General features: G+C 62.2%; 46 protein-coding genes (1 of these 46 cut by a window edge). 41 read left to right on the forward strand and 5 right to left on the reverse strand.

The genetic code is table 11. The features are described 5' to 3' along the window. Positions 1 to 2,284: FAD-binding and (Fe-S)-binding domain-containing protein (locus tag BraRD5C2_RS13715; protein WP_223969128.1), on the reverse strand; the 2,284-nt coding region annotated here is incomplete at its 3' end. Positions 2,285 to 2,379: 95 nt separating this feature from the next. Beyond that, positions 2,380 to 3,132, reverse strand: a complete 753-nt coding sequence (locus BraRD5C2_RS13720; RefSeq protein WP_223969130.1) for a GntR family transcriptional regulator — start codon at positions 3,130 to 3,132, stop codon at positions 2,380 to 2,382. Positions 3,133 to 3,264: 132 nt separating this feature from the next. On the opposite strand from BraRD5C2_RS13720, the gene BraRD5C2_RS13725 reads away from it, so the two are divergent. From BraRD5C2_RS13725 to BraRD5C2_RS13765, 9 genes are all read left to right on the forward strand, one after another. Next, positions 3,265 to 4,467: a pyridoxal-phosphate-dependent aminotransferase family protein gene (locus tag BraRD5C2_RS13725; protein ID WP_223969132.1), complete on the forward strand. Its 1,203-nt coding sequence runs from the start codon at positions 3,265 to 3,267 to the stop codon at positions 4,465 to 4,467. A gap of 44 nt (positions 4,468 to 4,511) precedes the next feature. After that, the gene (locus tag BraRD5C2_RS13730) at positions 4,512 to 5,795 is read left to right on the forward strand and encodes an MFS transporter (RefSeq protein ID WP_223969133.1); all 1,284 of its coding nucleotides are present in this window, start codon (positions 4,512 to 4,514) and stop codon (positions 5,793 to 5,795) included. A 129-nt stretch (positions 5,796 to 5,924) separates the two neighbouring features. Then, entirely contained in the window at positions 5,925 to 7,121 is a 1,197-nt protein-coding gene (locus BraRD5C2_RS13735) for a pyridoxal-phosphate-dependent aminotransferase family protein (RefSeq protein ID WP_223969135.1), read from the forward strand. A 46-nt stretch (positions 7,122 to 7,167) separates the two neighbouring features. Next, complete coding sequence (locus BraRD5C2_RS13740; protein WP_223969136.1) at positions 7,168 to 7,965, forward strand: enoyl-CoA hydratase/isomerase family protein; 798 nt, start codon at positions 7,168 to 7,170, stop codon at positions 7,963 to 7,965. Positions 7,966 to 8,315: 350 nt separating this feature from the next. Next, positions 8,316 to 9,293 carry a Bug family tripartite tricarboxylate transporter substrate binding protein gene (locus BraRD5C2_RS13745; protein ID WP_374707994.1) on the forward strand — a complete coding sequence of 326 codons (978 nt, stop codon included), beginning with the start codon at positions 8,316 to 8,318 and terminating at the stop codon, positions 9,291 to 9,293. Positions 9,294 to 9,443: 150 nt separating this feature from the next. Then, on the forward strand, positions 9,444 to 10,319 hold the full coding sequence (locus BraRD5C2_RS13750) for an S-methyl-5'-thioadenosine phosphorylase (RefSeq protein WP_223969139.1): 876 nt from the start codon (positions 9,444 to 9,446) through the stop codon (positions 10,317 to 10,319). Next, entirely contained in the window at positions 10,316 to 11,416 is a 1,101-nt protein-coding gene (gene mtnA / locus BraRD5C2_RS13755; RefSeq protein ID WP_223969141.1) for an S-methyl-5-thioribose-1-phosphate isomerase, read from the forward strand. The genes BraRD5C2_RS13750 and mtnA overlap by 4 nt, the downstream gene beginning before the upstream one ends. A gap of 76 nt (positions 11,417 to 11,492) precedes the next feature. Then, the gene (locus tag BraRD5C2_RS13760; protein ID WP_223969142.1) at positions 11,493 to 12,035 is read left to right on the forward strand and encodes a tripartite tricarboxylate transporter TctB family protein; all 543 of its coding nucleotides are present in this window, start codon (positions 11,493 to 11,495) and stop codon (positions 12,033 to 12,035) included. Between the two features lie 22 nt (positions 12,036 to 12,057). Continuing rightward, positions 12,058 to 13,569: a tripartite tricarboxylate transporter permease gene (locus BraRD5C2_RS13765; RefSeq protein ID WP_092115556.1), complete on the forward strand. Its 1,512-nt coding sequence runs from the start codon at positions 12,058 to 12,060 to the stop codon at positions 13,567 to 13,569. Positions 13,570 to 13,638: 69 nt separating this feature from the next. On the opposite strand, the gene BraRD5C2_RS13770 is transcribed toward BraRD5C2_RS13765, so the two are convergent. After that, positions 13,639 to 14,832: a CaiB/BaiF CoA transferase family protein gene (locus BraRD5C2_RS13770; protein WP_223969144.1), complete on the reverse strand. Its 1,194-nt coding sequence runs from the start codon at positions 14,830 to 14,832 to the stop codon at positions 13,639 to 13,641. A 306-nt stretch (positions 14,833 to 15,138) separates the two neighbouring features. Here BraRD5C2_RS13770 and BraRD5C2_RS13775 point away from each other — a divergent pair, with 306 nt between their 5' ends. From BraRD5C2_RS13775 to BraRD5C2_RS13815, 9 genes are all read left to right on the forward strand, one after another. Further along, on the forward strand, positions 15,139 to 16,692 hold the full coding sequence (locus BraRD5C2_RS13775; protein WP_223969145.1) for a lipopolysaccharide biosynthesis protein: 1,554 nt from the start codon (positions 15,139 to 15,141) through the stop codon (positions 16,690 to 16,692). Positions 16,693 to 16,694: 2 nt separating this feature from the next. Next, positions 16,695 to 18,533 carry an asparagine synthase (glutamine-hydrolyzing) gene (gene asnB, locus BraRD5C2_RS13780; RefSeq protein ID WP_223969147.1) on the forward strand — a complete coding sequence of 613 codons (1,839 nt, stop codon included), beginning with the start codon at positions 16,695 to 16,697 and terminating at the stop codon, positions 18,531 to 18,533. Positions 18,534 to 18,536: 3 nt separating this feature from the next. Then, a complete protein-coding gene (locus tag BraRD5C2_RS13785; protein WP_223969148.1) occupies positions 18,537 to 19,634 on the forward strand; it encodes a glycosyltransferase family protein in 1,098 nt (365 codons plus the stop codon). Positions 19,635 to 19,782: 148 nt separating this feature from the next. Further along, positions 19,783 to 20,622 carry a methyltransferase domain-containing protein gene (locus BraRD5C2_RS13790; protein WP_223969149.1) on the forward strand — a complete coding sequence of 280 codons (840 nt, stop codon included), beginning with the start codon at positions 19,783 to 19,785 and terminating at the stop codon, positions 20,620 to 20,622. Next, complete coding sequence (locus BraRD5C2_RS13795) at positions 20,601 to 21,188, forward strand: acyltransferase (RefSeq protein ID WP_223969150.1); 588 nt, start codon at positions 20,601 to 20,603, stop codon at positions 21,186 to 21,188. Before BraRD5C2_RS13790 ends, BraRD5C2_RS13795 begins: the two co-directional genes overlap by 22 nt. Beyond that, positions 21,178 to 22,029 carry a class I SAM-dependent methyltransferase gene (locus BraRD5C2_RS13800; RefSeq protein WP_223969151.1) on the forward strand — a complete coding sequence of 284 codons (852 nt, stop codon included), beginning with the start codon at positions 21,178 to 21,180 and terminating at the stop codon, positions 22,027 to 22,029. The genes BraRD5C2_RS13795 and BraRD5C2_RS13800 overlap by 11 nt, the downstream gene beginning before the upstream one ends. A 3-nt stretch (positions 22,030 to 22,032) precedes the next feature. Then, on the forward strand, positions 22,033 to 22,965 hold the full coding sequence (locus tag BraRD5C2_RS13805; RefSeq protein ID WP_223969152.1) for an NAD-dependent epimerase/dehydratase family protein: 933 nt from the start codon (positions 22,033 to 22,035) through the stop codon (positions 22,963 to 22,965). Beyond that, a complete protein-coding gene (locus BraRD5C2_RS13810; protein ID WP_223969153.1) occupies positions 22,962 to 24,128 on the forward strand; it encodes a glycosyltransferase family 4 protein in 1,167 nt (388 codons plus the stop codon). The genes BraRD5C2_RS13805 and BraRD5C2_RS13810 overlap by 4 nt, the downstream gene beginning before the upstream one ends. Positions 24,129 to 24,613: 485 nt before the next feature. Next, positions 24,614 to 26,197, forward strand: coding sequence for a hypothetical protein (locus BraRD5C2_RS13815; RefSeq protein ID WP_223969154.1), 1,584 nt, complete (start codon positions 24,614 to 24,616; stop codon positions 26,195 to 26,197). 57 nt (positions 26,198 to 26,254) lie between these two features. Here the strand turns inward: BraRD5C2_RS13815 and BraRD5C2_RS13820 are convergent, their stop codons facing one another. Together BraRD5C2_RS13820 and BraRD5C2_RS13825 are read right to left on the reverse strand one after the other, a co-directional pair. Next, the gene (locus BraRD5C2_RS13820; RefSeq protein WP_223969155.1) at positions 26,255 to 27,400 is read right to left on the reverse strand and encodes a glycosyltransferase; all 1,146 of its coding nucleotides are present in this window, start codon (positions 27,398 to 27,400) and stop codon (positions 26,255 to 26,257) included. A gap of 58 nt (positions 27,401 to 27,458) precedes the next feature. After that, a complete protein-coding gene (locus BraRD5C2_RS13825; RefSeq protein WP_223969156.1) occupies positions 27,459 to 28,748 on the reverse strand; it encodes a glycosyltransferase family protein in 1,290 nt (429 codons plus the stop codon). Positions 28,749 to 29,035: 287 nt separating this feature from the next. Here BraRD5C2_RS13825 and asnB (BraRD5C2_RS13830) point away from each other — a divergent pair, with 287 nt between their 5' ends. The 23 genes from asnB (BraRD5C2_RS13830) to asnB (BraRD5C2_RS13940) form a co-directional block, all read left to right on the forward strand. After that, positions 29,036 to 30,850, forward strand: coding sequence for an asparagine synthase (glutamine-hydrolyzing) (gene asnB / locus BraRD5C2_RS13830; protein ID WP_223969157.1), 1,815 nt, complete (start codon positions 29,036 to 29,038; stop codon positions 30,848 to 30,850). Positions 30,851 to 30,926: 76 nt separating this feature from the next. Next, positions 30,927 to 32,144, forward strand: coding sequence for a glycosyltransferase family 4 protein (locus BraRD5C2_RS13835; protein ID WP_223969158.1), 1,218 nt, complete (start codon positions 30,927 to 30,929; stop codon positions 32,142 to 32,144). A gap of 136 nt (positions 32,145 to 32,280) precedes the next feature. Next, entirely contained in the window at positions 32,281 to 32,919 is a 639-nt protein-coding gene (locus BraRD5C2_RS13840) for a winged helix-turn-helix transcriptional regulator (protein ID WP_223969159.1), read from the forward strand. Further along, complete coding sequence (nusG, locus tag BraRD5C2_RS13845) at positions 32,919 to 33,434, forward strand: transcription termination/antitermination protein NusG (RefSeq protein WP_223969160.1); 516 nt, start codon at positions 32,919 to 32,921, stop codon at positions 33,432 to 33,434. Before BraRD5C2_RS13840 ends, nusG begins: the two co-directional genes overlap by 1 nt. 116 nt (positions 33,435 to 33,550) lie before the next feature. Next, complete coding sequence (locus BraRD5C2_RS13850; RefSeq protein ID WP_223969161.1) at positions 33,551 to 34,489, forward strand: Gfo/Idh/MocA family oxidoreductase; 939 nt, start codon at positions 33,551 to 33,553, stop codon at positions 34,487 to 34,489. Next, a complete protein-coding gene (locus BraRD5C2_RS13855; protein ID WP_223969162.1) occupies positions 34,486 to 35,079 on the forward strand; it encodes an acyltransferase in 594 nt (197 codons plus the stop codon). The genes BraRD5C2_RS13850 and BraRD5C2_RS13855 overlap by 4 nt, the downstream gene beginning before the upstream one ends. 5 nt (positions 35,080 to 35,084) lie before the next feature. Continuing rightward, complete coding sequence (locus BraRD5C2_RS13860; protein WP_223969163.1) at positions 35,085 to 36,080, forward strand: NAD-dependent epimerase/dehydratase family protein; 996 nt, start codon at positions 35,085 to 35,087, stop codon at positions 36,078 to 36,080. 55 nt (positions 36,081 to 36,135) lie between these two features. Beyond that, entirely contained in the window at positions 36,136 to 38,007 is a 1,872-nt protein-coding gene (asnB, locus tag BraRD5C2_RS13865; protein ID WP_223969164.1) for an asparagine synthase (glutamine-hydrolyzing), read from the forward strand. A 27-nt stretch (positions 38,008 to 38,034) separates the two neighbouring features. Further along, positions 38,035 to 38,898 carry an ABC transporter permease gene (locus tag BraRD5C2_RS13870; RefSeq protein ID WP_223969165.1) on the forward strand — a complete coding sequence of 288 codons (864 nt, stop codon included), beginning with the start codon at positions 38,035 to 38,037 and terminating at the stop codon, positions 38,896 to 38,898. After that, positions 38,888 to 40,201, forward strand: coding sequence for an ABC transporter ATP-binding protein (locus BraRD5C2_RS13875; protein WP_223969166.1), 1,314 nt, complete (start codon positions 38,888 to 38,890; stop codon positions 40,199 to 40,201). Before BraRD5C2_RS13870 ends, BraRD5C2_RS13875 begins: the two co-directional genes overlap by 11 nt. Next, a complete protein-coding gene (locus BraRD5C2_RS13880; RefSeq protein ID WP_223969167.1) occupies positions 40,201 to 41,028 on the forward strand; it encodes a class I SAM-dependent methyltransferase in 828 nt (275 codons plus the stop codon). The genes BraRD5C2_RS13875 and BraRD5C2_RS13880 overlap by 1 nt, the downstream gene beginning before the upstream one ends. Beyond that, the gene (locus BraRD5C2_RS13885; protein WP_223969168.1) at positions 41,025 to 43,562 is read left to right on the forward strand and encodes a GNAT family N-acetyltransferase; all 2,538 of its coding nucleotides are present in this window, start codon (positions 41,025 to 41,027) and stop codon (positions 43,560 to 43,562) included. The genes BraRD5C2_RS13880 and BraRD5C2_RS13885 overlap by 4 nt, the downstream gene beginning before the upstream one ends. 2 nt (positions 43,563 to 43,564) lie before the next feature. Beyond that, positions 43,565 to 44,260, forward strand: a complete 696-nt coding sequence (locus BraRD5C2_RS13890) for a metallophosphoesterase family protein (RefSeq protein WP_223969169.1) — start codon at positions 43,565 to 43,567, stop codon at positions 44,258 to 44,260. Then, positions 44,257 to 45,312 carry an ATP-grasp domain-containing protein gene (locus tag BraRD5C2_RS13895; RefSeq protein WP_223969170.1) on the forward strand — a complete coding sequence of 352 codons (1,056 nt, stop codon included), beginning with the start codon at positions 44,257 to 44,259 and terminating at the stop codon, positions 45,310 to 45,312. The genes BraRD5C2_RS13890 and BraRD5C2_RS13895 overlap by 4 nt, the downstream gene beginning before the upstream one ends. A 51-nt stretch (positions 45,313 to 45,363) precedes the next feature. Beyond that, positions 45,364 to 46,518 carry a class I SAM-dependent methyltransferase gene (locus BraRD5C2_RS13900; protein WP_223969171.1) on the forward strand — a complete coding sequence of 385 codons (1,155 nt, stop codon included), beginning with the start codon at positions 45,364 to 45,366 and terminating at the stop codon, positions 46,516 to 46,518. Between the two features lie 64 nt (positions 46,519 to 46,582). Then, positions 46,583 to 47,716, forward strand: coding sequence for a DegT/DnrJ/EryC1/StrS family aminotransferase (locus BraRD5C2_RS13905; protein ID WP_223969172.1), 1,134 nt, complete (start codon positions 46,583 to 46,585; stop codon positions 47,714 to 47,716). A gap of 21 nt (positions 47,717 to 47,737) precedes the next feature. Continuing rightward, a complete protein-coding gene (locus BraRD5C2_RS13910; protein ID WP_223969173.1) occupies positions 47,738 to 49,198 on the forward strand; it encodes a glycosyltransferase in 1,461 nt (486 codons plus the stop codon). 78 nt (positions 49,199 to 49,276) lie between these two features. Beyond that, a complete protein-coding gene (locus BraRD5C2_RS13915; RefSeq protein WP_223969175.1) occupies positions 49,277 to 51,223 on the forward strand; it encodes a glycosyltransferase in 1,947 nt (648 codons plus the stop codon). A gap of 47 nt (positions 51,224 to 51,270) precedes the next feature. Continuing rightward, positions 51,271 to 52,689 carry a glycosyltransferase family 4 protein gene (locus BraRD5C2_RS13920; RefSeq protein ID WP_223969177.1) on the forward strand — a complete coding sequence of 473 codons (1,419 nt, stop codon included), beginning with the start codon at positions 51,271 to 51,273 and terminating at the stop codon, positions 52,687 to 52,689. Beyond that, on the forward strand, positions 52,686 to 54,143 hold the full coding sequence (locus BraRD5C2_RS13925) for a glycosyltransferase (RefSeq protein ID WP_223969179.1): 1,458 nt from the start codon (positions 52,686 to 52,688) through the stop codon (positions 54,141 to 54,143). Before BraRD5C2_RS13920 ends, BraRD5C2_RS13925 begins: the two co-directional genes overlap by 4 nt. 22 nt (positions 54,144 to 54,165) lie before the next feature. Continuing rightward, a complete protein-coding gene (locus BraRD5C2_RS13930; protein ID WP_223969180.1) occupies positions 54,166 to 55,713 on the forward strand; it encodes a glycosyltransferase family 4 protein in 1,548 nt (515 codons plus the stop codon). Positions 55,714 to 55,725: 12 nt separating this feature from the next. Further along, positions 55,726 to 56,904: a glycosyltransferase gene (locus BraRD5C2_RS13935; protein ID WP_223969182.1), complete on the forward strand. Its 1,179-nt coding sequence runs from the start codon at positions 55,726 to 55,728 to the stop codon at positions 56,902 to 56,904. A gap of 6 nt (positions 56,905 to 56,910) precedes the next feature. Next, positions 56,911 to 57,671, forward strand: partial view of an asparagine synthase (glutamine-hydrolyzing) gene (asnB, locus tag BraRD5C2_RS13940; RefSeq protein WP_223969184.1) — the 5' end (the start) only. It continues 1,102 nt past the right edge of the window; 761 of the gene's 1,863 nt are visible here — the first part of the coding sequence; the start codon lies at positions 56,911 to 56,913; its stop codon lies beyond the right edge, outside the window.

The raw sequence follows: 57,671 nt of genomic DNA on the forward strand, positions 1-57,671 counted from the left end.
GATAGCCGCCGGCGACCAGCACCTCGACCGCGGCGTCGAGATTCTCCCGCTCATAGCCGCGGTTGAACGTATCGGCGAACAGCACGACTTCGCGCCCCTCAGGCGGACCCAGCACCTCGGCGTCCGGCCGGAAGGTGTCGCGGCGAAATTCCGGCAGCGCGCGTTTCGCGCTGATGCCGGCGAGTGCCTCGAACAGCGCACGCAGCAGCGGGCTCTTGTTGCGCCAGTTCGCGAGCGGCGCAAAGCGCGAGGCGAGATCGACATAGCGCGGCAGATAGCCGACCAGCCGGTCGCGCAGCGACAGGCCGTGCGACGCGGCGCGGGCGGCCAGCACCTCGATCTTCATCTTGGCCATGTCGACGCCGGTCGGGCATTCATGGCGGCAGGCCTTGCAGGACACGCAGAGTTTCAGGGTGTCCATCATCTCGTCGGAGGCGAGCGCGTCCGCACCCAACTGGCCCGAGATCGCCAGCCGCAGCGTGTTGGCCCGACCGCGGGTGACGTCCTTCTCGTTGCGCGTCGCGCGATACGAGGGGCACATCACGCCGCCTTCGAGCTTGCGGCAGGTGCCGTTGTTGTTGCACATCTCGACCGCGCCCTGGAAGCCGCCGCCGGCGCCGGGATAGGCCGACCAGTCGAGCGCCGTCTTGAATTCGCCGACGCGATAATCCGGCGAAAAACGAAACAGCGAGCGGTCGTCCATTTTCGGTGGATCGACGATCTTGCCCGGGTTGAGCGTGTTGTCCGGATCGAAGCGCTGCTTGACCTCGCGGAAATCGGCGACGATGCGCGCGCCGAACATGGTCTCGTGGAATTCCGAGCGCACCAGGCCGTCGCCGTGCTCGCCGGAATGCGAGCCCTTGTATTCGCGCACCATCGCGAAGGCTTCCTCGGCAATGGCGCGCATTGCCTTGACGTCCTTATCGAGCTTGAGGTTGAGCACCGGGCGCACATGCAGGCAGCCTTCGGAGGCATGCGCATACATCGTGCCGCGGGTGCCGTGCTTGGCAAACACGGCATTGAGCCGTTCGGTATAGTCGGCGAGATGCGGCAGCGGCACCGCGCAATCCTCGACGAACGAGACCGGCTTGCCCTCCTGCTTCATCGACATCATGACGTTGAGCCCGGCCGCGCGGAAATCTGCGATGCCGGCCTGCAGCGCGGGCTCGACGATCTCGACCACGCCGCCCCATTTGCGCTGCGGTCTGTCCCAGCCGAAGCCGAGATCGCCCATCAGTTCGCCGAGCTGCTTCAGGCGGGCGAGGTTTTCGGCCTGATCCTCCTCGGCGAACTCGACCACCAGGATCGCGTCCGGATCGCCGCGCACGGCGGCGGAAATGATCGGCTGGAACATCGCGATCTCGCGGCCGAGCGCGATCATGGTGCGATCGACCAGCTCGACCGCGATCGGCCGCAGCTTGACCAGATGCTGGGCCGCATCCATCGCCTCGTAGAAGCTGCCGAAATGGCAGACGCCGAGCGCCTTGTTGCGGATCACAGGCCACAGCTTCAGCTCGACCTGCGTCGTGAAGGCGAGGGTGCCTTCCGAGCCGACCAGAAGATGCGCCATGTTGTTCGGCGCATTGCGCGGCACCAGCGCGTCGAGGTTATAGCCGCCGACGCGGCGCTGCACCTTGGGGAATTTGTCCGCGATCTCGGCCGCCTCGCGCTCGCCAAGATCGAGCATGTCGCGAAACAGCCTCTCACCGCTGTCGGGAGCATTGACCCGCGTCAGGTCGCGCGGCACCTCGCCGAAATGCAGCAGCGTGCCATCGGCGAGCGCCGCATCCATCGACAGCGTGTTGTCGCGCATGGTGCCATAGCGCAGCGAGCGGCCGCCGCAGGAATTGTTGCCGGCCATGCCGCCGATCGTGGCGCGCGACGCAGTCGAAACGTCGACCGGAAACCACAGCCCATGCTTCCTGAGCTGACGGTTGAGATCGTCGAGCACGATGCCGGGCTCGACCACGCAAGTCCGGTTCTCGACATCGAGCGAGACGATGCGGTTCAGGTGCTTGGAAAGGTCGACCACGATGCCGTCGTTGACGGTCTGGCCGCATTGCGAGGTGCCGCCGCCGCGCGGGGTGACGATCCGCCCGGCGTCGCGGACGATCGCCAGCGTTCGCAGCGCCTCGTCGACGGTGCGCGGCACCACCACGCCGGCCGGCATGATCTGGTAGAACGAGGCGTCGGTCGCGTAGCGGCCGCGGTTGAAGGCATCGAAAAACACGTCGCCGGTCAGGTCGGACCGCAGGCGCTGTTCGAGCGAGGAGGCGTTCTTCATCCCAGATCCGACGTGATCCGCGGCGCAATAAATATTGCCCGGGGATTATTCATTCGATTGAGCCGAGAATTACATTATGAATTCAAAATGAGCAACTAGCTGCCTTGAGGCGTCGCCTCTGGGGCGGTGTCCGGCGCCTCGGCGAGGTGCTCGAGGGCGGCGCCCCGCTTGTTGCGCAGATGGGCGAACAGGATGTCGCTGAGCTCGCTGCCGGCGCGGCGGCGCAGCGCATCGAGGATGGCCTCGTGCTCGCGCATCGCCTCGGCCCAGCGCTGCCGCTTGCGGGCGAAGTTCGCGGAATAGCGCACGCGGCGGATCCGGCCCGCGAAGTTGGCGTAGGTCGTCTTCAGCGTCTCGTTGCGCGCAGCCGCGACGATGCTCTCGTGGATCTGCTGGTTGGTCTGGAAATAGCCGTGCATGTCGCGGTGCAGGTAGTGGCCGTACATCTCGTAATGCAGCCGCTCGATCGCCGCGATTTCCTCGTCGGTAATGCTCTCGCATGCCAGCCGACCGGCTAGGCTCTCCAGCCCTGCCATGACGTCGAACAGTTCCTCGAGGTCGCGCTGGCTGAGCTGGCGCACCCGCGCGCCGCGGTTGGGCAACAGCTCGATCAGGCCCTCGGCGGCCAGCACCTTGAGCGCCTCGCGCAGCGGCGTCCGGGAGATCCCCAGCATCTCGCACAGCTGACGTTCCGGAACGCGTGCACCTTCGGGAATGTTGCCTTCCACCACATAGTCGCGGAGCCGCAGCAGGATCTCGCCGTGAAGCGAGATCTCCTGGCGGTCGCTGCCGTTGCCGGCGGCGGGTTGGGTGATCGGAACCCCGGTCTCGGGAATCGCAGATTTCATATTCTGAACAATAATTTGCCGACGCGGTCGCGTCGATCTCCACGATCGAATACCAAAATTTGATTGATAATACAAAAAATGAATGCAAAATGGTTAGCCAAGGAGCCGAAATCCGGCAATTGGGAGGTTCTCATGCATCAAGGACGCCATTTTCTGCAGATTCCGGGGCCGAGCCCCGTTCCGGATCGCATTCTTCGCGCGATGGACATGCCGGTCATCGACCACCGGAGCGCGGAGTTTGCCGAGCTTGGCCGCTTTGTGCTCGAAGGAAGCGGCAAGATCTTCCAGACCGCAGGCCCGGTGGTGATCTTCCCGTCGTCGGGCACCGGCGCCTGGGAAGCCGCGATCGTCAACACCCTGTCGCCCGGCGACAAGGTCCTGATGGTCGAGACCGGGCACTTCGCCACGCTGTGGCGGCAACTCGCCGGCCGTTTCGGCATCGAGGTCGACTTCATTGCCGGCGATTGGCGGCGCGGCGCCGATCCGGCGTTGATCGAAGCAAGGCTCGCCGCCGACACCGCGCACAGCATCAAGGCGGTGATGGTCGTCCACAACGAGACCTCGACCGGCGCGACCAGCCGGATCGCCGATATCCGTGCCGCCATCGACCGCACCGCGCATCCGGCGCTGTTGATGGTCGACACCATCTCTTCGCTCGGCTCGGTCGACTACCGGCACGACGAGTGGAAGGTCGATGTCAGCGTCAGCTGCTCGCAGAAGGGTTTTATGCTGCCGCCCGGCCTCGGCTTCAACGCCATTTCGGAGAAGGCCCGCGCCGCGTCGCGTACCAACAAGATGCCGCGCTCCTATTTCGATTGGGAGGAGATGCTGAAGCCGAACGCCAAGGGCTTCTTCCCCTATACGCCCGCGACGAACCTGCTCTACGGGCTGCGCGAGGCGATCGCGATGCTGCTGGAAGAGGGGCTCGACAACGTGTTCGCCCGCCATCGGCGGCTCGCCGCCGCGACGCGCGCGGCCGTCAACCAATGGGGGCTTGAGAATCTCTGCCAGGAGCCGTCGGAGTTTTCGCCGGTGCTGACCGCGGTGATGATGCCGCCCGGCCATGATGCCGATGCGTTCCGCAAGGCTGTGCTCGACAATTTCAACATGTCGCTCGGTGCCGGCCTGTCGAAGGTCGCCGGCAAGGTGTTCCGCATCGGTCATCTCGGCGAGTGCAACGAGCTGACGCTGCTCGGCGCGCTCACCGGCGTCGAGATGGGGCTGTCGGTTGCCGGCGTGCCGCACCGCTCGGGCGGCGTCGAGGCGGCGATGCGGCTGCTCGAGCAGCGCGATCAACGCAACGCCTCGTCGCATCTGAAGGTGGTCAGCACGTAGCGACACCAACAACTAAAAAATCGCGGATCAGGGAGGGGAAGGATATGAGGCTTCGGTTCAAGGCCACCCATGTCGTGTTGGCCATGCTCTGCGTGATGTATTTCATCACCTATGTCGACCGCGTCAACATCGGCACCGCGGCCAGCGAGATCCAGAAGGAGCTCGGTCTGTCGAACACCGAGCTTGGCCTGGTGTTCTCGGCCTTCGCCTATCCGTATCTGCTGTTCCAGGTGATCGGCGGCTGGGTCGGCGATCGTTTCGGGCCGCGCAAGACCTTGTTCTGGTGCGGCATGATCTGGGCTGCGGCGACCATCATGACCGGCTTTGTCCATGGTCTCGCCGCGCTGTTCGTCGCGCGCTTCGCGCTCGGCTTCGGCGAAGGCGCGACGTTCCCGACTGCGACCCGCGCGATGCAGTACTGGACGCCCGCGAACCGCCGCGGTTTCGCGCAAGGCCTCACACACGCCTTCGCACGGCTCGGCAACGCGGTGACCCCGCCGGTGGTCGCGCTCCTGATCCTTTGGCTGACATGGCGCGGCGCCTTCGTCGCGCTCGGCATCGTCAGCCTGATCTGGGGTGTTGTGTGGGTCTGGTACTTCCGCAACCAGCCGGCCGACCATGGTTCGATCACCGCGGCCGAGCTTGCGACGCTGCCGCCGCGGCCGAAAGGCGAGCGGCCGAAGGTGCCGTGGGGCCCGCTGTTGCAGCGGATGTGGCCGGTGACCTTGACGTACTTTTGCTACGGCTGGTGCCTGTGGCTCTACCTCAACTGGCTGCCGCTGTTCTTCAAGAACAACTACAGCCTCGACTTGAAGAACTCGGCGCTGTTCGCATCCGGCGTGTTCTTTGCCGGCGTCGTCGGCGACAGCATCGGCGGCGTCATCTCCGACCGCATCCTCGAACGCACCGGCAATGTGCGGCTAGCGCGACTCAGCGTGACTGTCGTGGGTTTCGCGGGCGCGCTGCTCTCGCTGATGCCGATCCTGTTCGTTCACGACATCACGGTGGTCGCGCTCTGCCTGTCGGCCGGCTTCTTCTGCGCCGAGCTCGTGATCGGCCCGATGTGGTCGATCCCGATGGACATCGCGCCGAAATATTCCGGCACCGCGGCGGGGCTCATGAACAGCGGCTCGGCGTTCGCGGCAATCGTGTCGCCGCTGGTTGCCGGCTTCGTAATCGACGCCACCGGGAACTGGTACCTGCCGTTCCTGATGTCGATGGGGCTGCTGCTGCTCGGTGGTTTCTCGGCGTTCCTGATGCACCCCGAGCGCCCGTTCGAGGAGGCAAACGAATCGGTGGTACCGGGCAAGGTGGTGGCCGCCGAATGAGCGGCTGCCGGCCTCCGCGGAGCGCCGTCAGATATGCATGACGGCCCCCCGCCGGGCCTAGGACAAACCCGGCGAATAGTGATATGCGAGCGGCTTACCAAGACCAAGGCAAGACCGGGAAAGACGCTCATGACCGTGCATACTGGAAGGCATTTTCTGCAGATTCCGGGACCGACCAACGTGCCGGACCGGGTGCTGCGGGCGATGGACATGCCGACCATGGACCATCGCGGCGCCGAATTCGCCGAGATCGGCTTTGCCGTGCTTTCCGCGATGCAGCGTGTGTTCCGCACCAAGCAGCCCGTGATCATATACCCCTCGTCGGGGACCGGCGCCTGGGAAGCCGCGATCGTCAACACGCTGCAGCCGGGCGACAAGGTCCTGATGTGCGAGACCGGCCAGTTCGCGATGCTGTGGCACGGCATCGCCGACAAGTTCAAGCTCGACGTCGATTTCATTCCGGGCGACTGGCGCCACGGCGCCGATCTCGAGCAGATCGAGGCGAGGCTTGCCGCCGACAAGGCGCACAAGATCAAGGCGGTCTGCGTGGTCCACAACGAGACCTCGACCGCCTGCGTCACCTATCCGCGCGACGTCCGCAAGATTCTCGACACCTTGAAGCATCCGGCGCTCTTGATGGTCGACACCATCTCCGGCCTCGGCTCGCTGGAATATGAGCACGACGCCTGGGGCATCGACGTCTCGATCGCCGGCTCCCAGAAGGGGCTGATGCTGCCGCCCGGTCTCGGCTTCAACGCTGTGTCGGAGAAGGCGCTGGCGGTGGCCAAGGCCAATCCGGGGATGCGCTCCTATTGGGACTGGCAGGAGGTCATCAACATCAACAAGGCCGGCACCTGGCCGTATACGCCCGCCACCAACCTGCTGTTCGGCCTGCGCGAGGCCGTGAAGATGCTGGAGGAGGAGGGGCTGGACAATGTCTTCGCCCGCCACAAGCGCCACAGCGAAGCGACGCGCGCTGCCATCAAGGTCTGGGGGCTGGAGACGCAGTGCCAGGAGCAGGGCGCGCATTCGCCGGCGCTGACCGCGGTACGCGTGCCCGACGGCCACGATGCCGACCACTTCCGCAAGGTCGTGCTGGAGAATTTCGACATGTCGCTCGGCACCGGCCTCAACAAGGTCAAGGGCAAGGTGTTCCGGATCGGGCATATCGGCCACTTCAACGATTTGATGCTGATGGGCACGCTGTCCGGCGTCGAGATGGGTCTTGATCTCGCCAAGGTGCCGCATCGCAGTGGCGGTGTGCTGGCGGCCATGGAGGTCCTCAAGGGACGCGACCCGTCGCAGGCGTCGAAAGCCGTTGCTTGAGTAGGCTGGCCTGAAACCCTATCGCAAAGAACAGAAAGAGCGAGACATGAACGCGCCCGTCGCACCGACCGAAGACCTGATCTACTCCGTCGCGGACGGGATCGCGCGCATCACGTTCAACCGGCCGCAGGCCCGCAACGCGCTGACCTTTGCGATGTACGAGCAGATGGCCACCATCTGCGAGAACATCAATCAGGATCGCTCCATCAAGGCGCTGATCCTGACCGGCGCCGGCGACAAGGCGTTCGCCTCGGGCACCGACATCTCGCAGTTCCGGGCGTTCAAGACCGCGCAGGATGCGCTGGATTACGAGGCGCGGATCGATCGCGTGCTGGGAACGCTCGAACAGTGCCGCGTGCCTGTGATCGCGGCGATCGCCGGCGCGTGCACCGGTGGCGGTGCCGGCATTGCCGCATGCTGCGATATCCGCATCGGCACCGAGGCGACTCGGATCGGCTTCCCGATCGCCCGCACGCTCGGCAACTGCCTCTCGATGTCCAACATCTCGCGGCTGGTCTCGCTGGTCGGTCCGGCGCGGACCAAGGATCTGATCTTCAAGGCGCGCCTGGTCGAGGCGCCCGAAGCGCTGGCGCTCGGGCTGCTGAACGAAGTCGTCCCCGATGTGGAAACCTTGCAACGCCGCGCAACCGAGACCGCGCAGCTCGTCGCGAGCCACGCGCCGATCACGCTCGAGGTGACCAAGGAAGCGGTGCGTCGCATCCGCCGCACGCTGTCGCGCGACGAGGGCGAAGACCTGATCCTGCGCGCCTACATGAGCGAGGATTTCCGCGAGGGCATGGACGCCTTCCTCAACAAGCGCGCGCCGAACTTCAAGGGCAAGTAACGGCGGCGAGGACGCAACTGCGTCCCCATCCTCATCTGTCATCGCCCGGCCTGTGCGCAATTGCGCACATGGACCGGGGCGATCCAGTACGCCGCGGCCCATCGGTTCAATAACGACTGCCTTTCAACAACGACTGCCTCTGGAATACTGGATCGCCCGGTCAAGCCGGGCGATGACACCGTTTGTCGATGCGACCAGGGCAACGACACCCACCTCATTCCAAAGTCATAGGTCATGCGGCAGTTCGGCGGCTTGAACTCACTCGCTTTCTCAGCACAATGACACGAGCCCGCCACCTCGACGGTTTTGCGAAGCCGAACAAATAGATAAGGAAGAAGAACGTGGGACAGATTGTGAAAACCACGGCGGCCATCGCGGCGCTGCTGCTGAGCACGCCGGCCTTCGCCGGCTGGGAGCCGAGCAAGCCGGTCGAGATCGTGGTTGCGGCGGGTGCCGGCGGCGCCTCCGACCAGATGGCGCGCATGATGCAGGCGGCGATCCAGAAGAACAATCTGATGAAGCAGCCGATGGTGGTCTCGCTGAAGGGCGGCGCATCGGGGGCGGAAGCGCTGATGTACATGAAGTCCAGCGAGGGCGATCCCAACAAGGTGCTGATCGCCTATTCGCTGATCTACATGCTGCCGCTGTCGGCCAAGATTCCGTTCAACTGGCGCGACCTCACGCCGGTGTCGGTGATCGCGCTCGACCAGTTCGTGTTATGGGACAATGCCTCCGGCCCCAAGACCGTGAAGGACTTCATCGCGGCCGCGAAGGCGGCGAGCGCGCCGTTCAAGATGGGCGGCACCGGCTCCAAGCGCGAAGATCATGTGCTGACCGTCTTCATGGAGCAGAAGACCGGCGCGAAGTTCTCCTATCTGCCCTACAAGTCCGGCGGCGAGGCAGCGACCCAGCTGGTCGGCGGCCACACCGAATCCAACGTCAACAATCCCAGTGAAAACCTCGAAGTCTGGCGTGCCGGACAGGTTCGCGCGCTCTGTGTGTTCGACAAGGAGCGCATCTCCTACAAGACCAAGGTCACCGACACGCAATCCTGGAACGATATCCCGACCTGCAAGGAAGAGGGGCTGGACGTGCAGTATCTGATGCTGCGCGCGATGTTCCTGCCCGGCAAGGTCACGCAGGAGCAGCAGGCATTCTATGTCGACCTGTTCCAGAAGGTGACGCAGACGGCTGAATACAAGGACTACATGGAGAAGCAGGCCTTGAAGCCGATCTTCCTCACCGGCAAGGACATGGTCGAGTTCCTCGAGGATGACGACAAGCAGAATGCCTCGCTGATGAATGCCGCGGGCTTTGTCGCGAAATAGCGGTCGCGGTTTGCTTACCCTCTCGCCGGAATTGGCTTGCAAGCGGCAGCGGCGCAGTGATTATTGCGCCGCAGTATGGCCGAACGTCCGGCGAGCCCGATCGGGCTGGGTCACCCCTCCGTCGCCGTTGCGGGACTGTGAGGAGCGATCATGACCAAAGCCGTGTTGGGGATCATCGGCGGATCCGGCATCTACGACCTGCCGGGCCTGGAAAATGTCCGGGATGAAACCATCGCAAGCCCGTGGGGCGAGCCGTCGGCGCCGCTGCGCCGTGGCGAGATGGCGGGACTGCCGATCGTGTTCCTGCCGCGGCACGGCCCGGGACACGCGCTGTCGCCGTCGGACATCAATTATCGCGCCAATATCGACGTGCTGAAGCGGGCAGGGGTCACCGACCTGGTCGCGCTGTCCGCCTGCGGCTCGTTCAAGGAAGAGCTGCCGCCAGGCACCTTTGTGCTGGTCGACCAGTTCGTCGATCGCACGCACAAGCGCGAGAGCTCGTTCTTCGGCAAGGGCTGCGTCGCGCATGTGTCGATGGCGCATCCGGTGTCGCCGCTGCTGGTCAAGCATCTCGCCGCGGCGGCCGAGGCCGAGCGCATCGCGTTCGCGCGCGGCGGCACTTATCTCTGCATGGAGGGGCCGCAATTCTCCTCGCTCGCCGAAAGCCTGACCTACAAGGCGCAGGGTTATTCGGTGATCGGCATGACCAACATGCCCGAAGCCAAGCTCGCCCGCGAAGCCGAGATCTGCTACGCCAGCGTGGCGATGGTCACCGATTTCGACTGCTGGCATCCGGCGCATGATGCCGTGACGGTGCAGGATATCATCCGCGTGCTGAACTCGAACGCCGAGAAGGCCAAGGCGCTGGTCGCGCGTTTGGCGCGGGATTTCCCGCGCGTGCACGAGCCGTGTCCGATCGGTTCGGATCGCGCGCTGGACACCGCGCTGATCACGGCGCCCACGGCGCGCGATCCGCAGTTGCTTGCCAAGCTCGACGCCGTCGCCGGAAGGATCTTGAGCGCATGAAGGTCGACGGACGCCATTTTCGCAGCATCTGGCTCGAACCCGACGGCTGGTCGGTCGGCGCGATCGATCAGCGACGATTGCCGCATGAGTTCATCGTTGCGAAGATCACGACGGCTGAGGAGGCCGGCGAGGCCATCAGCTCGATGCTGGTGCGCGGTGCGCCGCTGATCGGCGCCACCGCAGCCTATGGCATGGCGCTTGCGATGCGCGCCGATGCTTCCGATGCGGCGCTTGACCGGGCCGGCAAGATGCTGGCCGCGACCCGGCCGACCGCGATCAATCTGAAGTGGGCGATCGACGAGATGCAACGCGCGCTCGCACCGCTCACTGCGTCCGCCCGGGCGGAAGCGGCCTATGCGCGCGCCCGCGAGATCGCGGACGAAGACGTCGAGATCAACCGCGAGATCGGCCGCCACGGCCTCGGCCTGATCGAAAAAATCGCCGCGACCAAGAAGCCGGGCGAGCCGGTCAACGTCCTGACGCATTGCAATGCCGGCTGGCTTGCAACCGTCGATTGGGGAACGGCGACGTCGCCGATCTACCAGGCGCATGACCGCGGTATTGCGGTCCATGTCTGGGTCGACGAGACGCGGCCGCGCAACCAGGGCGCCTCGCTCACCGCATGGGAACTCGGTCACCACGGCGTGCCGCATACCGTGATCCCCGACAACACCGGCGGCCATCTGATGCAGCATCGCATGGTTGACCTTGCGATCGTCGGGACCGACCGCGTCGCCGCCAATGGCGATGTCTGCAACAAGATCGGGACTTATCTGAAAGCGCTCGCGGCGCACGACAACGAGGTGCCGTTCTATGTCGCGCTGCCGTCGCCGACCATCGACTTTAGTATCGACGACGGCGTCAGGCAGATTCCGATCGAGCAGCGTGCGGCCAGTGAGGTAACGCACCTTACCGGGCGCACGGCGGACGGACGGATCGAGACCGTGCGCGTGGTTCCGGACGGCTCTTCGGTGGCCAATTTCGGCTTCGACGTCACGCCGGCGCGGCTGGTGACGGGATTGATCACCGAGCGCGGCGTCCTCGGCGCTACTCGTGCTGCGCTTGCGAGCGCATTTCCCGAACGTTCCACTGCTTAGCTGAAGGCTGCATTGACGGTGATTGGTTCAGCACGCTATCCCAATCGTTGCCCTCGCAACCCAGACCGTCCAGTCCATGTCCAACACCGAACTTGAGATCGTCGTCGACGATCCGACCGCGCCTGAAGAGAACTCGCCCGCCGTCGTCTCTACCGGCGCGGTCGACGTCATCGTCTCGCTGCTGCTGCTCGCGCTCGCCTTGGTGCTCGGCTGGGATAATTGGCGCACCGGCGCATCGTGGGATTCGACCGGGCCGCAGCCGGGCTATTTTCCGTTCTATCTCTCGGTGATTCTCGGCGCCGCCAGCCTCTATGGTCTCGGCGCGGCCTTCGTCTCGCGCCGGGAGGCTGCCGAGACCTTCGTCACCCGCGCCCAGCTTCGCCGGGTGATGGCGGTGTTCGTGCCGACCTTCCTGTTCTGCGTCGCCACCCAATATCTCGGCCTCTATGTCGCGAGCTTCCTCCTGATCGCGGGCTTCATGCGCCTGGTCGGCAAGATCGCGCTGTGGAAGTCGCTGCTCACCGCCTTCGTCTTCACCGCCGCGATGTTCGTGACCTTCGACATCGCATTCGACGTCATCATGCCGAAGGGGCCGCTCGAAGCGGCCTTCGGCTACTGAGCTATCGACAGGAACTCGAGACATGGAAGCGTTCGGTCTCCTGCTGCACGGCTTTGCCGTCCTCCTGACGTGGAAGACGCTGCTGTTGATGATGGTCGGCCTCGTGCTCGGCATCTTCGTCGGCGTGCTGCCCGGGCTTGGCGGCCCCAACGGTGTTGCGATCCTGCTGCCTTTGACCTTCACGATGGATCCGACATCCGCCATCGTGATGCTGTCGTGCATCTATTGGGGCGCGCTGTTCGGCGGCGCCATCACCTCGATCCTGTTCAACATCCCGGGTGAGGCCTGGTCGGTTGCGACCACGTTCGACGGCTATCCGATGGCGCAGCAGGGCAGGGCGGCCGAAGCGCTGACCGCGGCGTTCACCTCCTCGTTCATCGGCTCGCTGGTCGCGGTGCTGCTGATCACCTTCCTGGCGCCGATGATTTCGTCGTTCGCGCTGAAATTCGGTCCGCCGGAGTTCTTCGCCGTCTATCTCCTGACCTTCTGCTCCTTCGTCGGCCTCGGCCGCGAGGCCAAGCACAAGACGGTGATCTCGATGTCGCTCGGGCTGCTGCTCGCCGGCGTCGGCATGGATACGGTGTCCGGGCAGCTGCGCATGACGTTCGGCTCCGCCGAGCTGCTGCGCGGCATCAACTTCCTCGTCGCTGTCATCGGCCTGTTCGGCATCAGCGAGATCCTGCTCACGATGGAGGAGCGCCTGGCGCTGCGCGGACACGCCGCCAGTATCAGCCTGCGCGTCGTGCTCTCGGTGTGGAAGGACCTGCCGAAATACTGGGTGACGCTGCTGCGTTCGTCCGTGATCGGCTGCTGGCTCGGGATCACGCCGGGCGGCGCGATCGCGGCCTCGTTCATGGGCTACAACCTCGCCAAGCGCTTCGCCAAGGATCAGGAAAGCTTCGGCAAGGGTCGCATCGAGGGCGTGTTCGCGCCGGAGACCGCGGCGCATGCCTCAGGCACCGCGGCCTTGTTGCCGATGCTCGCGCTCGGCATTCCCGGCTCGGGGACTGCGGCGATCCTGCTTGGCGGCCTGATGGTATGGGGCCTCAATCCGGGCCCGCTGCTGTTCGTCGAGCACAAGGATTTCGTCTGGGGCCTGATCGCCTCGATGTATCTCGGCAACGTCGTCGGCCTGGTGCTGGTGCTGACCACTGTGCCGATCTTCGCCTCGATCCTGCGCGTGCCGTTCGCGGCCGTCGCGCCCATGATCGTGGTGTCCTGCGCGATCGGCGCCTATGCGATCCAGAATGCGATGTTCGATATCTGGCTGATGCTGGGCTTCGGTGTGGTCGGCTACGTCTTCAAGAAGATCGGGATTCCGCTTGCGCCGTTCACGCTCGCCTTGGTGCTGGGCAGCCGCGCCGAGGACGCGTTCCGGCTCTCGATGATCGGTTCCGGCGGCGACATGAAGGTGTTCTGGTCGAATGGCCTGGTCGGCACCATCACGACGCTTGCGATCGTGCTGCTGTTCTGGCCGGTGATCGATCGGGCCTTTGCCGGCGTCGCGCGTCTGGTGCGGCCGGCGAAGGCGTGAGGCCTTATAGCGTTTTCAAGCGAAGTGGATACCGGTTCGCGTGAAGAAAACGCGTCAAGACTAGAATATCTAGACCACCTTGCGCTGGCGCAGCTCGGCGATCTCGTCCTGGCCGAAGCCGAATTCGGCCAGGACTTCCTCGGTCTGCTCGCCGAATTCCGGCGGGCGCGCCGCCATCTTGCTCGGCGTCCGCGACAGCGTCACGGGCTGGCTGACCAGCTGGATCTGCCGGTTCTCGTCATTCGGCACGTGCTGCGCCATGCCGAGATGCTTGACCTGGGCATCCTCGAACATCTGGTCGATCGAATAGATCGGCCCGCACGGCACGCCGGCGGCGTTCAGCTCGGCCACCCAGGTCTCGGTGGATTTCTTTTCCGTCAGCGCGTTGATTCGTGCGTTCAGCGCGTCGCGGTTCTTCGAGCGCGCCGGTGCGGTCGCATAGTCGGGGTCGGTGACCAGGTCGGGCGCGCCGATCGCCTGCGCGCAGCGCTCCCAGATCCGCCCGCCTGTCGTGGCGATGTTGATATAGCCGTCGGTGGTCTTGAACACGCCGGTCGGAATCGAGGTCGGATGATTGTTGCCGGCCTGCTTAGCGACTTCCTTTTCCATCAGCCAGCGCGCCGCCTGGAAATCCAGCATGAAGATCTGCGCCTGCAGCAGCGAGGTCTGCACCCACTGGCCCTCGCCGGAGACGTCGCGTTCCAGCAGCGCGGTGAGGATGCCGATCGCGCAGAACAGGCCCGCGGTCAGGTCGGCTACGGGAATGCCGACCCGCATCGGTCCCTCGCCGGGCGCGCCGGTCACCGACATCAGGCCGCCCATGCCCTGCGCGATCTGATCGAAGCCCGGCCGCTTGTGATAGGGCCCGTCCTGGCCGAAGCCGGAGATGCTGCCATAGACGATCCGCGGATTGATCTTGCGCACGCTCTCGTAGTCGATGCCGAGCTTGGCCTTCACATCAGGCCGAAAGTTCTCGACGATAACGTCGGCCTGCTCGGCCAGCCGCTTGAACACTTCGAGCCCCTTGGGGTCTTTCAGGTTCAGCGTCATGGCCCGCTTGTTGCGATGCAGGTTTTGGAAATCCGACCCGCCGCGCGGGCCGCCCGGCTGCTCGCCGCCGCCGTCCTCCAGCAGCGCATCGATCTTGATGACGTTGGCACCCCAGTCGGCGAGCTGGCGCACGCAGGTCGGCCCCGACCGGACCCGGGTCAAATCCAGCACGGTGAAACGGGACAGGGCTTGGGATGCGCGGGGAAAGGGCATTGAGACACCTCTTGTTTGGCGGGCCGCTCTGGGGCTACTGCCTATCTGCCATAGACAATTTGGCTGACCTTTCCAACTGTTACCCGGGCAACAAACGGGGCTGGAAACAAACAGGCATGGTTCCGTGGAGATCGGCTCGTCGCTTTGGCCGTCGTTCAGGTTTCCCCACACCTGCTTACAGGCCCCGCCACCCGCCAACCCTCGACAATCACTTCGCCGGCTGCTAGCCCGTCGCCATGCCGAATGGGTTTTGCCCTTATGGAAGAGGCACTTGAGGCGTATCGAGGCGATGGACCGAAAGCGGGCATGGCGGTGAAGAAGGGTCCATCCCATCTGCTCGGTAACTCGGCATGGAACGCGACGGCGTTCGCGGTCGCGGTTTTGCTCAATCTCGCGATTCTTCCATTCGTGATTTTCCGGCTCGGCCTTGCTGCCTTCGGTGTTGCGGGCCTGGTGACAGCCTGCGTTGCGCCTGCCCTGATGTTCAGCAACGCGCTTGGCCTCTCGACGGCGCGCGAGCTCGCGCAACGGTTGGAACCGTCCGATCGCGGCGAGGCACGGCGTTTCTTCGCGACAGCGCTTGCGCTCGCCATCGCCGTGGGGTGCCTGATCGCAGCATTGCTCATCCTTGCCGGACCGCCGCTGGCGCGATTGGGATTTCACCTGGGTGGTCCAGCGTCTGACGACCTCGGGCTTGCCTTTGCATTGGCCGGTACCGGCTGGCTGTTCCAGTGCCTGTTCGCGGTCTTCCTCTCGCTGTTCACGGCGCGCCAGGATTACCGGCGGATCGCGTCGATCAGCATCGCCGGCACGGTGGTGACGACGATGTCGATGCTGCTGCTGATCCCACACGCGCCGCGCGCCTCGACCTTCATCGGCTGTCAGGCCCTGGGCTTCGCGACGAATCTCCTGATGGCCTTCGCCTGGTCGCGGCATGCCATCCACGACTGGCTGGCACGGCCCGCACTCGATCGCAGCGCGTTGCGCGCACTCGTGAAGCTTGGCGGCTGGCAAGTCGCGGCGCAAAGCGGCGCGCTGTTCGCGGGGCAGGCGGACCGCTATTTGCTCGGCGCGCTGCTGCAGCCGCAATTCGTCGGCTTCTACAGCGTCGCGCAGCGGCTGGAGGAGGCGGTCTATATCGGTGTGCTGAAGATCGGCGAGATCTTGTTCCCGTTCTTCAGCACGCTGCAGAAGGAAGATGACGACCGCAAGGTCGACCTGTTGCTGCGCTCGTCCTGGATTCTCAACGTGCTTGCCGCGAGTGCGCTTGGCGGCCTGATCCCGGTCGCAGGCGCGCTGCTGTATCGATGGACCGGCGCCGAGGTCGCCGCCGAGGCGCAGCTCGTGCTGGTGGTGCTTGCGATCAGCGGGATATTGGGGTCGAGCGCCAACGTGTTCGCGTTCTATCTGTTGTCGCAGGGACGCTCCAGTTTCAACGCGTTGATCTCGCTCGTCACCGGCATCTTCACGCTGGCGACCAGCGCCATTGCGTTGCCGTATTTCGGCTGGCAGGCGGCCGGCTGGAGTTCCTGCGTCGGGATGGTTGCCCAGATGGTCGTCACGGTGCTGCTGCTGCGGCGAACCTTCAGGCTCTCGGCGATGTGGTCACGGATGCTGCATTTCGTCCTGATCCCGCTCGGCACGGGCATCGCCGTTGCGCTGGCGCTCCGCGCACAGCTTGGCCATGTGTCGTTCGACCACGCGCCGTCATGGTGGTATGTGGTGTCGCTCTACGGCGTGTCGGCGGCGGCGATATTTGTCGCAGCCGTCGCCGTGTCGCAACTTGGTCCCTATCGCTCCGTCTGCTGGCGCGATCTCCGCATCATCATCGCCCGCTTCTTGCCCTTCAAGGCCGCCTAGACATGTGTGGTATCGCAGGCATCGTCAATCTGCGCGGCGGTCCCGTGGACCCAGCCGACATCTCGCGGCTCACCAGCCTGATCGCGCATCGCGGGCCGTTCGGCGAGGGCACCTGGTTCAATGCGAAGCGAAACGTCGCCTTCGGCCATCGCCGGCTCGCCATCATCGATCCCGGCGAGGGCGGCTATCAGCCGATGGCATCAGGCGATGGCCGCCATGTGATCGTCTACAACGGCGAGATCTACAACTTCCTCGAACTGCGCCGCGAGCTCGAGGCGAAGGGCGCGGTCTTTCGCAGTCAGTCCGACACCGAGGTGATCCTTGCCGCCTGGCAGGCGTGGGGCGAGGACATGCTGCTGCGCTTCAACGGCATGTGGGCGCTGGCGATCTACGACACCGTCACGGATGATCTGTTCCTCGCGCGCGATCGGTTCGGCATCAAGCCGCTGCTGTACGCGTTGTCGCCCGAGCGGTTCGTGTTCGCGTCCGAGCAGCGGGCGCTGGCGCGGAGCGGGCTGGTCGAGACGTCGCTCGATGTCGACGTGGCGCGGCGGCTGTTGCTGGACCCGTTCGGCATCGAAGGCAGCGAGCGGACCCTGTTTGCGCAACTGCGTCGCCTGCAGGGCGGGCACTGCATGTGGTTGCGCCAGGGGCGGGTGCAAGTGCGCCGCTGGTGGCGGACCGTGGATCATCTGCCTGATATCCCGGACACCGAGGCCGAACGCATCGAGCGCTTTCGCGACCTGTTTCAGGATTCCGTCGCGCTCCGCATGCGCAGCGACGTTCCGATCGGGACCTGCCTGTCCGGCGGCTTCGATTCGTCTGCGGTGATCTGCGCGATGGCGACCCATGAGAAGGCCGGCATGGGACCGCGCGACTCGACTGCCTGGCGGCACGCCTTTGTCGCCACCTTTCCCGGCGCCAGCAACGACGAGCGGCCGATGGCGGAGGAAGCGGCCGCGTGGGCCGATGTGGCGCCGAGGTTTCTCGAGATCGGGCGCTCCGATGCGCTCACTGACCTTGATCGGATCCTTGACGACAACGACGATGTCTATATCGGGCTGCCGAGCGCGCCCTGGCTGATCTATCGCGAACTCCGGCGCCAGAACGTCACCGTGTCGCTTGACGGCCACGGAGCGGACGAATTGATGGGTGCCTATTTGCAGGAGGGGCAGTCGACCGCATTCCGGATCCGCAACGCCGCCGCCGCGCTCACGTCACGATCGCAACTGGCGCAGCGCGGCATAGATTTCCTGCGGGCGCAGATGATCAGGCGGCAGGGGCACTATTTCCTGCGGGGAGGCCTGACCGCGATGCCTGCGGCGCTGCCGCTGGTCGCCGAGGATGACGAGTTGCCGAACACGTGGGGCGCGCTGAACCGGCGTCTCTATCGCATGTTCCACTCGACCACGCTGCCCACCATTCTGCGCAATTTCGACCGGCTCTCGATGGCGCACGGGATCGAGGTGCGCATGCCGTTCATGGACTGGCGGCTGGTGACCTACACGATGGCGCTGCCCGAAACCAGCAAATCGGCCGATGGCATGACCAAGGTGGTCGCGCGTCAGGCGATGGCGAACCTGATGCCCGAAAGCATCCGCACCGCGCGCCGCAAGGTCGGCTTCAACTCGCCGATGCCGGAATGGCTGAACGGGCCATTGGCGGGCTGGACCAATGAGTTGCTCAATCGCAATGTTCCGGCGTTTGCCGAGTTCGTCGACGAAGCGCCGCTTCGAAAGACGGTCGGCCACTTGACGGCATCGCAGAGCTGGGATTGGGAATCCGTCGGCCGGATCTGGCCATACCTGAACATGAAATGGATGTTGGCAAGGTCCGTATAACCAATGCGTCTGTTCCAGAATAGCGGTCTCTATCCGTCTTATCTGCCGCGGCTGAACCAGCTTGCGGCAAAAGCGTCGAGCTTCGCGGCACGCCGCGACGTGTTCCTGCACGATCGCTTCGGCGCGGCACATTTTCTCGAGCCTGTGCTCGACGGTGCGCCTGAAGCCTTCTTCACCAATGGCGACGACGACGTGCTGCAGCGCCAGTGGGCGCGTGAGCAGGGTATGAAGGGGACGCCGACGCTCGAAGCTATTCTGCTTGCGCAGATCGAGCATCACAGGACCGACGTGTTCTACAATCTCGATCCGGTGCGTTATCCGAGTGCGTTCATCGCCAAGCTTCCGGGCTGTGTGAAGAAGACGTTGTGCTGGCGCGCGGCGCCCTCCGGAAATGCCGACTTGACCGCCTACGGCGCGGTGCTTGGAAACTTTCCCTCGATCCTCGAGGCCTGGCGCAGCAAAGGCTGCCGGGCGGAGCTGTTCTTCCCCGCGATCGATCCTGTCATGGAGCAGTACGGTTACGGCGAACGGCCGATCGACGTGGCGTTTGTCGGTGGATACTCGCGGCATCACAGCGCGCGCGGCAGAACGCTCGAACAGGTCGCGGCTCTGGCTGCCGAACGCAAGATCGTGTTCTGTCTCGATGCGTCGCGCCTGACACGGCTTGCCGAGAGCGCGGTCGGTCGGTTGCTGCCGCTGCAAAAGCACCGCAGGCCCGACGTCATCGCGCGAATAGCGCGGCTGCCGCTGTTCGGCAGGGACCTCTACGAGTTGTTTGGATCCGCCAAGATCGTGCTCAACGGCGCAATCGACATGGCCGGCAACGACCGCGGCAACATGCGCTGCTTCGAGGCGATGGGCTGCGGGTCGCTGCTCGTGTCGGATTCCGGCAACTATCCGGAGGCGATGGAGGAGGGTGTGACCATGCGCACCTACGACGCGCCTGAGAGGGCCGCCGAGGCGATTTCGAGTAGCCTGCGGGATTGGCCGCAATGGGCCGGGATCGCCGCGTCCGGTCGAAGCCGCGTGCAGCAGACCTACAGCAAGGCCTCGCAATGGGCCCAGTTTAGCGATCTCGTGGCGCGGATTGAGCCGTGCTAGAGGGCTTTTCGAGCGAACTGGATGCCGTTTCGCGTAAAGAAAATACGCCGAAACGAGAATCTGGGGTCCCGTTCCGATTCCATCGGAACGAAAAAGGCTCTAGACGGAGCACAGTGCCGGCCGGTGGGCGGGCGATCGGGCCGAGATGATGTCTGCAAGTGACTTGATCCATCAACTGAAATGGGTGGCCGACGGGCTTGCGGCACCGCTGTTCAGGTTGCGGCCGCGGCCGTTCGGGCCGGGCTATCAGACGGTCAAGCGCGACACGATTACTGCGGCCATCGACGCGGGCTTGCTTCAGGCAGGGAAGGAGCTTCCGCCGAGCTACGGCGTCGCCATGGACGAGCGCGTGGTGGAATATCCCTGGGTCTATGGCCGATTGAACAACGTCGGCAAGATGCTGGACGCTGGATCGACCTTCAACCACGACTTCCTGCTGCAGCGTCCGCCGCTGCGCGGCGCGGATCTCACCATCATGACGCTGGCACCCGAGCGGCGGTGCTATTGGCATGACGGCTACTCCTACGTGTTCGGCGATCTCCGAAAAACAATGTTCGGCGATCAGGTTTTCGACACCGTCGCCAGCATCTCGACGATCGAGCACATCGGCCTCGATAATCAGATGCTTTACACGGGCGATCCGCGCGACGCCGAGACCGATCGAGACGGCTTTGTTCCGGCGGTGCAGGAATTCAAGCGCATTCTCAAGCCCGGTGGCACCTGCCTGATTTCGGTGCCGTTCGGCAAGCGCGAGAATCTCGGTTGGTATCAGGTGTTCGATCTTGCGATGATCGAGCGGATCATCGAGGCGTTCGGTGCGACGTCTCACCATGTCGACTATTTCGGCTATTCGCGACAAGGCTGGTCGCGCCAGAGCGCCGAGGCGCTCGCCGATGCCACCGTTTTCGACATCCACACCGGCAAGGGGCAGGGCAACGACCTTGCGGCGTCATCGCGCGCCGTCGCATGCCTGCAGTTGACGGCATGAATCTCGATTATTTGATCCAGCGTCTGCTCGGTCGCGCGACGTGCCGCTTGCAGGTCGACGCGGCGCTCGGGCGTTCGGCCAGGATCAGAAACATCCGCGGCGATTCCGACAAGATCGTCGTCGGCCACAACAGCCGCATCCTGGGCGAGCTCCTGACCTTCGCGCATGGCGGGGAAATCAAGATCGGCGAATGGTGCTATGTCGGCGAGGGAACCCGGATCTGGTCGGCAGCCTCGATCGAGATCGGCAACCGCGTTCTGATCTCGCATTCGGCGAATGTCTTCGACAATCTCACGCATCCGCTGCGCCCGACCGAGCGGCACCGGCAGGTCCAGCAGATTTTTACGCGCGGCCATCCGAGCGATATCTCGCTTGACGAGAGCCCGGTGACGATCTGCGATGACGCCTGGGTCGGCGCGGGTGCGATGGTCTTGCGCGGTGTGACGGTTGGGCAGGGCGCCATCGTCGCGGCCGGCGCGGTCGTGACGAAGGATGTCGCGCCGTTTACGATCGTAGCGGGCAATCCGGCCGTGCTGGTGAGGGAGCTTGGCCCCGATGAACGGTGAGCGCCAGTTTACCACCTGGGAGGATGCGGTGGTCTGGCTGCGCAATCAGCCGGAGCAGCGCCAGCTCGTGCTCGACGCGTTCTACGACGATCCGCTGGTTGGCGCTGCCGAGCGCTATTTCCAGAGCTCCGAGTGGCAAGCGGTTGCCACGCTGCTCGCCGGCCGGTCAGGTACCGCGCTCGACGTTGGCGCCGGTCGCGGCATTGCGAGCTACGCGCTCGCCCGAACCGGCTTTGCCGTCACTGCGCTCGAACCGGACCCGAGCGCGATCGTGGGAGGGGCAGCGATCCGCGGCCTGGCGCAACAGACGCAATTGCCGATCCAGGTGATTGAGGAGTTCTCCGAGCGGCTGCCGTTCGCCGATGCGACGTTCGATCTGGTCTTCGCCCGCGCGGTGCTGCACCATACGCGCGATCTCGAGGGGGCGTGCCGGGAGATGTTTCGCGTGCTGCGGCCCGGTGGCATGCTGATCGCGGCGCGCGAGCATGTCATCAGCAAGGAAGCGGACCTTCCGCAGTTCCTGGCGCAGCATCCGCTGCATCACCTTTACGGCGGCGAACATGCCTTCCTGCTCGATCGCTACACCGGCGCGCTGACCAAGGCGGGGTTCTCCACGGTCGACACGCTGGCTCCGCTGCAAAGCCCGATCAACCTGTTTCCCTATACGTCGGAGACCCTGAAAGCCGCGATCGTGACCAGGTTGTCGCAAAAGATTCCGGTTGCTCCGCTATGGAGAACTGCGCTTGCCTCACCCCGGCTGTTTGGCTCGCTGCTGTCGATGGCCGAGCGTTTCGACAATCGACCGGGCCGGCTCTACTCCTTTGTCTGTCACAAGGCTTGAGCGATGATCGTCTGGGTTACAGGCGCGAACGGGTTCATCGGCCGCCATCTCGTGCATGCGTTGGCGGGAGCGGGTCATGCGGTGCATGGTGTCGGACACGGGGCGCTTGACGGAACGGAAGCCCGGCGGCTCGGTTTGCAGAGCTGGATCAACGGCGAGATCGATGCGGCCAATCTCAACGCGCTAGCGGCTGCGCACGGGCTGCCGGCGCGTGTCTTTCATCTGGCTGGCGGATCGTCCGTTGGCGTCTCGATCGAACGGCCGTTCGAGGATTTTTCGCGGACTGTCGCGAGCACCGCGCGGCTGCTCGAATGGCTGCGCGGATCCGCGCCGGATTGTGCGGTGATCGCGGCGTCGAGCGCGGCCGTCTATGGCGCCGATCACTTCGGCCCGATCGCCGAAAGCGCGATCGCAACTCCGATGTCGCCGTATGGGCAGCATAAGCTGATGATGGAGCAATTGTGCGCGAGTTACGCGCGGTCGTTCGCCTTGCGTTGCACGGTGGTGCGGCTGTTCTCGGTCTATGGGCCCAACCTGCGCAAACAATTGCTCTGGGACATCTGCTCGCGGCTCAACGCCAGGGAACAGGTACTCACGCTCGGTGGGACCGGCAACGAGATACGGGACTGGACCGACGTTCGCGATGTCGCGAGGCTGCTTGCAAGCGTCGCGGAAGCGCCGTCGTCACAGCAGGCCTTCCGGGTCATCAATGGCGGTTCGGGCCGGGGGACCAGCGTTGCCGACATCGCCGCCGGTCTCATCGGTCAGTGGGGTAGCAAGACGGTTGCGCGGCACTCGGGTGTAATCCGCCCCGGTGATCCCATGAGCCTGTTGGCCGATGATGCGATGCTGCGCCAGATCGGCTTCGATTGGCGCATTCCGCTCGATCAGGGCCTCGCCGATTACGTAGCCTGGTTCAAGGGGCAGGCTTCGTGACGTCCCGCCCATTGCGGTTCGCGTTCAATCACATTTCGCGACGGATTTGGGCCGGCGGGTTCAACTATCAGCGCAATCTGTTCGCGGCGCTTGCTCAATTTTTGCCCGGCGAGTTCGCCCCGGTCGTCTTTGCCGGGACACGGGCCGACGAGAACGAAATCGCCGAGCTTGGTGCGATATCGGGCGTCGAGATCGTCCGGTCGGAGGTGTTCGACGGGCAGCCAGGTCTCGCTGCGGCACTCGCGCTTGGTCTGGACCGCGGAGCCGCGGCAGCGTTTCGCTCCGCGCAGGTAGATGCTGTTGTTGAATCCGCGCGTTTCTTCGGCTGGCGGCTGGCGCTCCCTGCAGTGGCGTGGATTCCGGATCTGCAGCACCATTCGCTGCCTCAGCTGTTCCCGCGGACGGCACGCTGGCGTCGCGAGATTGGCTTTCGCGTTCAGATCGCGTCCGGGCGGACCATCATGCTGAGCAGCGAGAGCGCCTTTCGCGATTTCAGGGCTTACTACCCACACGCCAGCAACCGGGTCAGCGTCGTTCGCTTCGCGACCCAGCCGCCGGCCGCGTTCCTGAACACCGACCCATCAGAGGTCATCGCGGCGCACAATCTGCCGGCGAACTACTTCTATCTGCCCAATCAGTTCTATCGCCACAAGAACCATCAGCTTGTCGTCGACGCCTTGGCGATCCTGAAGCGTCGTGGGGTCGACGTCGTTGTTTGTGCATCCGGCAGCACGGAAGATAGGCGTGAGCCGGGCTACTATGATCTGGTCAACTCCGAGATCCGGAGGCGCGGCCTCGATACGCATTTTCGTCACCTCGGCGTGATCCCGTTGCCGCATGTTTACGCGCTGCTGCGGGCTTCCACAGCCCTGCTCAACCCGTCGCGCTTCGAGGGCTGGAGCACGACGGTGGAGGAGGCGAAGTCGTTCGGCGTTCCGATGATCCTCTCCGACATCGACGTGCACCGGGAGCAGACCGCTGGCGCTGCGCGCTATTTTGGCGTCGATGATCCGGTCGCATTAGCGGATCACTTGATGCAACTCGCGGAGCCCAAGAGCGATCCGGTAATACGAAATGTCGTTCCGCATCAGGACGACAATGTCCGCGCGTTTGCGGCTAGCTTTTCCGCCACTATGCAGCAGGCCGTTCATAAGAACGGATGAGCTGGCGGCAAAGTAGAAGCAGAACCTGGGTCGCGATTGGCCGAGAACAGCTGGGCCGCGACGGGCGGTACACGACCCGCATTCTGATTCCTTGATGCCGTCTGCAAGTGAGCCGCCGCTCCGCAGCAGTGACCGACGTTGTAAGCTCGCGACAATATGCCGCGATGGGTCAGACGTGGAAGCCCGGCGCGCGCGAATCTCGCAGGTGTCTCCATAGAAATATTGGCGCGTTGCCATCGCGCTCGATCGGCCGATTTTCCGCGCTTCGCTTGAGAGAACCGTGAGCAGTCGCGCTCTCGAGATTGCTTGTCCGTTTCAAAACATTTCACAAGGCGGCTGCCGTCCATCACGGTATCATTTTGAGCGCGATGCTTCTCGCTCTTGCGCACGTTGCCGGCGCAGAGCTGTATTCTTACGAGAGGATGTCGGGATATCGCCACGATAACCGCGTGGGCGGATAGTCGAAAAACAAAACACGAGAGCATATGAAACTGAAGGTACTTTATGCGTTGCTTCTGGTGTCGGTTTGCGCAGTCTTCCTGATTCCCCTGGCGCAATATAAGTGGAGCCCGCGGACCGAACTCGCAGACGCTATTCATTCGACTGCCGAGCGGATGACTCGCTTGGAGGAGAGCGAACGTCAAGTCGGCGCGCGCTTGGCGTCAATGTCGGGTCGCGAGCGGAAGATTCTCGATATCCGAGGCTCCTCGATTTCGGTCGCGCTGGATCGGCATGATGAAGGACCGATGGGGCCGGTCTCGGCGGCAAGGATTGGAGCTCATGAGTTCCTGATTGCCAATTATCTGGATATCTTTCTCTTCGACCAAGATCGTCGCACCGCCGTGCCGGTTCAGATCGATGTCGAGTTGCCCGTTTGGAATCCGACAGCGGTGTTTTATTCCGCGTTTTACGATCGGGTGTTCATCGCCAACTATTCAGGAAAGGACGTTGTCGTTGCGCAACTCGTGCGCGACGCAGCGGGACCCAAGCTCCATCTGACGGAGCGGATCGTGAACGAGTCCGCCATCCACGGCGCAGAGGGCATTGCGGTCTCCAAGGGCGGACGCTTCATGGCGATCGCCGACTATGAAGGCAATGCGCTGTCCTTGTTCGAAAGGATTGATGACCAATGGACATTTCGGTGGAAGCAGGAGGTCATTGGTTCTCATGGCGTGGCCATTATCGGTGATTACGTATTCGGCTCTGGCCAGGCCACCATTGTGAAATTCGCCGTCGAAAGTGGACAGGAGATAGCCAGAACTTCAAAGCTCGGTTCCGATCCGATTCTTTTTGCGACCTGCCTCAACGTGGATGAAAGTACCGGACAGTTGGTTGGATCGGACGCGGTGTCCGGCATCGTTTTTACGATGACCAAAGCTCTTAAGGTCATCGGAAAATTCGGCGCCAATGGACCCTCTTATACGAATTTCTCGTCTCCGTTCTGCGCCTACCGCGATCGTCAGGGAATGTACGTTCTTTCGACCTATCAAGACAGGTTCGTCAGCATCGGTCGCGACAGCACGACCTCGTACGAGTTCGGCGCAGCGCAGTGGGGATACATAGACTTTCCGCTTGGGTTGCGAAACGCGTCGAACATGCTGCACGGGGCGGCGCAGTTTGATCGTCCAAGCTACAGAATGTTCGACAAGAACGTCCGCGCCGGCTACGGAGCTTTGTACACGGATGATGGAAAGCTGCTCCTGATGCCTCAACGGCAGGAGTTATTCGACGGTGACTCGCCGTTTTACGTCACGAGCATCGCCAGCAACTCAACCTGGCTTGTGATCGTGGCCAACTCCTCACCAAGGGCGCTGCTCTACAATCGAAAGACCGGAGAGCTCGGAGCGGTGACGATCGGCGAGTGGGATTGCTGGGCGATAGCGGCTGAGGTCCTGTGCCCGTCAAGGCGATATTCAATCGATGAGCTTTCTGCGGAAGCCAATCTGTTGGAGCCAGAGCAACAGGCAACCGCTCCCGGACGTTTGACCGAGCCTGCTGTTCCGATCCTCAAATATTGGGCGGCATGGAAGCTGACGCAGGCGCCGCGGGACCTGGCTTCGGGCAATTGACCGCCGGCGGCTGATCCTGCCGGTCGCTAGCCGCAGCCGTAGGCTGAGCCGTTGGTCTCAGTCGGCGCTCGGCATCAATTCAAACTTGCTGTCGGGGCTTTCATAGGCGCCCAGCATCGCCTTGGCAATCAGCTTCGGATTATGCCACCGTTCGACATAGCGTCGCGATGCCTGGCCACGCGTGAACCATTCAGACCGTCGATCAAGAACCGCGGCAATGCTTTCTGCAAGGTCTCCCGGGTTCAGCCGGTAGACGGGCAACTCGCGCCTTATGGCATCCGGAACGAACATCATATCTTCTTCTCTGATGTAACACGCGGCCGGCTTTCCCATCGCCATCATTTCAACGGCAAAACCTCCGTACCATCCTGCCAGAACCTGGTCGATTGCGAGGTCTGCCGACCGATAAATCTCCAGCGCCTGCTCGTGACTCGTCTTCTCGACGAGGATGACGTCGAAGTCGTACCGCGACCGCAACCGTTCGAGGGCATCCAGGATCATCGGTGTACCCTTGATCCGGCCGGCAGTCGGGGCATGAACGATCTTTGGCCGGCCTTGTTCGGAAGGCGGCACAATTTCGAACTTCTCGATCTCGACGTTTGAATATGGGAGAAACTGGCCGTTCGGTACGACGTGTCCGAGTTCCGGATTCAGATAGAAGACCCGATCGAACAGCGGCAGAACCGTTTCGATCAGAAAGTGCCGTCGATGGTCGAGAGCGTCCGTGCATCGTTGATACAGCTCGCAGTGTTGCGGGCCGCACATCGTCCATTCGTTTCGCCTGTTTCCCTCGCTCGCCAGCCGGACATCACAACCTTGCAGGGTCATGAACAGCTTCTTGTCGAGCAGGCGGGCGGCGTGCAGGTCTGCGGCAGCGAGTCTGTTGATGATGTCCGTGATCAGCGATGGCCGGGAGAGCACCGAGCCCGGCGCGGAGAGGGGGAAGCCCGGCGACAGAAAGGTCTGGCCGAAATAGTAGTGAAGAACATCGTAGTGCCACTGGTTCTTCAGACCGAACGCCGCGCTGCGAATGGCCGTCTCGAGAAACCCGGCATCCTTTGCCGACAGCATCCGGTCTGCCGAGTATCCGAGCCATGTGTCGTTTCGAACGACCACGTCGCTGGATGCTCCGAGCTGCCGCTCGGCGCGGGACAGCACCCAGGGCTGGTTTCCGACATTGACTGGTCCGTGCAGGATTCTCATGTGCGCGTATTCAGATCCGCTGACGGGCGCGAAGGCCGCACAGGGCTATGAGGCATGATCATCTCTCGAACTCGCTGACATGCCTCGTCAGGCTTGCCCTGAGATCCTCGGGCAGATCAGCGGTTTCACAATAGAGCTTCCCGAGCCTCGCTGCGACCGCTTGCAAGCTGTAATGTGCTTCCACATAGCGGCGCCCCGCCTGGCCGATATCGTTCAGGTCGAGTTCACCCCTCAAGCATCGCTTCAGCACATCATAGATTTCGTCGGGACGCGTGTTGATGATCGGGCAGGTTGCCGGATCGATCATCATTCGGTCATTGCGCAGAAAGCACAGCACGGGCTTGGCCATGGCCATCGCCTCAAGGGCCGTATAGCCGTGAAAGCCTGCGACGAATTGATCCGCAACAAGGTGCGAGGCGCCGAAAAGCTCGATGACCTTCTTGTTGGGAACGCCCTGCACGGAGACCAGCTCGATCTTCTCTCCCTCCTTCACCAGCCGATCAATCGCCTCGATCAAGAGCCTGGTTCCCTTGAAATGCCCGTGGTTCGGCGCATGCGCCACTTTCAGCACGTCGCCGGCCTTGTAGACCGGCGGCTTCGCGGCGAGCTTGCTTGCGTCAATCGGCCAGTAGTGCATGTCCCGGCAGCCGGGCACATACGTCACCATATCCCCCATTGCGATCTGCGCGGTCGCACGGCCCTTGAGGCGGTTGATCGATGAGGCGTGCATCTCTGTCGTGCAGACGCAGAACTTGCCGGGGAACGGGCATTCTTCGCACAGGTTCGGATGGCCGAGTGCGAGCGTTGCTTCCCGTGCCCGGACGTCGGCGCCGTAGGCGTAGGTATACAGTCGCTTTCCCGACTGGAACAGGAGGTCGAGCTCCTCTGGGTTGATGCCATAGCGTCCGTCGCTCAGCATCAGGCCGCGGTCATAGAAGTAGTTGAAGATGTCGTAGCGCAGCAGGGCCCACGTCAGGACCACGCGGCGAAACAGGCCGAGACCTCTTCGGCTGCGCAGCAGTCGAAGGAAGCCCTCGAACAGGATGAGATTGATGTCGAATGATCTCGTCACATAGTACGTGTTGAACACCAGCGACGAGGAGCGAAATCCCAACATTCGATCGCAGCGTGCGAGCAGCGGCAAGGTGAGGATCGGGGTGGCGGCCCACAACGTACGCACCTTTCCCTTCGCAAGGCGCTTCTCGGTGGCGCGCCGGGCCGCGCGAACAAGCATGCGCGTGACGAAACCCGCGACGGCAGATTGGGCGGGTCGGGGAGATGCAACGTCGTCGGCGGGAAGCGGCGCTTCCGTCAGGGACGCTGGTCCGATGGATTCGATCTTGTTCACTCAGGGATCCGATGGATGCCAACTCAACATCAGCCAGCAGCTTCTAGCACAGGTTTGGTCCGAAGCGGCCATGCGATGCGGTCCCCGAGAGGGAACGCAGAGTTGGCGGCCAGCCTTCGCTATCTCAGGTTTCACCGGCGTATGAAAGCAGCTTCGATCGGTCCGGGAACGTTGACGCTCAGTAGATGATCGGGCTAAGACAGCGGCGGTTTGTTCCAAATGCACGCATATTCTGACGCGGCGGTTATACCGGGCTCCGCCATCGAATCAATCTGGATAGGCATTTCGTGTGCGGCATATTTGGCCTCATAGATAAGACCGGGCCCGTCGATGCCCGCCAAGTGGACCAGATGACCGATCTCGTTGCCCACCGTGGTCCGGATGGGCGTGGGGTGAGGGTCAACGGGAACGTCGGGCTGGGACACCGGCGACTAGCCATCATCGACCTGACCGATGACGGCGCACAGCCGATGCGCGACAGACGGCTCCCGATCTGGATCACCTACAACGGCGAGATCTACAATTATGTCGAGCTTCGCACGGAGCTCGAGGCTCTCGGATACACCTTTCATACGGCTTCTGATACCGAGGTCCTGCTCACAGCCTATGTTTGCTGGGGTGCAGCGTGCCTCGAACGCTTCAACGGCATGTGGTCGTTTGCGATCCACGACGAGCGCGACAACACGCTGTTCTGCGCCCGCGACAGGTTTGGCGTGAAGCCGTTCTACTACGTCAATACGGCGAGGCAGTTCGCCTTCGGCTCCGAGATCCGCCAGCTTCTTCCGCTGATCGAGCGCCCGATCGCGGATGACGATCTGATCAACGATTTCCTCGTTTGCGGCATGACCGACCATACCAGCCGGACCTTCTTCAAGGGCGTCGAGAAGTTGCCGCCCGGGCATCGGATGCGCGTCGATGTGTCGACGGGGCGGATTGAAATCGAGCGCTACTATTCTCTTGCGCCCGGGTTGGCCGTGTCTGATGAAGGCAGCGCAGCGAAATCGTTGCGAGAGCTGCTCGACGACGCGACGCGGCTGCGGCTGCGTTCGGATGTTCGTGTCGGAACCTGCCTGTCGGGTGGGTTGGACAGTTCGAGTGTCGCGACGCTGGCTGCGCGGCGCTATGCGCCGGGCTCGAGCGAGCGCTTCTTTGCCATCACGGCCGTGAGCGAGCAGGCATCCAACAATGAGGAGGCCTATGCGGCGGAGGTTGCAGAACGGGCGGAGCTGAACTGGCTGCGCACCAAGCCGTCCTATCAGGACTTTGCATCGACGGCGGAGACCTTGCTCGACGTCCAGGAGGAGCCGTTCGCAGGTCCTTCGATCATGATGCAGTATGCGGTGATGCAGGCTGCGCGATCGAACGGCGTCATCGTGCTGCTCGACGGTCAGGGCGGTGACGAAACGTTGCTGGGGTACCATCGCTACTATGCAGCCTGGCTGCTCGACCATCTTCGCAGCGGTGGCGTCCGCGGATTTCTGTCCGCCTTCGGCGCCGCCACACGGGCGGGCATTTCGCGCCGGCGGTTGCTGATGTATCTGTTCGGTGCCGGTTCGGCAGGGCTGCGCGCGGCCTATTACCGCTTGCGTTACACTTTCCTCAAAAATCCCGACTTGCCAGAGCCGCTTCGCCGCTTTGCGTCGAAGACGAGGGATGCGCAGGGCATGCAGGTGCTGGAGATTACCGAGACCAATTTGCCGATGCTGCTGCGTTTCGAGGACAAGAACTCGATGCGGTTCGGCATCGAAACGCGACTTCCGTTCCTCGACTATCGCTTCGTCGAGTTCGCGTTGGCGCTTCCCACGCGCATCAAGCTGAACAAGGGATGGGCAAAATGGCCGCTTCGCGCAGCGATGAGCGATCTGCTGCCGGCCAGCATCACCTGGCGGAAGGACAAGATCGGTTTTGCTGCCCCGGACCGGATCTGGCTCACGCGACACTCGAGCGCGATGTATGACAAGGTGATCGCAAGCGAGCTCCTGGCCCGCTATGTCGACATGCCGAAGCTGACGAGGAGATTTCACCGGCTCGATCTTGGAATGCGCTGGCGGCTTTATTGCGTTGCGCTCTGGGGTGAGCGCTTTCGGGTCGAAGCGCCATGAGGCTTGACGATTCCTGCACGTCATCGTCGCCGTCGGCGAGCGCCGGCTTGTCGGCCACTGCTTTGCGGGCGGACCGATGAACATCTGGCTGTTGCATCCGTTTGCGGGCGGGCCGGGCCTCGGCCGTCACTGGCGTCCGTTCTGGCTCGCAGATGCCTGGGGAAAGATGGGGCATCGGGTGGTGGTGGTCAGTGCCGGTTTCCATCACCTGCACAGGGAGCCGCGCGCTCCGGGGCCGCAGCGGATCAGCGGTGTCGACTTCTGGTTCCTCGATACCCCGCGTTATGATGGCGGCAATTTGGGGCGGCTTCGCAACAACCTGAGCTTTGCGCCGGCCTTTCGTTCGGCGACATCCGCGATCGCCGCGCAATTCGGCGAGCCGGATCTGATGATCGCGTCCAGCCCGCATCTGTTCTTCATTTCGGCGGCGCGCCAGATCGCGCGGCGCTTCGGTGCCAGGTTCTGGCTCGAGGTTCGTGACCTCTGGCCGGAAAGCATCGTGGCGCTTGGCATGACCCCGACTTGGCACCCCCTCGTGAGGTTGCTCGGCTGGAAGGAGCGGTCCGCTTATCGCGCCGCGGATCGCGTGATCTGTCTTTTGGCCGGTGCGGAAGCGCATATGCGGGCGCGTGGCTTGAGCGCCGGCAAGTTCATCTGGATCCCCAACGGGGTGTCCGATGACGAGATCCAGAGCGCGCTGACGATCGAAACTCTCGGTCATCCGCTGATAGAGCGCATCAATCAGCTGAAGCAGCAGGGCAGGCGGGTTGTCCTCTATGCCGGCGGCATGGGACCGCCAAACGCAGTGGAGGTCGTTCTCGACGCCGCGGCGGTCCTCGGCAGCACAAGCCCCGAGATCAATTTCGTTCTGATCGGTTCAGGCACCTCGCTCGCCGCACTGAAGCAGCGGGCGGCGGGGCTTGCCAATGTGGAGTTTCGCGACGAAGTCGATCGGTCGATCGTGCATGGCATGCTGCACGCGTCCGATTGCGCGGTCGTCGCCTTCCACAAGAACGCGCTCTATCACCACGGCATCAGCCCCAACAAGCTGTTCGACTACTGCCTGTTCGCGCCGCGCAGCGTCATTGCCTGCGAGGAGCGGGCACTCGCCGGGCTCGACGATCTGGTGACGGCGCGATGCGCGCCGGACGACCCCACCGCACTCGGCGCGTCGCTGCGCGCGGCGCTGGACGGTCCGGCGCGTTCGCAGGCCGAACGCGTCGCCATCGCGCAGCGGTACAGCTATTCGTCGCTGGCCGCGCGGTACCTGGCAGAGGCCGGGAATCCGGCCTAAGTGTGGCTGTGACGACACGTGGGTCCTAGGTAAATTCCTTTGATATCAATAATTTAACATGTTCATCGCGTGAACGAATTCGCTTGACGTTCATACGGTGAACGCGCTATCAGCCTCTCCAGTGGGGATAGGCGTGATGGCGGGCATTCTACCGACAGATGAGAATGACAGCGACCGGCTGGTGCTCGGTCTGCTCACCTCGCTTGAAGCCGATGGTGCGCAGTCGCAGCGGCGGATCGCAGCCGATCTCGGCGTCGCGCTCGGCCTGGTCAACGCCTACCTGAAGCGGGCGATCAAGAAGGGCTTCGTCAAGGTCGGGCAAGCGCCGGCACGGCGCTATGCCTATTACCTCACGCCGCAGGGCTTCTCCGAGAAATCGCGACTGACCGTTCAATTCCTGACGGACTCGTTTTCGCTCTTTCGCAAGGCGAAGGAAGAATATGGCAGGCTGTTTGAGCGCGCTCAGGCGCTCGGCTTCAGGCGGGTTGTGCTCGCCGGACAATCCGACCTCTGCGAAATCGCGATCCTGTGCGCGGTCGACGGGCCAATTTCCGTCATTGCGATCGTCGATCCCGATGCAACCGCGACCCGGTTCATTGGCGTCAAGGTCGTTTCCTCCTACGCGTTGGTAGACGAGCCGTTCGATGCGGTCGTCGTGACGCATCTGACGGCGGCGCGCAGTGTATTCGAGCAGGCGGTCAGCAATTTCGGGGCGGAGAAAGTCCTCGCGCCGGACCTGCTGGGCCTGCGTCCAAAGCAGTCGCTGGGGGCGTGATGGCCAGGGAGCACAGTTCACGCTGGTACGTCGTCCAGACGCAAGTCAATGCCGAAGCAAAGGCGGCCGCCAACCTCGAGCGGCAGGGATTTTCGATCTATTTCCCCCGTTACCTGAAGCGCCGCAGCCACGCCCGGAAGGTGGAGACTGTGTCGCGTCCGCTGTTTCCGCGCTATCTCTTTGTCGGGATCGACCTCGCGTCGCAGCGCTGGCGTGCCATTCAATCGACGCTCGGCGTGTCGCATCTCGTGTGCGTGGGAGACCGGCCGGCCGTGGTGGAAGACCGCGTCATCGATGCCTTGAAAGGGCGCGAGGACGAAGCCGGCTTCATCACGCTTGCGCGCCGGCCGGCGTTCTCGCCCGGGGATAAAGTGCGAATTGTCGAAGGTGCGTTCGTCGACAGTCTTGCGCTCGTTGAAGACGCCAGCGATCAGCATCGCGTTGCGGTTCTGTTGAATCTGTTGGGCCGCAAGGTTCGTGTTCTTGTCGGGACGGACCTGATCGCCGCGGCGTAAATGCGTCTGCCCTCGGGCAGGCGTGAATGGACATGTTTGGCTTGGGTGTGATGTTCGATTCACCCCGAGTGCGGTAGCTTGCCTGAAGCAGGCAGAAACGTTTGAGAGAGGGGCCCATGACGACTTACGCATTGATCGGCGCTGCCGGCTACATCGCGCCGCGGCACATGCGGGCGATGGCCGAGACCGGCGGCAATCTCGCGGTGGCGTACGATCCCAACGATTCCGTGGGCATCATGGACAGCCACTTTCCGGATGCCGAGTTCTTCACCCAGTTCGAGCTGTTCGATCGCTACGTCGATCAGTTGCGCCGAGGCGGCCGCAAGATCGACTACATGTCGATCTGCTCGCCGAACTATCTGCACGACGCGCATTGCCGGTTTGCGCTGCGCTCGGGCGTGGATGCCATCTGCGAAAAGCCGCTGGTCCTCAATCCCGGCGACATCGACGAACTGGCCGCCATCGAGCAGGACACCGGCCGCCGCATCTCGACCATTCTGCAATTGCGGCTGCATCCGGCGATCATCGCGCTGCGCGATCGCTTCGCGAACTCGAACAAGCGCCACAAGGTCGAGCTGACCTACATCACCTCGCGCGGGCGCTGGTATCACACCTCCTGGAAGGGAGCAGACGCCAAGTCGGGTGGTGTTGCGACCAATATCGGGGTGCACTTCTTCGACATGCTGAGCTTCGTGTTCGGCCCCGCCAGCCGCAACGAGGCGCACCTGCGCGAGGAGGAGAGGGCGGCCGGCTCCCTGGAGTGCGAGCGCGCGGATGTGAGTTGGTTTCTGTCGCTGGACCGCAACGATCTGCCCGACAGCGTGAAGGGCAAGAAGACGACCTATCGCTCGATCACGGTCGACGGCGAGGAGGTCGAATTCTCGGAAGGGTTCACTGATCTCCATACGCGGAGCTATGAGGAGATCGTCGCCGGGCGCGGCTTCAGGCTGGACGAAGTCCGCCCCTCGATCGATATCGTCTCCACGTTCCGCCATGCGCCGATCGTTAGAAGCAACGGCGTTCACGCCTTTGCCCAGAAGGCGATGCACAAATGAGCGAGATGCGCGAGGACCCGCGCTTTCCCGGCGTCCTGATCCACCAATCGAGCTACGTTGACGATGGGGCGGTGCTCGGGCGCGGCACCAAGATCTGGCACTTCTGCCATATTCTGTCGCGCACGGTGATCGGCGAGGATTGCTCGATCGGTCAGAACGTGATGATCGGTCCGAACGTCAAGATCGGAAACGGCTGCAAGATCCAGAACAACGTCTCGATCTATGATGGCGTCGAACTTGACGATGACGTGTTCTGCGGCCCGAGCTGCGTCTTCACGAACGTGAACAATCCGCGCGCCGGCGTGTCGCGGAAGGACGAGTTTCGCAAGACGCCGATCGGACGCGGCGCCAGCATCGGCGCCAATGCGACCATCGTCTGCGGACATTCGCTGGGCGAGTACTGCTTCATCGGAGCCGGTGCCGTCGTCACGAAGAACGTCGCTGCATTTTCGTTGATGGCGGGCAATCCGGCCCGCCGAATTGGTTGGATGAGCAGAGCAGGCGAGCGGCTGGGCAGCGATCTGGTCTGCCCACGCACTCACCGTCGTTATGAGCTTCACAATGAAGCGCTGGTTGAAATCGAGGGTTGAAGACAATGGACATTCGCGGAAAGAAGGTTGTCGTTATCGGGGGCGCCGGGCTGATCGGGTCGCATGCGGTCGATCAGCTGACGCAGACTGACGTCGGCGAGGTCGTCATTTACGACAATTTCGTGCGTGGCACGCATGAGAACCTTGCCGGCGCGCTGCGCGACCCTCGTGTCAAGATCTTCGAGGCCGGCGGCGATATCACGCAGGTCGACATCCTCGATGCGGCCCTGAAGGGCGCCGACGGGGTGTTCCAGTTCGCTGCGCTCTGGCTGCTGCAGTGTCACGAATTCCCGCGGACGGCTTTTGACGTCAACGTCAACGGAATGTTCAACGTCCTGGACGGATGCGTGCGCAACGGTGTCAAGCGGCTGGTCTGGTCGTCGTCGGCCTCCGTCTATGGCGATGCCGTCGAGGAGCCGATGACAGAAGACCATCCGTTCAACAACAAGAACTTCTATGGCGCGACCAAGATCTGTGGCGAGGCCATGGCCCGTGCCTACCACTTCCGCTACGGCCTCGACTATGTCGGCCTGCGGTACATGAACGTGTACGGACCGCGTCAGGATTACCGGGGTGCGTATATCGCCGTGATCATGAAGATGCTCGACGCGATCGACAAGGGCGAGGGACCGACGATCCTGGGCGATGGCTCGGAGGCGTTCGATTTCGTTGCGGTGGAAGATTGCGCGCGCGCCAATCTGTGCGCCATGGGCGCGAGTGCGACGGATCGCTTCTACAACGTCGGCACCGGACACCGGACCTCGCTGAAGCAGATCGCCGAAAAGCTCCTGAACCTCACCGGCTCCAATCAGCCCATCAACTATGCGCCGCGGAGCCAGGCCACGCTGGTGCGCAACCGGATCGGATCGCCGAAGCGGGCGCAGGAAGAGATCGGCTTCACCGCCGCGATCGACCTGGACGAAGGGCTGCGGCGGCTGATCGACTGGCGCAGAAGCCATATCGATCAGGTCGATCAGCGTCGTGCCAAGGCCCAGATCTGAAAGGCTCGGATCTGAGCTCGCATCCGACATCATGGAATAGATCGGCCAGAATGACATGTGTGGTATAGCCGGAATTCTGCACCGCGACGGGCGGCCCGCTTCAATCACCACGTTGACGGCAATGACCGATATCATTGCCCATCGCGGGCCGGACGGCGAGGGCCACTACTGCAACGGTCCCGTTGGGCTCGGTCATCGCCGGCTGTCGATCATCGATCTGACCGACGCCGCGCGACAGCCGATGGAGATGCGCGACGGCCGATTTGTGCTGACCTACAATGGGGAGATCTACAACTTCAAGGAGTTGAAGGTCGAGCTTTCGGCGAGGGGACACGTCTTCAACTCCTCCGGCGACAGCGAGGTGTTGCTGCACGCCTTCGCCGAGTGGGGCCTCGGTGCGCTTCTCAAGTTCAACGGCATGTTCGCTTTTGCGATCTGGGACAACAAGGAGCGCAAGCTCACCTTGGCCCGGGATCGCTTCGGCGTGAAGCCGCTCTACTACGCCGAACTTGGGCAGACCTTCGTGTTTGCCTCCGAGCACAAGGCTTTTCGGGCATTCTCGGAGTACAAGCCGCGCGTCGACATCAGCGGGCTGTCGGAATATCTGAGCTTTCAGAACTTCTTCGCCGAGCGGACGCTGTTTGCCGGCGTGAAACTGTTGCCGGCCGGCTGTTATCTGCAGATTTCGCTGGACAGCCGGGCCGTCGAGCCGGTGCAGTACTGGGATTTCCATTTCGAGGAGCCCGAGTACGCCGTCGACGAGAACGAGGCGACCGACGAGCTCGATCGCCTGTTCAGGCAGGCGGTCAACCGCCAACTCGTGAGCGACGTCGAGGTCGGGTGCTATCTTTCCGGCGGCATGGATTCCGGCTCCATCACCGCGCTGGCATCGAGCCAACTGCCGTTCATGCGGACCTTTACGGTCGGCTTCGATCTCAACTCGGCCTCGGGCGTCGAACTCGGATACGACGAGCGGACCAAGGCCGAGCATATGTCGTATTTGTTCAAGACCGAGCATTACGAGATGGTCTTGAAGGCCGGCGACATGGAGCGTGCGCTGCCGCAGCTCGCATGGCATCTGGAAGAGCCACGCGTCGGCCAGTCCTATCCGAATTTCTATGCGGCAAAACTCGCGTCCAAATTTGGCAAGGTGGTCCTGACCGGGACCGGGGGAGACGAACTCTTCGGCGGGTACCCCTGGCGTTACTACCGCGCCGTCGTGAATGACGACTTCGATCATTATATCGAGAAGTACTTCGGATTCTGGCAGCGCATGGTTCCGAGCGGAACGATGCCGAAGCTGCTGGGGCCGGTATGGGATGAGGCCAGGCAGACCTCGCCGATCGATATCTTCAGGGGAGTGTTCAAGGAGCACGCCTCGGAGCTGCGGCGGCCCGAGGACTACGTCAATCACTCGCTCTACTTCGAGGCCAAGACGTTTCTGAACGGGCTGCTTGTCGTCGAGGACAAGCTGGCGATGGCGCATGGTCTCGAGAGCCGGGTGCCGTTTCTCGACAATGATCTCGTCGATTTCGCAATGAAGCTGCCTGCCAAGATGAAGCTAGGCAATCTGACCGAGGTCATTCGCCTCAACGAGAACGAGCCCGGCGGTAAGGCGCAGCGCTATTACGAGCGCACCAAGGACGGCAAGTTGATTTTGCGGAAGATGATGAGCCGGCACATCCCCGACGAAGTGGCCGAGCGCGAGAAGCAAGGCTTCTCCGCGCCGGATGCCAGCTGGTTCAAGGGCGAGAGCATCGAGTACGTCAAGCGGAGGCTCTTCAGCAACACGGCCCGCATCTACGACCTGGTCGACCGAAAGACCGTTCGCTCGCTGGTCGACGAACATCTGGAAGGACGAGAAAACAGGCGGCTGCTGATCTGGTCCTTGCTCAATCTCGAGCAGATCATGGAAAGCAGCTTTTAGGCACGCACAAATGGGAGCGCGCTGCAGATGAACGGTCTCTTCCCGGCGGCACGATGGGTGCGGGTTGGCCTGTCGCCATACCGCAACTCTCAGGCCTTATGGACCACGATCAATCAGATCCGGCGATATCCCGATCTGTTGCGGGAGATGGTCGACCGTGACCTGAGCGCTGCGCATGCGCGGCACGGGTTTGGCGCGTTGTGGGTTTTCATTCATCCGCTCGTTGTCGTCGGAACGTACCTGCTCATCTTCGGCTTCGTGTTGGGCAGCAAGCTGTCGATCAGCACAGATTTTCCCGGCGATTTCTCTGCCTACATTCTGGCAAGCCTGGTTCCGTGGCTGATGTTGCAGGCTGCGCTGGTTCGCGGGCCCGGAGCCCTGATCGGGAGCGCAAGTCTCGTCAAGCAGGTTGTGTTCCCGATCGAGCTGCTTCCGATCGCGGCAACCATTGCCGCAACGATCCCCCATCTGCCGGCGCTTGCGCTCGTCATTGTCTACAAGGCCTATGTAGGGGGCCTCAGCTGGATGATCCTTCTGCTGCCGATCGTGTTTGTCGTTCACGCAATTCTTGCGGTCGGATTGAGCTTCGCCCTTGCTGCAGTCACGCCCTTCTTTCGCGATCTGCGCGAGATCGTCACGGTCTTCACCTCGATCGCGATGTATCTGATGCCGACGGTGTACCTGCCCGACTGGATGCCGCGTGCCCTTCGTCCATTGATCTATTCGAATCCGTTCAGTTACGTCGTCTGGGTCTACCAGGACGTTCTTTTCTTCGGTTCGTTCAAGCATCCGTACGCCTGGGCGGTTACCCTCGTATTCGCGCTGCTGAGTCTGGGGCTCGGATACCGCATGTTTGAAAAGCTGAAACCGTACTATGGCAATGCTCTCTGACAATCGAGACGCCGGCGACCTGATCGCGCTTGCCGGGTCACTGGACCCGCAATGCGCCATCCGCGTCACTGACCTGGGAAAGGCCTATCGGCTCTATCAGCAGCCGTTGGACTTCCTGAAGGAGATCATCACTGGAAAGCCCCGGCACCATGAGCATTGGGCAGTCCAGAATGTTTCCTTTGAGGTGCTGCGCGGGCGCGTGGTCGGCATCATCGGGCCGAACGGCGCAGGAAAAAGCACCCTCCTGAAGATCATTGCCGGACTGCTGGATGCCACAACTGGGCGAGTTGAAGTGGCCGGAAAGCTGTCCGCGATTCTGGAATTGGGGACCGGCTTTCATCCGGATGTGTCGGGTCGCGACAACATCGTGCTGGGCGGCATGTGCCTGGGTATGACGCGTGCGGAAATCGAGGCGAAGGTTCCCTGGATCATCGATTTCAGCGAGCTTGCCGAGGTGATCGATCAGCCGTTCCGGACCTATTCTAGCGGCATGCAGGCGCGGCTCACCTTCGCCACGGCGATCAGCGTCGATCCGGAGTTGTTCATCGTCGATGAGGCTCTCGCCGCCGGCGATACCGCCTTTGTCAACAAGTGCATGAAGCGGGTTCGTCAGATCTGCGAAAGCGGCGCCACCGTCCTGTTCGTCTCGCACTCGAGCGGGCTGATCAGCGAGCTGTGTGACGAGGCGATCTGGATCGACAAGGGGCGGGTGCTGATGCACGGCAATGCCCAGCGCGTCAGCAAGGCCTATGAGCAGAGTGTCTGGGATATCGAGGAAGCGCGCAATCTTCGGGAAACCAAGAAGCTGAGCGAGTCGATCGAGAGTACGGCCGAAACCGGAAAATACGAGCTTGGCGGCGACACCCTGCAGATCACTGCCGTCGAGGTGATCGACGTCGAAGGCAAGCCGATCGGCGTTGTCAAGAATGGGCAGCCGCTTCGCATCCGGGTATCGTGGTCGGGCTTCTCCGAGCACAAGCAGATCTACGCAAGTCTGCGGATCGATACCGCGCGCCTTCAGGCGGTGACCGGAATTGAGGGATACGACGGTGGCCTGTTCCTCGATGGAGATGATGGTCTGCCGGAACGCGGCAGCGTCATCTACGAGGTGCCCGAGCTCGCTCTTGGCGAAGGGCAATACTACATTTCTGCCGCGCTGTGCCGGCACATGCTGCCGAAGGGGGCCGAAGCCATCCTGCATTATGTAGAGAAGGCGGCGCAGTTCTCGGTGTCGCGCAATTCACTGTGGCATTTCAATTATCTGTATGATCCGAAATTCACCTGTAGTATCGAGCGAAGCTGATGACGATGACGGATGGTGATTGGCAGGAGAAGCTCGAGGCGTTCTTTGAGCTTCGCGCTCGGCAGATATCGGAGAAGCCGACGCTGGATGACCTCTGCTACGTCGCCGGTAGAAATCCGTTTCTCTGGACCGATCAGGACCTGCTTTCCGATCTGAAATCGCACATGTCGAGTCTGATGCAGCTCGACCAGAACTCTAGGGTTCTGGAGGTGGGATGCGCCGCGGGCCTTCTCGCGATGCTCGTTGCGCCGAACGTGGGCAAGTATGTGGGCGTCGATCTGGCGGAGACCCCGCTCGGCGTTGCGCGACGGCTTGAGCTCCCCAATGCCGAGTTTCATCAGGCTGCCGGGGAGAATCTGCAATTCGGCGACCGCGAGTTTGACGCTGCCTTCTGCTATGACGTGTTCTCGAACTTTCCGAAGTTTCAGACCGGCGAATTGATCATTCGAGAGATGCTTCGGGTCGTGCGCCCTGGCGGGCGCGTTCTCATCGGCTCTGTGCCCGACCGGAGCAAACTAGAACAGTCCCAGCGGATCGCGGCTCAATTGGCGGCTGGATTTGGAGCACAGCTCGCTGCTCGTCCGCCGCTGGAAACCATGGTCAAGCAACGGAAGCCCAATTCCTTGGCCAAGGTTGCGAGCTATCTTGGATTTGCCAAAGACGCGCCCGCCGCGCAGATTAAGCCGGAAATCGTGTCGTATGACTTCCTCAAGGAGGACTTCATCGATCTCGGAAAGCGCCTTCGGGTTGAGACAGAGATAGTCGACATCCACCCGCGCAATCCCTATCTCGGCACGCGCTTCAACGTCATATTTGTCGCTAAATGAAGATCGTCGGGTTTCACGACGTCGGTCGTGACCGCTGGAACGCGCTGGCGGCGTCTTCGCCCGAGGCGTGGCTGAACCACGATACGGCGTGGGTGTCGATCGAGGAACGCTTCTTTGTCGATGCCAACCTGTCGTTCGCCCTGATCGAGAACGACGACATCGTCGGTATTCAGCCGCTGTATCTGAGCGACGGGACCGGTACGCCGTTTGGCGAGCGCCTTCTGCACTCAGGGATCCATCGTCATACCGGCCTGGCAACGAGCGAGCGGATCGACCGTGGTACCAGGAAAGCCCTGCGTACAGCGGCCATGGACGAGATATTTCGACTGGCTGAGCTGTACGATGTCGATCGCATCCAGCTCAATTCCCACAATCTTGCGCCAGGCAATCGCGCGGATTCGCGTGAGGAAATTCCCTTTTGGGTGACAGACTTTGGATTCCAGCTCGGAATCGCATTCGGTCCAAATGGAATGAGCCCGTTCCCGGGTCTGTCGACGGTCAATGCCGATCAATTGGTCGATCTCGACCAGTCCGAAGACGATCTGTTTTCGAATTTGGACGAAGGGTGCCGAAGGGCGGTTCGCAAGGCGCTCAAGGCGGGTCTTACGTTCGAAGTCGCTACCGATCGCTCGGCGCTGAAGGACTACCTGCAAATCGCCGAAGAATCGGCCGTGAGGACGGGAGAGGCGCTGCCGCCGGTTTCCTACTACGAGGCGGTCCTTGACGGCTTTTTCGCGCAGGGCCGGGCGCACCTGCTCTTCGTGCGTGAACGAGACGTCCGGCTGGCCGGTTTGATCGTGCTCAGCGACAAGACGGCCGTGCACTTCATGGCCGGAGCCGCCCGATCCGATGCCTTGAAGCTTCGGCCCAACGATTTGCTGCATTGGAACGCGATGTTGTGGGCCAAGCGCGCCGGATTCCGAACCTATCGTCTGGGGCCGTGGTTTCCGGAAGTGCCGCGCGACTGGCCGATCTCGAAAGTATCGTACTTCAAGACGAAGTTCGGATCGACGTCGGTTCCGATCATTCAGGGAAGCATGTTTCGTCGCCCGGAAAGATACCGTCGGGAAATGCCCGCGTTGGAAGAGAGCCTCAGAGGCGTGGGCTACCGCGCCGCGCAGTCTTCTGTGTCCGCGCGCGCCGGTAGCGAATTTGTTGCCCACCTTCTGCGCGTTTTCGGATTTCCTGGCGCCTCCGCGTCGCCGGACGGCGGGCCTCTGGTCCTGTATCGTCCGCAGCGCGAGGACGTGAGCCGGGCGTCCGACTTTCTTGGTCGCGGCGGCTCCGTCGTTGCCGTGCTGCCGGCCGTCGGCTTTGCGAAGGCATTCGCCGTCACGTCGGAAGCGAGGGCCGTCGATTCTCCGCGGGTCCTGCAGGCCGAAATGGCGGGGCAGAAGCCCTGGAAAAGGCTGCGGACACTTCACTCGTATATGCGATTTGTGGCCGCGGAAGGCGTGCCTGTCGTCACCGATGACGAGGGGCGGGCTGCCTGGCTCGGCTTGCGTACGTCCGCGGGCGGGTCGATCATATTCGCCGGCACCGATATCGTTGCGGACCTCGTTCGGTATCGCCAGGGCGATCCTGCGGCCGCCGACAAGCGGCCTACGGATGCGATGTGGGGCTTTGCCGGGGAGCGGCCAAACTATCTCTTCGAAGGCCAGCTTGCCGGCGAGGAACCGCGGGAGCGGCATGCGGACTGGTGGTGCGAAGCCTTGTCGGACGCGCTGACGCGCGTGTGTGGTGAGAGCAGGCTTCCGATGTTGCCGAATGGGGCGCCGGGCGCGATCGTCATCACGGGCGATGACGATCAAGCCGCGCTCGATCGGTATGCCGAGCAGCTGGAAGCGCTCGGCGCGCTGCCGGTTACATATTTTCTTCATCCGCTGACCAAGCATACGCCGGAGACGTTGGCGCAACTCAACTCGCGCGGGCGCGTCGAACTGGGTCTGCATCCCGACGCGCTTGAAGAGCCGCAGAAATACGCCGAGCTCTTCTCGGAACAGGCCAACTGGTTCAAGCAACTGACGGGAGAGGACGCGCGGACCGTCCGAAACCATGGATTTCTGAACGACGGGTATTGGAAGCATGCCGAGCCATGGAATGCGCACGGCGTGAAGGGGAGTTCCAATCTGCCCGGGCTCGACGGCCGCATGCTCAACGGCTCGCTGTTACCGGCGCGACTCTTGCTCGATGACAAGCTTACCGGTCACTGGAGCATCTTGACCGCCATCGGCGACGGGATCGTGTTCGTGCACGGCTGGAATGATGATCAATCGGCGGATTGCATTTTCGGACTTGCAGACGACATCCGAAAGAGCGGCATCCCTGGAGTGATCGTCGTCAACCTGCATCCGGAGAACATCGACAAGACCCGCGGGATGCATCACGCGGTTCGCAAGGTTGTCGACGACGGATTCGTTCCCTGGACGATGAGCGAATGCCTCGCATGGTTCGAGAGCCGTCCCGAGCAGCGGCAGGCTGACGTTCGGCCGGCTTTCTCCTGGGCGCGGCTGTTGGGCCGACGGAGCAACTGAGTATGCGCCTCGGCGTTCTGTCCGATGCTCACGGGAATATCGAGGCGTTCGAGCTGGCACTGGCCATCCTGGCGGAGGCGAAGGCCGATGCGATCTACTTCCTGGGGGACGCGGTTGGGTACATTCCGGAAAAGGGCGTTGTCAGCGCGCTTCGGTCGGGCGGCATCCACATCGTGAGAGGAAATCACGACGACATGCTCGTCCGGCAGACGACGGCTGCGGACCGTGAGGCGATCTATCGTCATCGCGAGACGTTTGCGCTGCTGAGCAACGATGAGCGCGACTTTGTCGGGAGCTGGCCGTCGAAACTGACCGTCCGCGATGAGCGTGGAACGATCCTGTTTGTTCACGGCAGCCCGAAGGACCCGCTGGAGGGCTACGTCTATCCGGACAGCAGCCTGTCGGACTATGCGGAGACCGACGCAGACGTCGTCTTCATGGGACACACGCATCATCCCTTTGTGCGGCGGCACGCGGACAAGCTCTTTGTCAATGTCGGGAGTTGCGGCCTTCCGCGAGGAAATGACCTTCGGGGATCGGTCTGCATCTTCGATCAAGCCGAGCGCACCGCAGAGATCATCCGCTTCGATATCTCGGGTCCCTGCCGTCGAGTCCTGTCGCGTTACCCGCTTGCGCCCCCGGTCGCTTCTTTGCTTGAGAGGTGCGCCGATTTCAAAGCGAATGAGGTGCAATCTTGAAGAGTAGACGCGCAAAGGTTCTGCTGACGGGGATCGGTGGCGGCGGTCACGGCGAGCAGATACTCAAGGCTCTCCGGTTGGGCGAGCTCGAGTACGACATCGTTGGCACGGACGTGAGCGATCTGTGTGCCAACCGGAACCTCGTCAACAAATTCGTGCAATTGCCGCGGGCGAGCCACCCCGCGTATCTGGATGAGCTTCGATCGCTGGCCCACTCGGAAAAATGTGTTGCGGTCTTTCATGGGTCCGAACCCGAGATGGCTGTTCTGAGCCGGGCACGATCCGCGCTTGAGGCTGACGGCCTGTACGTGCCGGTGAATCCACCGACCGTTCTGGAGGTTTGTCAGGACAAGACGAAAACGATGGCCCACCTGGCCTCGTGCGGATTGTCGGCGCCTAGCTTCATGGAAGTGCGCGATCTGTCGGACCTCGACCAATGGGAGACCCTGCCGGCAATCCTCAAGCCGTCGGTCGGCGGCGGCGGGTCGGCCAATGTCTTCATCGTTCAGTCGCGCGAGGAACTGCTGGCCTTCTCGCGCTATCTGCTTGCGACGTCTGAAGCCTTCATCATCCAGGAATACATCGGAACCTCGGACGACGAATATACGGTCGGCGTGCTGTTCGGTGCGGATGGCGCCCTCCTCAATTCGATTGCGATCAGGCGGGTCATCAACAACGCCCTGACGATCCGTACTCAGGTCCCCAACCGGTCGGGGCGTGCCGATCTCGGATCGCGGCTTGTGATCTCGACCGGCATTTCGCAGGGACATATTGCCGACTGGCCTGATGTGCGAAGCGCGTGCGAGAAAATCGCCGGCTCGCTTTCACCGAGAGCTCCGATCAACGTGCAGTGCCGTGTCGTGGACGGGGCCGTCGTTCCGTTTGAGATCAATCCCCGATTTTCGGGAACGACCTCGTTGAGGGCAATGGCTGGATACAACGAGCCGGACATTCTCGTTCGAAGAGATGTCTACGGCGAGAACATTCCGGTGCGATTTCCATACAAGGAAATGACGATCCTGCGGGGCTTGCAAGAGCATTCGATTGGCTAAGTGAGCGTTCTGAACTCGACAGGCGGCAGCGGATCAACAAGGAGTGAGCTTATGACAGCGCAATGTCCGGTATGCGAATCGACGCAGCTAGGTGATATCTATCCGTCCTTCTCCGGGACCTGCATCACATCAGACATGATGGTGCTTCGCGAGGCATCCCTCGACAATCGGCTGTGCAAGGAATGCGGCCTCATCTTCAACGCTGGCGGGACGCGGGGGCGGGCCGAAGCCTTCTATAAGGACAGCTACAATCTGATGATGAAGAGCCCGGACGCGGCCATCCAGAGCTTCTCGGGTCCGGCTCCCATCTCTCAAGCGGAACGCACGCACCAGATCCTGAGGGAAATGACCAATCTGCCGGCCGACGGATCGGTGCTGGAGATTGGTGCCGGAAAGGGCGACTTCCTGGGACATTTTGTTGAAGAATCTCCCGACTGGCGCGCGGCGGCATTCGAACCGAGCTCGGCATTCGACGTGCTGCAGAAGAGATTTCCCTCCGCCCTGCTTCGACGCTGCGACTACAAGGATTTCGACGCTGAGGCGGCGAGCTTCGATCTGATCGTCGCCTTGGGCGTCCTGGAGCATGTCGAGAATCCGCTCGACATGTTGAAGTGGGCGCACAGGCACCTCAAGGAGGCGGGCCTCTTCTATATTCGCGTTCCCAACTTTGCGAAGAATCCGAACGATCTGTTTTGCGCAGACCACCTTTCGAAGCTCACCCTCTATACATTGGAATCGCTCGCGCACGCCGCCGGATTTGATGTGGTGTCCTCGAAAGAGGCAGGTGTGCCGATCTTTGTTCTCCTGAGGAAGATTGCTGCGCCGAAGCCTCACACGGCGAACGTGGCAGAACTCAATCGACACACAGTTGATCAGAACGCGACCGTGGCCAAGGTTGCGATGGATGCGATCGATCGGTGCCGCAAAGCAGCCGATGCGTCCGGCGAGCCATTCGCCATTTTCGGCTTGGGGTCGTCGGGCTTGTTTGCGCCGTTCTACCTCGGCTTCGACGCCGGGAAGATCGCGGCCTATCTCGATGAAAATCGTTCCACGTGGGGAAGCGGCTTGAACGGACGTCCGGTGGGCGGTCTCGACAAGATCAAGGAACTGGGGATCCGGCACGTGGCGCTGGCGATCAGCCCGGTCTATTTCGATCAAGTGAAGGCGAAGCTGGCACCTTACGGCGTGGAAGTGTATTCGGCCTGAGGTCAGGTCAAAGACCTTTCCCTCAACTCCCCGCCGGATTCCAGGCATCGAGAGTAGCGATCCAATGAACATCACAGAACCGAGTTTCGACGAAGCTGAAATTGCGTTGCTGCGAGAGTGCCTCGACTCGAAATGGGTCACGCAGGGGCCGCTCACGGAACGATTCGAGCGGCTCATCGCAGAGAAGCATGACGTCAAGCATGCCCTTGCGTGCACGTCCTGCACCGCCGCACTGCATCTGGCGACCATGGCCCTGAAGCTCGGGCCGGGAGACGAAGTGATCGTGCCCGCTTTCACCTGGGTCACGAGCGCGCACTCGGCTGAATACGTCGGTGCGAAGCCCGTCTTCGTCGATGTCGATCTGTCGACCTACAATATCGATCCGGAACGGCTGGAAGCCGCGATTACGCCACGCACGAAGGCCATCATCGCGGTCCACCTGTTCGGCCTTGCCGCCCCGATGGACGAGATCCTGGCCATTGCGCGGCCGCGTGGCATTCAGGTGATCGAAGACGCCGCATGCGCGATCGGCACGACCTACAAGGGCAGGTTGGTTGGCGCGATTGGCGACATCGGCTGCTTTTCGTTCCACCCGCGTAAGGCAGTCACGACGGGTGAGGGCGGCGCCGTAACCACCAACCGCGATGATCTTGCGGAACGCGTGCGGTCGCAGCGCAACCACGGCTCGACCGGCGCTCCGGATCCGTCGATCGAGCCTCACGGCCCGTGGACGATGGCGACGTTTGACAATCTCGGCTTCAACTTGCGCTTGTCCGACATCCAGGCCGCGGTCGGCGTGGCGCAAATGGGCAAGCTCGAGCGGCTGCTGGCAGAACGCCGGCGTCTCGGCCATCGCTATTCCGAGTTGCTCGCCGGGAACAATTCGATTGTGCGACCGCTCGGCGGCGACGTCGATGGACACGCATTCCAATCCTACGTCATTCGTATCGTTGACGGACATCGCGAGCGCCGCAACGCGGTGATGTCTGCGCTGGCTGCCGCGGGAATTCAGACCCGACCGGGCACGCATGCGGTGCATCGGCTCGGCTACTACAAGAACAAATATGGCCTGCGCCCCGAGCAGTTTCCGAACGCGGCACTCGCGGAGGACACGACAATCACATTGCCGATCTTTCCGAACATGACGGAGGAAGATCAGCGCCGGGTGGTTGATTGCATCAATCGAGCCAGCGCTTGAGACAAGTGCGGAACGCAGCCGGTGTCTTCGAAGCTATTTCGGTCGGTTCGCTACGCTTTGGGGGGCTCGCGTTTTGCCAGGCTCTCCCAGCTTGCGCGAACGAACCATAATTTTGGCGCAGCCGTTGCTGCGCTGTCCCCGACACCGCAACGGAGACGCATAGATCAGGCGATTTTCGAGAATGTGAACCGGGTTGCCGCCGAGGGCGATTACGAACTCCTCACGTCCATGCTGGATGCGCTGCGACCATTTCTAAATCCCGATCAAACCCCTGATGCGCGCGACTTCTGGGATGCTCTGGTGGCCGATTGTCGGGTGATCGCTGCCGATCGGCTGCTGCGAGGCGAGATGAACGCGCTCTGGGGGGTTACGCCGATCGTCAATCTGACCGCGGGCGTTGCGGCAGATCGCGCTCTCGGTGTGAACGCTCGCTCGCTGGTGTTCACCACCTACCATACGTCTTCGAACTTTGACGTCGTATGCTCGGAAATTCAAGCGCGCCTCGTGACTGAACGTGGCGGGGACTGGGTCCTGCTTCGATGGCTGATGCTGATCTGGGCCATCGCCAATTTCGATTTCTTTCATCTCTACAATGATCGCGGCATCATTGAGCCGGCCGGCGGCTATGGCAGTCCGCGCTTTGGAATCGCGGTGCGCGAGATGGAAATATATCGTCAGGCCGGCAAGCGGCTTTATACCTACGCATACGGCGCTGACCACAGGACGCGCGAGAAGAACCTCGCGCTTGGAAAATGGAACTTCTGCTCCGAATGTCCTGATCCGGGTGTCTATTGTGTCTGCGACGATGTCGGCGGCGCCGCCATGCTCAAGGTCATCAGAGGATACTCGACAGCCGTGGTGGCGCACGGGCTGGCCATGAAGCTCATTCCGGGTGCTCGAAATGTGCCGTATCTGACGGTCGATGTGAGTAAATTCTCTCCCCGGCGATCCTGGTCGCAAAGCGATGGAAAGCTGGTTGTGGGCCACTTTCCGAACCACGGCTATTTCAAGGGGACGAAGTATCTCGAAGGCGCAATCCAGTCCCTGCAGGCTGAAGGTCATGCGGTCGAGCTCCTGCTCCTGAGCGGAAAGCCGCACCATGAAATACTGGAGGCGATGCAGAAGATCGACATTCTTGTCGACCAGCTCATCAGCGGATCCTTCGGCTTGACTGCCGTTGAGGCAATGGCATCAGGCTGTCCTGTCGTCTGCTACCTGCACGATGGCGTAGCGGTCGCCGATCGCGAAAGCTGCCCGGTCATTGAAGCAAATCCGGATACGATCAAGGACGTCTTGCATCAGCTCATTTCGGACCGGACGCGGCTTTCCAAAGCCGGAGCAGTGGGCCCTGAATATGTCCGGAAGAACTACTCTGTAGAGGCGCTCGGAACGCATTTGGCGGATCTATATTTGGAGACCGCAGATCTACCAAGGGCGCTGAAGGCAAGACTCGCCGAACGCGCGAAGTCGCTGAACTCGTGATGCCGTCAAAGCGATCCCTGCTCGAAAACTGGAACGGGTCTTGCAGACTCGTTACTCGTGCGCGGGACGCCTAAGCCAGTGTCAATTCCCTACGTCGAAACCGGCCTCGAGAGTCAGGTGAAGCAAAGCGACTCAACGCAGGCGATTGAAGCGGAAAACGCGCGCGCGTTGCGCTTGATCGACGACTTCCAGCGAAAAATGGGCCGGCCGCTTCGCGTTCTTCATATCGGCAACATCGCCAACAACGCCTACAACAACGCCCGCATTCAGCGGAAGCTGGGCATCCACGCCGACGTGCTGTGCTACAACTACTACCACATCATGGGGTGCCCGGAGTGGGAGGACGGCGCGCTGCAGGAGGGGTCCTCGGCGCTCGGGCAGGATCATTTCAGGCCGGATTGGTGGGCGACAAGCCTGAAGGGATGGAAGCGGCCCCGTTGGTTTGTTCAGGGCCCATCCGCGCTTTGCATCGAATACCTTCGCGCCCGGAACGCGGGTTGGAGATCCACGGCATATTTGAAATGGTTGGAACTGGAGTTGACCGCCCTTCAGGACGCTCGTTCCGGCGACGACAAAGGCTTCCTCGCCAAATATGTTCCTCGGCATCTGCGATTCCTGCTCTGGCTCAGCGGACCGGGGCGGTCCTGGTATCGGAACAGGCAACCTCTCAGCCTGTACAGAATATGGCTTGGAACGTTCGTCGCAAACGGCGTGCTCGGACGTGAATCCAGCACGGGTCAATTCAAGACGAACTGGCTCGACAGAATCTCGGCTGCTGCATGGTTGAAGATTGCGCGACGGGGTCCGCAAGCTGACGCGGAGGCGCGCTCCGCCCTCAGTGCGTTGCGGGAGGATGTTCGCTGGCTGCGCACCGGCGGGATTCGCGAGAGGTCGTCTGCGCTTGCCCGCTCGCTGACCCTCAGCTTCCTGGCGCTGCTGGAGCGCGTCATGCTCAAGTTCATTCCGGTCTCGGAAACCGGCTGCGTGGCGCGATCGATGTCCGATCCCGTCACGCGAGCACGGGAAATCGAGACGTTGCTGGATGAAATCAGGAGCGATCCCGCCGAGCTCGATGGTCAGTCACTTAGTTATCGCGAGGAGTATGTAACGATACATCCAAAGCCCTTCGAGGATGTCCTCTTGTACTATGACATCATCCAGGGATATGCGATCGACGGCCTGATACCGATGATGAACGGCGTCAAGAATTTCTGCTGCTATGAGCATGGAACGCTGCGCGAAATTCCGTTCGAGAACAATCTGACCGGGTTGATCTGTCGGATCTCGTTTCAGCGCGCGCCCGCGGTGTTCGTAACCAATTCGGACGTGCTGCCCTCGGTCCAGCGGTTGGGACTAAATAAAGATAGGGTGGTCTACCTCCCGCACGCGTTTGATAATCACAAGCTGCGCGCATTCCGCGATGCGCACCCTGAACTAAGTCCCCCGACGGGTGGACCTGTGATTTTCTTTAGTCCCTCGCGGCATCATTGGAAGCGGGGAAATTCATCCTGGCTGAAGGGCAACGACGTGATGATCCGCGCCGCGGCCGAAGTCGCGCGCGAAACGAGAAACTTCAAGCTCGTATTCGTCGAATGGGGTCAAGAGGTTGCAGACAGCAAGGATTTGATCGGGGAACTCGGCCTTTCCGAGCTGGTTGAATGGATCCCGACCATGTCCAAACGGGAGCTATGGCAGCGCTACTGCGTATCGCATGCCGTGGTTGACCAATTCGTTGTTCCTGCTCTCGGGGGCGTCGGGTTCGAGACAATGGCGCTGGGCGTCCGGTTGATTTCAGCCATCGACCAGCAACAGACAGCCATGTTTTTCGGCCAAGAGCCGCCGTTGCTCGCGGCCGGTAGCATCGCGGAATGCGCTGCGCGAATCCGGGAGGTCATCCAGGATCCCCTTGATGCCCAAGGCCGAGGCCAGGCTGCCTCTCAATGGATGTCGACCTACCATTCCGCGGAAAGAATAGTTGCTCTCCAGTGCAAGGCGTATAGCAATTTGCTGGTGGGTCAGTGGTGATGGCGTTTCCCGCAGCACCGATGCAGATTTTCTAGAGTTGCCACAGAATGATGCTTAAGCAGATCTCATCCTTGATCAAGCAGTATCCTCCCGTTTTTCGCGCGTTGCGGCCGGTATTCTATTTCCTTTTTGGCCGGTGGAATGCGCTGGTCTCAGGGCTTGTGATCCGTCGTGCGCAGTTCGCGCAGGCTCGAATCCCGAAGATGTCCGCTGCGGGTGATGCTACGTCGCGCAATAGGCAGATTGGCAGATCTGCCTCTGGTCGCGAGGTGGTGATGCTTGTCGTCTCCGATCTACGCGTGGACCCGAGAGTTGAACGAGAAGCCCGTGCCCTCGGCGCCGCCGGATATGACGTGACGGTGATCTGTCCCGAACCTACGAAAGGGGCAGGGGCAACCTTCAATCTTGATTGGGGACCGCGCGTTCATATTCAGCATGCCGATTGGACGGCTGCGACGTTCATGAGCGAGCAGCCGGGCTACTTTGCGGAACAGCTTTACCTGGAAGCGGTGAAGCGGAAGCCATTTGCGTTCCATGCGCATGATCTCTCCACCGCCTACGCCGCGATGGCGGCTGCAAAGTACCGAGGCGCGCACCTTGTGGTCGATTTCCACGAGTGGTTTTCGGAGAATGTTCATTGGGATACGAAGCAGTCCGCCTGGGCGCCGTATCCTCCCGAGTGGAAGCGGACGCTTCAGGAGTTGGAAGTTCGTTGTCTTAACGAGGCGTCCGCCACGATCACTGTATGTGACTCGATTGCGGACGCAATGAAGGCGGAACTCGGCGGTAGCCGTCCCGTCGTGGTCCGCAACATTCCCGATATCGCGGTCACGCCGTCGCGTGAGTATCTGCCGCTGAAGCAGCAACTGGGGCTACCGGAATCGACGTTCGTTCTGCTGTGGCAGGGGGGAACCGGCCCGACGCGCCTGATCGAGCCGATTATTGAAGCCCTTGCCTATGCACCTGATTGTGTTTTCGTCATTCGGGGGCCGTCTCTGGATCTGTTTGGCCCCAACTATCTGGAATTGGCGCAGCGCAGCGGCGTGGAGGGCAGGGTCCTGCTTGCTCCGCCGGTGCCATCGAAGGACGTTGTTGCGGCCGCCCGAGGGGCAGATGCCGGGATCTGGACGTTGCCGGCCCTGTGCCGCAACTTCACCTTTGCGCTTCCCAACAAGATCTTTGAGTACCTCGCCGCCGATCTTCCCGTCCTCGTTGCGCACTACGCCGAGGCGAAGCGTCTCGTCGTGGAGAACGAGGTCGGGTTGACGTTTGATCCTTACGATCCGCGTTCCATCGCTGAATCGATCAACCGCATGGTTCAGGATAAGGCGCTCCGGGCGGCCTTCACCGCCAATACGCGGAAGACCCTCGCAAAGCTGGATGCAAAGTCGGAGTGGCGGAAGGTCGTTTCGCTCTACGACAGCTTTTCGCCGAAAAAGCCGCCGCAACGCGGATACACGCAATGAGAGATCGACTGAGATCGCTCGCGCGGCTCGTATTGCCGCTGAGCGTTCGAAGGTGGATGCTAACGACCTGGTCGATTGCGAGATCGCCGGGTGGGTGGACAATCGTCTGCCGCAAACTGCGGGCGCTGCCGCGGAAGCTTCTCGGCCTGGTCGCGACTGCACTTTCGATTGTCGTTCTGAACCTCGCGATTTGGCTCGCTCCGGCAGTTGGAGCCGTGCGCCTGCGGCGCGGAGAGCCCAGGAGCTTGTGGGGTGTAACACCGATCCTGACCCTGCAGCTCAAGGCCAGGGCAGATCGGGCGCTCGGCTTTCGATCGACCTCTCTTGTCTACGTCACCTACGTCATAACGTCTCGCTTCGATCTGAATCTCCAACGGCCTTACGTCCTGGCAGTGAAGTTTGGCCTGGGGCTCGCGTTCCAGCGTTTGGTGCTCGCGTGGGCCCTGGTTCGGTATGATGTGTTTCACTTCTTCGCCGACCGCGGGTTGCTCGATTCGACCGAGCGTTTGCAGATCAATTCCGAGGAGCTTGCCGCTCTGCGGCGGGCCGGCAAGCGGGTCTATGTTTATGCGTACGGTGCCGATGTTCGTACCAGGCTTGCGACCCTGGCCCTCGGCAGATGGAATTTCTGCGTCGACTGCACGGAGCCGCCCAAATATTGCACCTGTCACGACGCAGAGGCTCAACACTATGTTTCCGAGTTGACCAAGTCCGTAACGGCCCTGGTCTCGCTCGGCGACATGCTGACCTACATGCCTGAGGCAAAACATATCAATTACTGGCCGTTGGATCTGGATCGGTTCAATGCAGTTCTCCCGGATACCCCGCCATCCGGTCCCCTTCGCATCGCTCACGCGCCAAACCACACGCACTTCAAGGGCTCGAAATACCTGGAGCGGACGATCGACAGGCTGAAGGTGCAGGGATACGACATCGAATACTGCAAGGTACAAGGCGTTCCCAACAGCGAGGTTCTCGCGCTGTTCGCCCAGTCCGACATCGTGGCGGATCAGTTTATCGGCGGTGCTTACGGCTACACCGCGCTCGAGGCGATGGCGCTCGGCAAGCCGGTCCTGAGCTTCGTGCGAAGTCCGGATCTGGTCGAGGCGCCGGACGAATGCCCGATCATCAACGCAACGCCGGATGAACTTGAGCAGGCATTGCTGTGGGTGATCCGCAATCGGGATAGCCTTCGTACGATCGGCGAGCAGGGCCGGCGCTACGTCGAGCGATGGCACGGCATATCGGCGATCGCTGCGCGGCTTGGACAGCTCTATCGGGACACGGCAAACTTTCCGCCTGCTGTCGTCGATCGCATTCGGCGCCAGCAGGAGCAGGAGGAAGCCCGGCGCAGCACTATTCCCCTGGTGAGGAATTGGCAGCATCCATTCCTGATCGCGAGGCAGCCTGTTACGGAAGGTCTCGGTGCGCTCGCCGGGACGTCACCCCGATGATCGGGTCGCTAGGGCATCTCCGGTGACATCGGTCGACACGCCAGGCGTAATCGCGCACGCGCCGCCGCCACAAGGGCTCGATTGGCATCGGCGCTTCCAGGAACAGCATGGGCGAGCGCTGCGCGTGCTGCACCTCGGCAACATCGCGAACAACGCATTCAACAATGCCAGGATCCAGCGCCAGCACGGCATCGACGCCTATGTCATTGCCTACGAAAACTACCACATCATGGCTTCCCCGGAATGGGAGGAGGCGACGTTTGAGGGAGATCTCGGAGATCCATTCTTTCCGGACTGGACCGGGGTCGATCTCGGAGGTTACCAGCGGCCGCGATGGTTTGCCTCTGGACCCCTGAATTTGTGTTGCGCAATGATCGGCGCTGAAGTTGGCGGGCAGCCGGAGCTTGCCGAGGAATTCCGACGCTCGCTGGATCGGGCCCGGCAGTCCGTGTGTTCGCAGCGAGCGTCTGCCCGCGTGATCCGTCTTGGCCAGAAAATAAGGCGGAGGATCCGTCGCTCCCCCGCAATGGCGCGCGACATCATCATGCGACGCGTTCTGGCAAAGGATGACCCGGAGCAGCAGCGGCTCGTTGATGTCTGGCGGCAAGGGCGTGCGCCGGGTTCTCCGCCGAGCGCCGCGGACTTCGGCAGCTACCGCGCGCGGCTCGCGCCGCTGACGGGCCTGCTGGATCAGTTTGACGTCATCCAGGCCTACGCCACCGACGGTGCCTGGCCGCTGCTCGCTCACCGCCCCTATTTTGCATATGAGCATGGAACGTTGCGCGCAATCCCGTTTCAGGACGACGGCCTCGGGCGGCTCACCGCCACGGTATTCCTCGGAGCCGACCATGTCTTCGTCACCAACATCGATTGCGTGCCTGCCGCACGACGGCTTGGCGTGCCGCCGGATCGGATCACGCCGCTTCCGCATGCGTTCGACGATACGAAGCTCGTTGAATTCGGGGCGAGAAACAGCGCGATCAGGCCGCCCGACGACCAGGTCGTTGTCTTTCATCCGACCCGACAGGATTGGCGGGATGCGGACCCCAGCCTGGTGAAGGGCAATGACCGGTTGATCCGCGCCTTCGCGCGCGTTGCGCAGCAGGCGCCGGCGCTGCGTCTTGCGATGATCGCCTGGGGACGCGACCTTGACGCCTCGCGGGAGCTCATACGAAGTCTGGGGCTCGACGATAAGGTGCAGTGGCTTGCGCCGATGCGCAAACCGGAATTGTGGAGGACGTATCTCCGCAGCCACGCTGTGCTGGATCAGTTCGTTTTGCCATCGTTCGGTGGAATTACCTTTGAGGCGCTCGCGCTTGGCAGGCGCGTCATCACCAACGTGGATTCGGGGACGACCGAAGAGTTCTTTTCCGAAGCGCCTCCCACTTTGTCGGCATCGACGGAGAGTGAGATCGCCGAGGCGCTTCGCAAGATCGTCGCGGATCAGGATGACCGGCATGGGCTCGGTGCTGCCGGAGCAGCCTGGATCCAGAAGTATCATTCCGCGGCGAGAATCGTCGAGTTGCAGTTGGCAGCGTATCGACGGCAGATCGAATCCGTTCGGACCTGAACCGCCATTGCGATGCATGACAGCGACGCGCACAGATCGTTACATTCGCTCAGCAAGATGAAAATCCTTCACGGTCCCTTCAATATCGGCAATCAGCCCTGGTCACTCTCGCGTGCCGAGCGCCGGCGCGGAAACACGAGCGACCTGGTCATCCGAAGCGGAACCTGGTTTCGATACCCGGCCGACAAGGTTCTGTATGACGACACGGCAACTGACTTTCAGAAGGTGGCCCGCAGCGCGTGGTTCGGGTTGTCAGCGCTGCTGCGCTACGACGTGCTGCACTACTATTTTGGAACGACGTTCCTGTATCCAGGCTATGCGTTCGAGGGCATAGGCCGGATGGGGCCGCTGCTAAACCGGCTCGTGACGATCGATCTCCAGCTGGCCAAGGGGTTGGGCAAGAAGCGGTTCATGACCCTGCAGGGCTGCGACGCAAGGCTGGCGGGCGAGGGCAACCGGCGAAACGCGTGGACGATGTGCGCCAGCGGGCGTTGCTCCGCCTATGAAACTTGCGTCACGTCGCTGGATGCGCGCCGGTCCCGCCTGATCGATCGCGTGCTTCCGCTGTTTGACCGCGTGTTCTATCTCAATCCGGAGCTGGGGCACGTCGTTCCGGGAGGCCAGTTCCTGCCTTACGCCAACGTGGAGATCGGTCATTTCACTCCCCAGTATCCCCGCGCTGAAGGCAGGCCGAGAATTGTCCACGCGCCGAGCGATCCGAGTATCAAGGGCACTCAGATGATACTCGATGCGCTGGAGCGGCTGAAATCCCGGTTCGACTTCGAGCTGATCCTGGTCGAAAAGAAAACCCATGAGGAGGCGATGGCCATTTACAGGTCCGCCGATCTTGCCATTGACCAGGTGCTTGCGGGTTGGTACGGCGGCTTTGCCGTCGAGATGATGGCTATGGGAAAGCCGGTGGTAGGCTACATCAGGGAAAGCGACCTGCAGTTCGTCCCGCAGGCCATGCGGGATGATCTTGCGATCTTGAACGTCGATCCCGGGCGGCTCACGGAAGATCTCGCGGCCATTCTCGAACGTCGCGCCGAGTGGACGGAGCTGGGGAAGCGGGCTCGTCGCTATGTCGAGCGATGGCATGATCCTGATCATATTGCCGGGGCGATGATCGAAGCCTATCGCAGCCCTGACAGTAAGTTCGTGCTGGCGCCGGCGGGCGCCGAGGTCGAGTAGATCCAGATGTGTGGCATTGCTGGCATTTTGCATTTTGGCGCCTGTCCGGACGCGAGCGTCCGGATACGGAATATGGCGGCCAGTATCGAGCACCGCGGCCCTGACGACGGTGGATTCCATGTGACGGCGGACGTCGCATTGGGCTTCCGCAGGCTCGCGATTGTCGACCTGGCCACCGGCAACCAGCCCATGAGCAACGAAGATGCAACCGTATGGGTGGTCTTCAACGGAGAGATCTACAATCACCGCGAGCTGAGAAAAGAGCTCGAGGCCGCCGGGCACGTTTTTGCGACCGACCATTCGGACACCGAGGTTCTGGTTCACGGCTGGGAGCAGTGGAAGGACAGACTGTTCAACAAGCTGAACGGCATGTTCGCCTGCGCCATCTGGGACGAAAACCAGCGTGAGCTGGTGATCGCCCGCGACCGATACGGGATCAAGCCGGTCTACGTCGCGGAGTTGCCCGGCAAGGGCCTCGTGTTTGGCTCGGAAGTGCGTGCGCTGCACGCCAGCGGATTGGTGAACAAGCAGTTCGATGCATCAGCGACGCTGGAGTATTTCACGCTGATGAATAATTGGGGAGGGCGCACGCCATTCAGGGGCGTCCGTCTCCTCAAGCCCGGTACGTTCGAGCGATTTACGGCGAGCGGGAGCTCGAGCGGCACCTATTGGGCTGCCTCTTACCATCGCAAATACGCGCCAGGTCTGGCGCGGGCTTCGGGCGAATTCGGCGAAATATTGCAGGCGGCGTTGCGCAGGCAGCTGGC

The sequence above is a fragment of the Bradyrhizobium sp. RD5-C2 genome (genome assembly GCF_019972155.1).
Lineage (GTDB): Bacteria > Pseudomonadota > Alphaproteobacteria > Rhizobiales > Xanthobacteraceae > Bradyrhizobium.

Coding starts and splice junctions, on each gene's coding strand:
- BraRD5C2_RS13720 (WP_223969130.1), bottom strand. CDS start 3,132: ATGAAATCTGCGATTCCCGAGACCGGGGTTCCGATCACCCAACCCGCC.
- BraRD5C2_RS13725 (WP_223969132.1), top strand. CDS start 3,265: ATGCATCAAGGACGCCATTTTCTGCAGATTCCGGGGCCGAGCCCCGTT.
- BraRD5C2_RS13730 (WP_223969133.1), top strand. CDS start 4,512: ATGAGGCTTCGGTTCAAGGCCACCCATGTCGTGTTGGCCATGCTCTGC.
- BraRD5C2_RS13735 (WP_223969135.1), top strand. CDS start 5,925: ATGACCGTGCATACTGGAAGGCATTTTCTGCAGATTCCGGGACCGACC.
- BraRD5C2_RS13740 (WP_223969136.1), top strand. CDS start 7,168: ATGAACGCGCCCGTCGCACCGACCGAAGACCTGATCTACTCCGTCGCG.
- BraRD5C2_RS13750 (WP_223969139.1), top strand. CDS start 9,444: ATGACCAAAGCCGTGTTGGGGATCATCGGCGGATCCGGCATCTACGAC.
- mtnA (WP_223969141.1), top strand. CDS start 10,316: ATGAAGGTCGACGGACGCCATTTTCGCAGCATCTGGCTCGAACCCGAC.
- BraRD5C2_RS13760 (WP_223969142.1), top strand. CDS start 11,493: ATGTCCAACACCGAACTTGAGATCGTCGTCGACGATCCGACCGCGCCT.
- BraRD5C2_RS13765 (WP_092115556.1), top strand. CDS start 12,058: ATGGAAGCGTTCGGTCTCCTGCTGCACGGCTTTGCCGTCCTCCTGACG.
- BraRD5C2_RS13770 (WP_223969144.1), bottom strand. CDS start 14,832: ATGCCCTTTCCCCGCGCATCCCAAGCCCTGTCCCGTTTCACCGTGCTG.
- BraRD5C2_RS13775 (WP_223969145.1), top strand. CDS start 15,139: ATGGCGGTGAAGAAGGGTCCATCCCATCTGCTCGGTAACTCGGCATGG.
- asnB (WP_223969147.1), top strand. CDS start 16,695: ATGTGTGGTATCGCAGGCATCGTCAATCTGCGCGGCGGTCCCGTGGAC.
- BraRD5C2_RS13785 (WP_223969148.1), top strand. CDS start 18,537: ATGCGTCTGTTCCAGAATAGCGGTCTCTATCCGTCTTATCTGCCGCGG.
- BraRD5C2_RS13790 (WP_223969149.1), top strand. CDS start 19,783: ATGTCTGCAAGTGACTTGATCCATCAACTGAAATGGGTGGCCGACGGG.
- BraRD5C2_RS13795 (WP_223969150.1), top strand. CDS start 20,601: ATGCCTGCAGTTGACGGCATGAATCTCGATTATTTGATCCAGCGTCTG.
- BraRD5C2_RS13800 (WP_223969151.1), top strand. CDS start 21,178: ATGAACGGTGAGCGCCAGTTTACCACCTGGGAGGATGCGGTGGTCTGG.
- BraRD5C2_RS13805 (WP_223969152.1), top strand. CDS start 22,033: ATGATCGTCTGGGTTACAGGCGCGAACGGGTTCATCGGCCGCCATCTC.
- BraRD5C2_RS13815 (WP_223969154.1), top strand. CDS start 24,614: ATGAAACTGAAGGTACTTTATGCGTTGCTTCTGGTGTCGGTTTGCGCA.
- BraRD5C2_RS13820 (WP_223969155.1), bottom strand. CDS start 27,400: ATGAGAATCCTGCACGGACCAGTCAATGTCGGAAACCAGCCCTGGGTG.
- BraRD5C2_RS13835 (WP_223969158.1), top strand. CDS start 30,927: ATGAACATCTGGCTGTTGCATCCGTTTGCGGGCGGGCCGGGCCTCGGC.
- BraRD5C2_RS13840 (WP_223969159.1), top strand. CDS start 32,281: ATGGCGGGCATTCTACCGACAGATGAGAATGACAGCGACCGGCTGGTG.
- nusG (WP_223969160.1), top strand. CDS start 32,919: ATGGCCAGGGAGCACAGTTCACGCTGGTACGTCGTCCAGACGCAAGTC.
- BraRD5C2_RS13850 (WP_223969161.1), top strand. CDS start 33,551: ATGACGACTTACGCATTGATCGGCGCTGCCGGCTACATCGCGCCGCGG.
- BraRD5C2_RS13855 (WP_223969162.1), top strand. CDS start 34,486: ATGAGCGAGATGCGCGAGGACCCGCGCTTTCCCGGCGTCCTGATCCAC.
- BraRD5C2_RS13860 (WP_223969163.1), top strand. CDS start 35,085: ATGGACATTCGCGGAAAGAAGGTTGTCGTTATCGGGGGCGCCGGGCTG.
- asnB (WP_223969164.1), top strand. CDS start 36,136: ATGTGTGGTATAGCCGGAATTCTGCACCGCGACGGGCGGCCCGCTTCA.
- BraRD5C2_RS13870 (WP_223969165.1), top strand. CDS start 38,035: ATGAACGGTCTCTTCCCGGCGGCACGATGGGTGCGGGTTGGCCTGTCG.
- BraRD5C2_RS13875 (WP_223969166.1), top strand. CDS start 38,888: ATGCTCTCTGACAATCGAGACGCCGGCGACCTGATCGCGCTTGCCGGG.
- BraRD5C2_RS13880 (WP_223969167.1), top strand. CDS start 40,201: ATGACGATGACGGATGGTGATTGGCAGGAGAAGCTCGAGGCGTTCTTT.
- BraRD5C2_RS13885 (WP_223969168.1), top strand. CDS start 41,025: ATGAAGATCGTCGGGTTTCACGACGTCGGTCGTGACCGCTGGAACGCG.
- BraRD5C2_RS13890 (WP_223969169.1), top strand. CDS start 43,565: ATGCGCCTCGGCGTTCTGTCCGATGCTCACGGGAATATCGAGGCGTTC.
- BraRD5C2_RS13900 (WP_223969171.1), top strand. CDS start 45,364: ATGACAGCGCAATGTCCGGTATGCGAATCGACGCAGCTAGGTGATATC.
- BraRD5C2_RS13905 (WP_223969172.1), top strand. CDS start 46,583: ATGAACATCACAGAACCGAGTTTCGACGAAGCTGAAATTGCGTTGCTG.
- BraRD5C2_RS13920 (WP_223969177.1), top strand. CDS start 51,271: ATGATGCTTAAGCAGATCTCATCCTTGATCAAGCAGTATCCTCCCGTT.
- BraRD5C2_RS13925 (WP_223969179.1), top strand. CDS start 52,686: ATGAGAGATCGACTGAGATCGCTCGCGCGGCTCGTATTGCCGCTGAGC.
- BraRD5C2_RS13935 (WP_223969182.1), top strand. CDS start 55,726: ATGCATGACAGCGACGCGCACAGATCGTTACATTCGCTCAGCAAGATG.